42 protein-coding genes and 1 other annotated feature (2 of these 43 cut by a window edge) are annotated in these 57,671 nt (G+C 53.2%); of the genes, 37 read left to right on the top strand and 5 right to left on the bottom strand.

What is annotated here, in order from left to right:
• The 8 genes from yqeH to ACE5KN_RS20250 all read left to right on the top strand — a co-directional run.
• Positions 1–1,086, top strand: partial view of a ribosome biogenesis GTPase YqeH gene (gene yqeH, locus ACE5KN_RS20215; RefSeq protein WP_375527998.1) — the 3' portion only. The gene continues 42 nt to the left of window position 1, outside the view; 1,086 of the gene's 1,128 nt are visible here — the last part of the coding sequence; its start codon lies beyond the left edge, outside the window; it ends in the stop codon at positions 1,084–1,086.
• An 84-nt stretch (positions 1,087–1,170) separates the two neighbouring features.
• Positions 1,171–2,037 (top strand): shikimate dehydrogenase, encoded by an 867-nt coding sequence (gene aroE, locus ACE5KN_RS20220; protein ID WP_375527999.1) that lies wholly within the window; start codon positions 1,171–1,173, stop codon positions 2,035–2,037.
• Positions 2,038–2,152: 115 nt separating this feature from the next.
• A complete protein-coding gene (yhbY, locus tag ACE5KN_RS20225) occupies positions 2,153–2,443 on the top strand; it encodes a ribosome assembly RNA-binding protein YhbY (protein WP_375528000.1) in 291 nt (96 codons plus the stop codon).
• 27 nt (positions 2,444–2,470) lie between these two features.
• Positions 2,471–3,055: a nicotinate-nucleotide adenylyltransferase gene (gene nadD, locus ACE5KN_RS20230; RefSeq protein WP_375528001.1), complete on the top strand. Its 585-nt coding sequence runs from the start codon at positions 2,471–2,473 to the stop codon at positions 3,053–3,055.
• The gene (gene yqeK, locus ACE5KN_RS20235; RefSeq protein ID WP_375528002.1) at positions 3,045–3,638 is read left to right on the top strand and encodes a bis(5'-nucleosyl)-tetraphosphatase (symmetrical) YqeK; all 594 of its coding nucleotides are present in this window, start codon (positions 3,045–3,047) and stop codon (positions 3,636–3,638) included. Before nadD ends, yqeK begins: the two co-directional genes overlap by 11 nt.
• Positions 3,639–3,986: a ribosome silencing factor gene (gene rsfS, locus ACE5KN_RS20240; protein ID WP_375528003.1), complete on the top strand. Its 348-nt coding sequence runs from the start codon at positions 3,639–3,641 to the stop codon at positions 3,984–3,986.
• On the top strand, positions 3,983–4,897 hold the full coding sequence (locus ACE5KN_RS20245; protein WP_375528004.1) for a CvfB family protein: 915 nt from the start codon (positions 3,983–3,985) through the stop codon (positions 4,895–4,897). The genes rsfS and ACE5KN_RS20245 overlap by 4 nt, the downstream gene beginning before the upstream one ends.
• 33 nt (positions 4,898–4,930) lie before the next feature.
• Complete coding sequence (locus tag ACE5KN_RS20250) at positions 4,931–5,704, top strand: class I SAM-dependent DNA methyltransferase (RefSeq protein WP_375528005.1); 774 nt, start codon at positions 4,931–4,933, stop codon at positions 5,702–5,704.
• A gap of 751 nt (positions 5,705–6,455) precedes the next feature.
• Here ACE5KN_RS20250 and ACE5KN_RS20255 read toward each other — a convergent pair.
• Both ACE5KN_RS20255 and ACE5KN_RS20260 read right to left on the bottom strand, forming a co-directional pair.
• Entirely contained in the window at positions 6,456–7,358 is a 903-nt protein-coding gene (locus tag ACE5KN_RS20255; protein ID WP_375533140.1) for a transposase, read from the bottom strand.
• A gap of 884 nt (positions 7,359–8,242) precedes the next feature.
• Entirely contained in the window at positions 8,243–9,619 is a 1,377-nt protein-coding gene (locus tag ACE5KN_RS20260) for a glycoside hydrolase family 64 protein (RefSeq protein WP_375526819.1), read from the bottom strand.
• Between the two features lie 289 nt (positions 9,620–9,908).
• Positions 9,909–10,168: a binding site (T-box leader), on the top strand.
• A gap of 61 nt (positions 10,169–10,229) precedes the next feature.
• Between ACE5KN_RS20260 and leuS the strand changes: the two genes are divergently transcribed.
• Complete coding sequence (gene leuS, locus ACE5KN_RS20265; protein WP_375526820.1) at positions 10,230–12,671, top strand: leucine--tRNA ligase; 2,442 nt, start codon at positions 10,230–10,232, stop codon at positions 12,669–12,671.
• On the opposite strand, the gene comER is transcribed toward leuS, so the two are convergent.
• Positions 12,652–13,497 (bottom strand): late competence protein ComER, encoded by an 846-nt coding sequence (gene comER, locus ACE5KN_RS20270; RefSeq protein ID WP_375526821.1) that lies wholly within the window; start codon positions 13,495–13,497, stop codon positions 12,652–12,654. The two genes, leuS and comER, sit on opposite strands and share 20 nt — an antisense overlap.
• A 50-nt stretch (positions 13,498–13,547) precedes the next feature.
• Here comER and ACE5KN_RS20275 point away from each other — a divergent pair, with 50 nt between their 5' ends.
• The 6 genes from ACE5KN_RS20275 (at position 13,548) to holA (ending at position 20,978) form a co-directional block, all read left to right on the top strand.
• Complete coding sequence (locus tag ACE5KN_RS20275; protein WP_375526822.1) at positions 13,548–14,270, top strand: ComEA family DNA-binding protein; 723 nt, start codon at positions 13,548–13,550, stop codon at positions 14,268–14,270.
• A 56-nt stretch (positions 14,271–14,326) separates the two neighbouring features.
• The gene (locus ACE5KN_RS20280) at positions 14,327–14,845 is read left to right on the top strand and encodes a deoxycytidylate deaminase (protein WP_375526823.1); all 519 of its coding nucleotides are present in this window, start codon (positions 14,327–14,329) and stop codon (positions 14,843–14,845) included.
• Positions 14,846–15,046: 201 nt separating this feature from the next.
• On the top strand, positions 15,047–17,728 hold the full coding sequence (locus ACE5KN_RS20285; RefSeq protein WP_375526824.1) for a ComEC/Rec2 family competence protein: 2,682 nt from the start codon (positions 15,047–15,049) through the stop codon (positions 17,726–17,728).
• 166 nt (positions 17,729–17,894) lie between these two features.
• Entirely contained in the window at positions 17,895–18,443 is a 549-nt protein-coding gene (locus ACE5KN_RS20290; protein ID WP_355321156.1) for an RNA polymerase sigma factor, read from the top strand.
• Complete coding sequence (locus ACE5KN_RS20295; RefSeq protein WP_375526825.1) at positions 18,440–19,825, top strand: anti-sigma factor family protein; 1,386 nt, start codon at positions 18,440–18,442, stop codon at positions 19,823–19,825. Before ACE5KN_RS20290 ends, ACE5KN_RS20295 begins: the two co-directional genes overlap by 4 nt.
• Before the next feature lie 124 nt (positions 19,826–19,949).
• Positions 19,950–20,978, top strand: a complete 1,029-nt coding sequence (gene holA, locus ACE5KN_RS20300; RefSeq protein ID WP_375526826.1) for a DNA polymerase III subunit delta — start codon at positions 19,950–19,952, stop codon at positions 20,976–20,978.
• A gap of 85 nt (positions 20,979–21,063) precedes the next feature.
• Here holA and rpsT read toward each other — a convergent pair whose 3' ends face one another.
• Positions 21,064–21,336 carry a 30S ribosomal protein S20 gene (gene rpsT / locus ACE5KN_RS20305; protein ID WP_305754621.1) on the bottom strand — a complete coding sequence of 91 codons (273 nt, stop codon included), beginning with the start codon at positions 21,334–21,336 and terminating at the stop codon, positions 21,064–21,066.
• Between the two features lie 201 nt (positions 21,337–21,537).
• On the opposite strand from rpsT, the gene gpr reads away from it, so the two are divergent.
• The 20 genes from gpr (at position 21,538) to ACE5KN_RS20405 (ending at position 52,123) form a co-directional block, all read left to right on the top strand.
• Positions 21,538–22,539 carry a GPR endopeptidase gene (gene gpr, locus ACE5KN_RS20310; protein WP_375526827.1) on the top strand — a complete coding sequence of 334 codons (1,002 nt, stop codon included), beginning with the start codon at positions 21,538–21,540 and terminating at the stop codon, positions 22,537–22,539.
• Between the two features lie 172 nt (positions 22,540–22,711).
• On the top strand, positions 22,712–24,052 hold the full coding sequence (locus tag ACE5KN_RS20315; RefSeq protein ID WP_375526828.1) for a stage II sporulation protein P: 1,341 nt from the start codon (positions 22,712–22,714) through the stop codon (positions 24,050–24,052).
• 45 nt (positions 24,053–24,097) lie between these two features.
• Positions 24,098–24,517 (top strand): hypothetical protein, encoded by a 420-nt coding sequence (locus tag ACE5KN_RS20320; protein WP_375526829.1) that lies wholly within the window; start codon positions 24,098–24,100, stop codon positions 24,515–24,517.
• Positions 24,518–24,654: 137 nt separating this feature from the next.
• Positions 24,655–26,469: a translation elongation factor 4 gene (lepA, locus tag ACE5KN_RS20325; protein WP_375526830.1), complete on the top strand. Its 1,815-nt coding sequence runs from the start codon at positions 24,655–24,657 to the stop codon at positions 26,467–26,469.
• 142 nt (positions 26,470–26,611) lie between these two features.
• Positions 26,612–27,799 (top strand): radical SAM family heme chaperone HemW, encoded by a 1,188-nt coding sequence (gene hemW / locus ACE5KN_RS20330; RefSeq protein WP_375526831.1) that lies wholly within the window; start codon positions 26,612–26,614, stop codon positions 27,797–27,799.
• Positions 27,800–27,870: 71 nt separating this feature from the next.
• Positions 27,871–28,347 (top strand): N-acetyltransferase, encoded by a 477-nt coding sequence (locus ACE5KN_RS20335; RefSeq protein WP_375526832.1) that lies wholly within the window; start codon positions 27,871–27,873, stop codon positions 28,345–28,347.
• A gap of 401 nt (positions 28,348–28,748) precedes the next feature.
• Positions 28,749–29,780 (top strand): heat-inducible transcriptional repressor HrcA, encoded by a 1,032-nt coding sequence (gene hrcA / locus ACE5KN_RS20340; RefSeq protein WP_375526833.1) that lies wholly within the window; start codon positions 28,749–28,751, stop codon positions 29,778–29,780.
• A 65-nt stretch (positions 29,781–29,845) separates the two neighbouring features.
• Complete coding sequence (gene grpE / locus ACE5KN_RS20345; protein WP_375526834.1) at positions 29,846–30,430, top strand: nucleotide exchange factor GrpE; 585 nt, start codon at positions 29,846–29,848, stop codon at positions 30,428–30,430.
• A 103-nt stretch (positions 30,431–30,533) separates the two neighbouring features.
• The gene (gene dnaK / locus ACE5KN_RS20350; RefSeq protein ID WP_375526835.1) at positions 30,534–32,369 is read left to right on the top strand and encodes a molecular chaperone DnaK; all 1,836 of its coding nucleotides are present in this window, start codon (positions 30,534–30,536) and stop codon (positions 32,367–32,369) included.
• Between the two features lie 202 nt (positions 32,370–32,571).
• Complete coding sequence (gene dnaJ / locus ACE5KN_RS20355) at positions 32,572–33,693, top strand: molecular chaperone DnaJ (RefSeq protein ID WP_375526836.1); 1,122 nt, start codon at positions 32,572–32,574, stop codon at positions 33,691–33,693.
• A 971-nt stretch (positions 33,694–34,664) separates the two neighbouring features.
• Positions 34,665–38,903, top strand: a complete 4,239-nt coding sequence (locus ACE5KN_RS20360) for a PA14 domain-containing protein (protein WP_375533141.1) — start codon at positions 34,665–34,667, stop codon at positions 38,901–38,903.
• Positions 38,903–40,696 carry an S-layer homology domain-containing protein gene (locus ACE5KN_RS20365; protein WP_375526838.1) on the top strand — a complete coding sequence of 598 codons (1,794 nt, stop codon included), beginning with the start codon at positions 38,903–38,905 and terminating at the stop codon, positions 40,694–40,696. Before ACE5KN_RS20360 ends, ACE5KN_RS20365 begins: the two co-directional genes overlap by 1 nt.
• A 29-nt stretch (positions 40,697–40,725) precedes the next feature.
• Positions 40,726–46,101, top strand: coding sequence for a GH92 family glycosyl hydrolase (locus ACE5KN_RS20370; RefSeq protein WP_375526839.1), 5,376 nt, complete (start codon positions 40,726–40,728; stop codon positions 46,099–46,101).
• 539 nt (positions 46,102–46,640) lie between these two features.
• A complete protein-coding gene (locus ACE5KN_RS20375) occupies positions 46,641–47,012 on the top strand; it encodes a hypothetical protein (RefSeq protein WP_375526840.1) in 372 nt (123 codons plus the stop codon).
• Positions 47,013–47,054: 42 nt separating this feature from the next.
• Positions 47,055–47,261, top strand: coding sequence for a YfhD family protein (locus ACE5KN_RS20380; RefSeq protein WP_375526841.1), 207 nt, complete (start codon positions 47,055–47,057; stop codon positions 47,259–47,261).
• A 394-nt stretch (positions 47,262–47,655) separates the two neighbouring features.
• Entirely contained in the window at positions 47,656–48,621 is a 966-nt protein-coding gene (gene prmA / locus ACE5KN_RS20385) for a 50S ribosomal protein L11 methyltransferase (protein ID WP_375526842.1), read from the top strand.
• 2 nt (positions 48,622–48,623) lie between these two features.
• Positions 48,624–49,301, top strand: a complete 678-nt coding sequence (locus ACE5KN_RS20390) for a site-2 protease family protein (protein ID WP_355321135.1) — start codon at positions 48,624–48,626, stop codon at positions 49,299–49,301.
• Between the two features lie 160 nt (positions 49,302–49,461).
• Positions 49,462–50,229 (top strand): 16S rRNA (uracil(1498)-N(3))-methyltransferase, encoded by a 768-nt coding sequence (locus ACE5KN_RS20395; protein WP_375526843.1) that lies wholly within the window; start codon positions 49,462–49,464, stop codon positions 50,227–50,229.
• Between the two features lies 1 nt (position 50,230).
• Positions 50,231–51,574 (top strand): tRNA (N(6)-L-threonylcarbamoyladenosine(37)-C(2))-methylthiotransferase MtaB, encoded by a 1,344-nt coding sequence (gene mtaB / locus ACE5KN_RS20400; protein ID WP_375526899.1) that lies wholly within the window; start codon positions 50,231–50,233, stop codon positions 51,572–51,574.
• A 108-nt stretch (positions 51,575–51,682) separates the two neighbouring features.
• Positions 51,683–52,123: an NUDIX hydrolase gene (locus ACE5KN_RS20405; protein WP_375526844.1), complete on the top strand. Its 441-nt coding sequence runs from the start codon at positions 51,683–51,685 to the stop codon at positions 52,121–52,123.
• Here ACE5KN_RS20405 and ACE5KN_RS20410 read toward each other — a convergent pair.
• Positions 52,110–53,105 (bottom strand): Na/Pi cotransporter family protein, encoded by a 996-nt coding sequence (locus tag ACE5KN_RS20410; protein WP_375526845.1) that lies wholly within the window; start codon positions 53,103–53,105, stop codon positions 52,110–52,112. The genes ACE5KN_RS20405 and ACE5KN_RS20410 overlap by 14 nt on opposite strands.
• Before the next feature lie 157 nt (positions 53,106–53,262).
• Here ACE5KN_RS20410 and ACE5KN_RS20415 point away from each other — a divergent pair, with 157 nt between their 5' ends.
• On the top strand, positions 53,263–54,639 hold the full coding sequence (locus tag ACE5KN_RS20415) for a class I SAM-dependent rRNA methyltransferase (protein WP_375526846.1): 1,377 nt from the start codon (positions 53,263–53,265) through the stop codon (positions 54,637–54,639).
• Between the two features lie 230 nt (positions 54,640–54,869).
• A protein-coding gene (gene addB / locus ACE5KN_RS20420; protein WP_375526847.1) for a helicase-exonuclease AddAB subunit AddB crosses the window boundary here: on the top strand, positions 54,870–57,671 show its 5' portion. It continues 705 nt past the right edge of the window; the window shows 2,802 of its 3,507 coding nt (coding positions 1–2,802); its start codon is at positions 54,870–54,872; the stop codon falls past the right edge of the window.

The raw sequence follows: 57,671 nt of genomic DNA on the forward strand, positions 1-57,671 counted from the left end.
GGCTGCGGCATCCGGCTGCAGACTGCCCAGCCTGAGCAGCCGGGCTATGTTCCCGAGAAAGCGCTCGATAAAGAGCCGGTCATATGCCAGCGCTGCTTCCGTATTAAAAACTACAACGAATCGTCTTCCGTAACGGTCGATCAGGACGAATTCCTCGCTCTGCTCACACGTATCGGCGACAAAGACGCGCTCGTTATTCATATTGTCGATCTTTTCGACTTTGAAGGGAGCCTGATCTCAGGGCTTCAGCGTTTTGTGGGCAGCAATCCCGTTCTGCTCGCAGTCAACAAGACCGATCTTCTGCCAAAGGTCACGAACTGGAACAAAATCCGCAATTGGGTGCAGAAGCAGGCGAAGGAGCAGGGGCTGCGCACCACCGATATCGTGCTATGCAGCGCCAAGAAGAATCAGGGCTTTGACCGTCTGCTGGAAGCTGTTGCCGAGCAGCGCGGCGACCGTGACGTTTATGTTGTCGGCGCAACGAATGTCGGTAAATCCACACTCATTAACCGTTTGATCCGCGACTACAGCGATCTGGAGCAGGAGCTGACAACATCGCGTTATCCGGGAACGACGCTGGATATGGTCAACATTCCGCTGGATGACGGGCATTTCATTATTGATACTCCGGGCATCGTTTATCCTTGGCGTTTCAGTGAAATCGTTTCAAGGAAGGACTTGGCCGCCGTAATGCCTGAGAAGCCGCTGAAGCCTGCCGCATATCAGCTGGATTCGGGACAGACGCTGTTCTTTGGCGGCATGGCGCGGTTTGATTTTATTGAAGGTGCCCATCAATCCTTTACCTGCTACATCAGCGGCGGATTGAAGATTCACCGTACCAAGCTGGAGAAGGCTGATGATTTATACGCAAATCATGCGGGCGAGCTTCTTTCCCCTCCATCTAAAGAGGATGCAGAAGCAATGCCGGAGTGGACGAGACATGAGTTCCGGATTCCCAAGGGGTCCGAATCGGATGTTTATATATCCGGCCTGGGATGGATCAAGGTGAACGGGAACAGCGGAGCACTGGTCGCCGTGCACGCGCCACGCGGTATCCGTGTACTGGTCCGCCCATCATTGATCTAGCCTGGCTGTATAACTGCATGGCGGTATGGAACGGCAGTTCCTGCCGCCGTTCATACTTTAGGCATGAAGGGAAGCGTAATAACCATGATGGGGAATGCAAACCATATAAATGACAGAAAATCTGTGCTGCTGGGCGTTATCGGTGATCCGATTGCGCATTCCAAATCCCCGGTCATGATGGCGGCGGCTTTTCGTGCGGCAGGCATTGAAGGGGAATACCGACGCCTGCATGTAAAATCCGACCAGCTGGAGCAGACGCTGCAGGATATCCGTGAACAGGGCTTTCTGGGCATCAATGTGACGATCCCGCATAAGGTTGCAGTGATGGACTATCTGGACGAACTCGATGAAGCAGCGAAGAAAATCGGGGCCGTCAATACGGTTGTGCATGCAAACGGCAAGCTGAAGGGATATAATACAGACGGAGCCGGTTATGTCCGATCCCTTAAGGAAGAAGCTGTTCCTGATTTGGCTGGTAAAACGGTGATGCTGCTTGGGGCCGGGGGAGCCAGCAGAGGAATTGTGCATGCATTGCTGCAGGAAGAGCCGGAGCGAGTGATTATTCTCAACCGGACGGAATATAAGGCAAGACAGCTTGCCGCTGAATTTAACGCAGGGATACCGGTGGAAGGGTACTCCATGCAGCAGGCCCACAGTTATCTTCCCGGTGTGGATATTTTGATCAATACCACGTCAGTCGGTATGCATCCGCAGACGGAGGATATTCCTCTGCCGGTGGAGCTTATCCCGGAAGGGATCGTCGTCAGTGATCTGATCTATAATCCGCTGGAAACCCGGCTGCTTCGCGAAAGCAGACTGCAGCGTGGCTGCACGGTGCACGGAGGCCTCGGGATGTTCGTATACCAGGGGGCGATTGCTTTCGAGCACTGGCTCGGATTCAGGCCGGATGTGCAGGTAATGCGGCAGGCCGTGCTGGATAGCCTGGCCTGAGCTGTATATCTTGGTTGAATGATTAACCAACTAACTTAATTGCTAATTGAGAGAGGCTTGAGTCCGGTACGGTATTCATCCGTGACCGACCAGCCGTGAAGGGGTATATAATAACATGTTAACAGGCAAGCAGAAGCGGTACTTGCGCTCGCTGGCGCATCATCTTGATCCCGTGTTCCAGGTAGGGAAGAACGGAACGAATGATCATCTCATCCGTCATATTAATGATGCGATCGAGAAGCGCGAGCTGATGAAGGTATCCATTCTAAACAACAATCTGGACGACAAGCATGAAATTGCCGAGGAATTGGCCGGCAAGACCGGCTCGGAGCTGGTGCAGGTGATCGGCAGCACGATTATCCTTTACAAGGAATCCCGCGATAATAAGCAAATCGAGCTTCCATAATGACGCATCCGGGATAAAGGTGGAGTTATGAGAATCGGAATTATGGGCGGTACGTTTGATCCAATCCATATCGGCCACATGCTCGCAGCCGAAGCGGCCTATGATACTTACCGGCTGGACAGGGTGTGGTTTATGCCTTCCCATATCCCTCCGCATAAGCAGGGGGCAGGTGCCGCTGGCGAAGAGCGTCTGCAGATGGTGAAGGAAGCCGTGCAGGGCCACCCTGCATTTGAGGCCATTGATCATGAAATCCGTAGAGGGGGCGTGTCCTACACGTTCCAGACGATCAGGGAGCTGCAGGAGCTGCACCCCGGGGTAGAGCTCTTTTTCATTATCGGCGCGGATATGGTCAATTATCTTCCCCATTGGGAGCATATCGAGGAACTGGCGCAAAGACTCGTATTTATCGGCGTGAGAAGGCCGGGGTATGAGCTTGCGCTCGATGAGCTTCCCGCGTTTCTGCATGACAGGGTGAAACTGGCCGATATGCCGGTCGTGGATATTTCTTCGACAGACATCAGGGAGCGCATCGCTGCTGGGCATTCTGTCCGTTACATGGTGCCTGATCGGGTGTATGAATTTATTACAAGGGGAAGCATGTATGAAATATAGCCGCGAGCAGCTGATTGAGATCGTATCCGGCCAGATGCCGGAAAAACGCTGGAAGCATACGCTCGGTGTCATGCAAACCGCCGTGGAGCTGGCAGAGAAGTATGGGGCCGATCCTGTCAAAGCGGATTTGGCCGCTATTTTGCATGATGTAGCCAAGTATTGGCCTGTTGAACAGATGAAGGCCGTCATTGAGGAAAGCAGCGAGAGCAACAAAGAACTGCTGCAGCATGACAAGCAGCTTTGGCACTCGGAAGCAGGTTTTATCGTTGCCCGCAAAGACTATGGAGTCGAGGATGACGAGGTGCTGAATGCGATCCGCTGGCATACTTCCGGCAGAGAAAATATGAGCCTGCTGGATAAAGTGGTGTGTCTTGCTGATTACATTGAACCAGGAAGAGATTTTCCCGGTGTGAATAAGATCCGCGAACTGGCCCAACATAGCCTTGAGGAGGCGCTGGTGGCCGGCTTTGATTCAACGATTTCCCTGCTGCTCACGCAGCGGAAAGTGATTTACCCGTTAACGGTATTATCGCGCAATTATCTTGTGCAGCAATTAAAAATTCAATCTCACGGAGGTTTGTGAATGACAATCAAACCGGATGAACTTTTACAGCTTGCGGTTACCGCCGCCGATGACAAAAAAGCGATGAATATTGTGGCGCTTGACCTGCGCGGAATTTCCCTTGTGGCCGACTACTTCATGATCTGCCACGGGAACTCCGACACTCAAGTGCAGGCGATCGTCACTGCAATCCGTAAAGAGGTTATGGAGCAGGGCGGAACCGTAAAAGGCATTGAAGGAATGGAATCGGCACGTTGGGTGCTGATGGATCTCGGGGATGTTATCGTGCATGTGTTCCACCGCGATGAGCGTGAGTATTACAATATCGAAAGACTTTGGTCCGATGCCAAGGTCGTGGAGACGGTATGAATTTGATCGCTGGAACCATGGTTAACATTATGGTGGACCGTGAGGTGTCTCCATACGGTTATTTTCTCAGTTATGGCGATCAGGACGTGCTGCTGCATTACACCGAACTGACGCGAAAAATCGAGGTAGGCGAGCGGCTGGACGTTTTTATCTTTTATGATACGGAGGACCGGCTGGCCGCAACCATGAAGAAGCCTTATTTGACGCTGGGTGAAATGGCCAGGCTGGAGGTGGCGGATGTTCATCCACGGCTTGGCTGCTTTCTCGAAATGGGGCTCGGGCGTCAACTGCTGCTGCCCATCCGGGAGCTGCCGGAAAACCGCGATTTGCATCCCAAGGTTGGTGACCATGTTTTTGTCATCATGGAGCATGACAAGCAGGGAAGACTTCGCGCCAAGCTGGCGGGGGAGCAGGAGCTGTCTCCGCTGACCTTTCATGCACCGCAGTCCTGGGTTAATACATGGGTTGAGGCGACGGTGTACAAGCCTTTGCAAATGGGTACCTTTGTGCTGGTAGACGGGGGAGTGCTCGGGTTTGGCGCGATTGGCATGATTCATGCCTCGGAGCGCAGCCGTATGCTGCGCCTTGGTGAGACGGTCAATGTAAGAGTTACGCATGTTCGGGAAGACGGTCGTGTCAATCTGGCCATGGCTCCGCGCAAGGAGGTGGGGCGCATGGAGGATTCCGAACGACTGCTTGAATTCCTGAAGGAGCGGCCGGGTGGCGGCATGCCATACTCCGACCAGACGCCGCCGGATATTATCAAACAGCGCTTCGGAATCAGCAAATCCGCGTTCAAGCGGGCTCTCGGCAAGCTGATGAAGGAAGGCCTGATTGTGCAGAAGGAGAACTGGACCTATTTGGCCGAGAAGATGCCTAAGGAGCAGAATAATCAAGATCCTCAGAAGTAGCTCTGTGCAGGAAATGGAAAGTGCGGTGTAAACATGTCTTCTTACCGTAAGTTTGCTTATGTATACGATGAATTGATGGAGGATATGCCCTATCCGGAGTGGCTGCGTTTTGCAAGGAAGGCATGGGAAAAACATGGCATGCCCCACAGTGTGGCCGAGCTCGGCTGCGGGACGGGCGCCATCACGATCCCGCTTGTCAATTCAGGGTTCGAAGTGACCGGCATTGACCTTTCCTCCGATATGCTGGCTGTTGCACGCAGCAAGATGGAAGCGACTTCCCAGGGCAGGCGGCTGTTCCGGGAAGGAAGCGTCCGCTGGCTGCAGCAGGATATGCGGGACTGGAGACTGCCGGAGCCGGTGGACACGGTCATTTCCTTTTGTGATTGCTTGAATTATCTGCTCGAGGAAGAGGATATAGCCCGTGTGTTCCGCAGAACCTATGACGGCTTGAAGCCTGGCGGGACTTTTCTGTTTGATGTGCATCACCCGAATACGTTCAGGCGTTATGATGAAGAACAGCCGTTTGTGCTGGATGAGCGCTCCATCTCTTACATCTGGACATGCGAGCTGGATGTGCAGCGCTGCGAAATCGAGCACCGGCTCAGTATTTTCGCACGCGCGGAGACAGAAGGACGCAATTTGTACGAGCGCTTCGAGGAAGTGCATGTGCAGCGGGCCTATGATCCGGAGTGGATGAGAACAGAACTGGTTAAAGCTGGCTTTCGTGAGGTTAGGGTCTATGCCGATTTCGAATGGGTGGAAGCCGGGGATGACGCCTCAAGGCTGTTCTATGTTGCGATAAAATAAGTAAACCGCAGGAGTGCTCAAAAGGTCTTTACTGACCTGCTTGGGCGCTCTTTTTTGTTCTTTTGAGGCGCTCCGAGAACAAAGCATTCCTACAATCGCTCTTGTCCCCAAATTTACCTAATTATTATTAACTCAACTTTCGGCAGAGCACAAATCCAATTAAACCTTTGTAGCCGCTGGCTGGGTTCTGAGGAATTCGAAATCGAATCCCCTCCTTGCAAGTTTGCCGATTTCATGCTGCGAAAATTAAGTGAACTCATTTTATGGACTCCACCTAATCATTCGTGCTTGACAGTCAAGTCGCCCGTCGACCGTGGCAAGGCATGTGAACTCGCTGCTTGGAAGCCTTGCACGATTATCCCGTTTGATCAGGTAAAGAAAAACAGAAAACCGGGAACCGAAAATATACTTTAGGCACGTTAAAGAAAATAACGGATCAAGTGAGGCACGAAAATGCCTGTTGTTACGTTATTCAGGACCATCGAATGGGTCTCTATTATTTTTTTGATGATGCCTTATGGGAAGCAGACGGTTCGAGATCATGAGGCGATCTCAGGTGAAAGCAGAGCGTTTAGGTGATGTGAAACCGACCGAGAGAGAAGGAGGGAGCGGAGCAAAGCCAGGAAAAAATAAAAGACCCTGGCCCTCGTTGCTGCTTGAATCTGAATTTTTCCGATGTCCTCGTTCATCCTGACCCACACCGTTTAAGCCACGCACATCATGCTCACCTTTCCTCGTTCAAGCCCTGTGATCAGGACGCAGCTGCAAGAAGCTGAACCGGTTGGCGTGCGATCAGTCGGCGGTAAGGGATTGCCGGAATCGCCGCGCTCATGTACAACAACTTCTGCCACATCGGTTCTTCCCCTCCGGGCAGGCGCAGTCGGCGGCGTACGGTATACTCGTTGAGGTACGCCTGTAGATGTTTGGTGCCCAAGGAAATATATGTACTTTTCAGCGATGTCCACGCCTCGCTCACCACTTTCCGCAAGGGTCTATACAGCCGAAAGGCTTGAGGGAACGACTGTACCGCCGATGCACGGACATCTACCTGTTCGTTGATGAACGCAGCGAGTTCGAGTCGATTCGCTCCGTACCCATCTCCCCTCATCTGCGGGACCAGACGGATTTTGACCTGCTCCGGCTCGCCCGACTCCGTGACTCTGCATCCCGCTACGACTGCCGAAGCATGCGGATGAGGAAACTGTAGCCGGGCCGGATTACGCCCATACAGGTCGCTGTTCACCTTCACGTCTCCGCAGAGCAGCTCCCGGGCATCGAACTCTCCGATGGCATGGCGGATGCGATGGAGCATGAGCCATGCGGTCTTGTAGGTGACCTGGATCACCTGGCTCAGCCGCATCGCCGAGATGCCGTCGGGCAGCAGGAACAACTCCAGCGCCTGGAACCACTTGATCAGGGGGAGATGGGTTCGTTCAAAAATCGTGCCGACCAAAGCCGACGTTTGATGCGCACACCTGGCGCACTCGAACAAGGGAATGCGCCGGGAAGTCAGACGACTGCAGCGGGTGTGAGCGCAACGCGGGCAGACGAAGCCGTTTGGCCACTTCATCGCGATCAATGCCTCCATGCAGTCCCGCTCGTTGTGATAACGGCTGCTAAAGGATTGAAGTTCCGTTTCCGCTTGGACTTCCATGTCTGCTCGCCCCCGAATCAATAATATACGAACAATCGTTCCTTTTGTCATTATACCAAACATATGTTCCTATTTTCAAGCCGAACATCCCATTTTAGCTGCCTCTTTTCTCGTATCTCTTTTCTCTTTATTCCCTCCCCTAGGCCCTCAGCCCCCGCATTCTGAGCGAAAGGGATAATCATGCAATGCAAAGCTGTATGGAGAGGCATCAGGCAACAGACATCAGGTATCAGGTAACGGACACTAGACACTAGACACCAAACACCAAACACCAGATACCATACCCTATAGTCTCCCGTCTCACTCTGGGTACTGGACTCTGAGTGGGGCGAATCCCTTCTTCCAAAAAAGCTAGAAAAAAGTGTCTGCTGATTCAGCGTCAACTCCAGCAGTGGATCCCCGTTTTGCCCAGTTACATCAAGGCCTGTTTGCCGGTTCATGCTGCGAAAGTTGAGTTATTTATCGGTAAAGATTCGGGGGCAAATGTGACCGCTCCGCTTTATCCGGAATTGCTTCGTCCTCTCCGCTGCTGCGTGCGTATTTCCAACTACCACAAAAAAACTAGAATGAGAACGAGATCAAGCGAGGTCCTCCTTTGTTAACTTTTACGCGTAAAAAGAAAAGGGGACGCGTCCCCCGCAAGCATTGTTTAGATACCGGACAGGATTGCACCACCCTCGACTTGAAGCACGGACCCGGTTGTGTATGTGTTTTTCGCCAAGTACACGTATGCCTCGGCAATCTCTTCAGGTTGGGCAACGTGCTACAGCAAAAGGGATTGGGCAGCCTTCTGGAACATTACTGCACGACTTTCGGCGTCCATTCCACTGAAAACAGGTGTATCCACCACTCCTGGCGACACGGCGTCTTTAGTCATAGAATTTTTACCAGCCCACGCGGATCAGCAGCCCCTTCGGATCTCCGACCTCCAGGTAGGAGGCTTGTCCGTTGTAGTCGTCATAGGCAAAGCCGTAGGCCAGACGGTCTATGCTGTGATCATGCCAGAATTTGGCGTAAAAGTTGGCTGGAGCGGCCTGATAATAGGCTGAAACATTGTTCCAATTCGCCGGATTTTCATAGACATGGCGGTTAATGGCTGAGCATTTGGCGGAATCCTCCTGCAGCGCCCCGTTGCAGAGCAGAATCTCCTGGGTGCTGTAACCGGAATAACCGGCAAAATAGTTGCCATTGGCGCCCCCGGAGGCAAAGGAGCCGTGAATGGGCGCCACGATGCGGTAAGGAGCCTGCACATCGGCCAACGCTTTAAAAGGCTGCGGCACCTCATTCCGGTATTTCTGGAACAACCCCGCCCGCGTTTCGGATTCCAGCTCGCCCACAGTCCGGTCGTAGGTGCCGGAGCGGTTGACCAGCCTGTGCTGGATCGGAAAGCCGAAGCCGTCCACACGTGTCGTGTTGCCATGATAACCCGCATCATCTACCGTGAACTCAATGAAATCGAAGTAAATGTCCCGATTTGGATCGGTCGGATTATTAATATCCGGGCCCGCAAACCCGTCGTCATAGGTTTTAATGTAGCACGGAGAGCCGGCACAGATGAACATGCGGCCTGACGTAATTTTCGGCAAATTTACATAAGAGCTGGAGAGGGGATGATAAATATTCGCATAATTATTTCCGTTTTTGCTCAGATGGCCCGGGGCGTCATTTAATGCTGTGGAAATCGGCTGCAGCTGGCCTGAGGCATCCAGATAGCTCCAGCGCCCGTTTTCCGGGTTGATGCCAAGCACGCCCCAATAGATCTGCTGATCACTGTATGTGCCATTGGTTCCGTTCAGCAAACGGAAGGTTAACTCCCCATTGCCGGTCGGGCCGGGGATGGATGATGCTGCAATGTCATAAATGGATGTGCCGCCGGAGGGATTGCCCGGTTCCGTGGTTCCGCCCGAGGGGACCGTATAGGTGAAGGATGGGGTATCGTATGCCGGAGTTCCGTTGTTATAGGTGAAAAAATAAGTAATTACACTGCCTGCGGCTACATTGTTAATTGACTGGACATACCTGGTGGTGCTGCTGTCATAGCTCATTCTTAAATTTTGCTGCACGCCTGAATTGACCTTGTAATGAACATCCACCCATGTTGTGTTTACGTTGGAATCGAACCAGATGGTTGCCGTCGTACCCGAAACTGACACTCCCTGGGTGTAATCGGCAGCATAGGCGCGATCGCCTGGTGAATAAGAAATAAAGCTAAGCAACAGCACGGCAGCAGTGAAAGCGATGCAGCTCCAAAATTTACGCATTGGCCAATCCTCCTCATACTCTGATTTTCAAAGCTTGAGTCTGCACTGGTTGCAACATCCTATTGCCGACATTCCTGTTTGTCAATCCGCTGCTGTAGCATGATTATTTCAAAAAATGGAAACGTTTTCAACATAAAAATGCACCGTTCTTCAAAAATAAACCTCTAAGCCTATGCCATTAGTCTCTGTCCGTAGAATATTGCCTGATTAACCGGGATATAATGGCCAGGGAGAGCCGACATTGACATATTGAGCTGTTTTTCATATAATAGTGGCAATATTTGCGTTAAAAAAATCACTGATGAGGAACAGTAATTTTGTCTTGGTCATTTTAGAGAGCCGGCGGTTGGTGCAAGCCGGTTGACGAGCGGAATGAACTCGCCTCGGAGATATGCGGTCAACGCGGGACAGGAGGCTGCAGCCTCTCCGTACATAAGCAAGTAAGCCGCATCGGATCACCCCCGTTACAGGGTGCTTAAGGGAGTAGCGGTGAAGAACACCAGCTACTAACTAGGGTGGTACCACGGGAAACAACCTCTCGTCCCTAGCGCAGACACGCTACGGGATGCTGAGGTTTTTTTGTTGCAGACCGTATGAGGAGGAAATCAATATGAGTGAAACAACACAGCCGAAGCATGGCTATCAGCCGCAAAGCATTGAACCGAAATGGCAGAAGCATTGGGAAGAGAATAAAACGTTCCGCACCGGAGAAGATCCGGACAAACCGAAATTTTTCGCCATGGATATGTTCCCTTATCCGTCCGGAGCAGGACTGCATGTCGGTCATCCGGAGGGTTACACGGCTACGGACATCGTCTCCCGTTTTAAAAGAATGAGAGGTTACAATGTCCTGCATCCGATGGGCTGGGATGCCTTCGGCCTGCCGGCCGAGCAGCATGCGCTTGATACAGGCGAGCATCCGCGCGATATTACGTTCAAGAATATCGACAATTTCCGCCGCCAGATCAAATCGCTTGGCTTCTCGTATGACTGGGACCGCGAATTCAGCACCACAGATCCTGATTATTACAAATGGACGCAGTGGATTTTCATTCAGCTTTACAAGCGCGGCCTTGCTTACGTGGCTGAGGTGCCTGTGAACTGGTGTCCGGCGCTGGGCACGGTGCTGGCGAATGAAGAGGTTATCGATGGCAAGAGCGAGCGGGGCGGTCATCCGGTCATCCGCAAGCCGATGCGTCAATGGATGCTGAAAATTACCGAGTATGCCGAGCGTCTGCTGGAGGACCTGGAGGAGCTGGACTGGTCGGAAAGCATCAAGGATATGCAGCGCAACTGGATCGGAAAATCCACCGGCGCTGAAGTGCATTTTCAAATTGAAGGCCATAATCAGAGCCTGACGGTGTTTACGACCCGTCCCGATACGCTTTTTGGCGCTAGTTACTGTGTCCTGGCTCCGGAACAGGAGCTGGTGGATGTCATCACGACGGCCGAGCAGAAGGAAGCTGTGAAGCAGTATCAGGAGCAGGCGGCACGCAAGAGCGATCTTGAGCGTACGGACCTGGCCAAGGACAAAACAGGGGTATTTACGGGGGCTTACGCCATTAATCCGGTTAACGGAGCCAAGCTGCCGATCTGGATTGCCGATTATGTGCTGGCAGGGTATGGTACAGGGGCTATCATGGCTGTGCCTGGACATGATACCCGTGACTGGGAGTTCGCGAAGCAATTCGGCCTGAACATTATTGAAGTGGTAGCAGGCGGGGATGTAACGAAGGAAGCTTATACTGAAGACGGTGCGCACGTGAACTCCGGCTTCCTCGACGGACTTCACAACGATGAAGCGATCGCCAAAATGATCGCCTGGTTGGAGGAGCAGGGAAAAGGTCAAGGAAAGGTGACCTACCGCCTGCGGGATTGGTTGTTCAGCCGCCAGCGTTACTGGGGTGAGCCGATTCCGATTCTGCATCTGGAGGACGGTACGATGAAGACTGTTCCAGAGGATCAGCTTCCGCTTGTCCTGCCGGATGTCGATCATATCAAGCCGTCGGGTACGGGAGAATCCCCGCTGGCCAATGTGAAGGAATGGGTGGAAACGATTGATCCGGAGACCGGCATGAAAGCGCGCCGTGAAACGAATACCATGCCGCAGTGGGCCGGAAGCTGCTGGTACTACCTGCGCTTCATTGATCCGCACAATGACAAGGAACTGGTGTCCAAAGACAAGCAGCGCAAATGGCTGCCTGTCGATCTGTATATCGGCGGTGCCGAGCATGCGGTGCTTCACCTGCTGTATGCACGCTTCTGGCATAAAGTGCTGTATGATCTGGGTGTAGTGGAGACGAAGGAACCGTTCCACAAACTGGTCAACCAGGGCATGATTCTCGGCACCAACAATGAAAAAATGAGTAAATCCCGCGGCAATGTCGTTAACCCTGACGATATTGTTAACGAATACGGCGCAGATACGCTGCGCGTATACGAGATGTTTATGGGACCGTTGGAGGCCACAAAGCCATGGAACGAAAACGGCGTAGAGGGTATATATCGCTTCCTGTCCCGCGTATGGAGACTCTTTATTTCGGAAGACGGAAGTCTGAACAGCAAAATCACGCCGGACGGCGGAACGGATGAGTTCAAGCGCACCTGGCATAAGACCATTAAAAAGGTGACGGAGGATCTGGAGAACCTGCGCTTCAATACCGCGATCAGCCAGCTGATGATTTTCGTTAATGAAGCCTACAAGGCGGAGAGCCTGCCGCGCCAAGGCATGGAGCATTTTGTGCAGCTTCTGTCCCCGCTGGCGCCTCACCTTGCAGAAGAGCTTTGGGAACGGCTGGGACACAGCGGCACCATTTCGTATGTTCCGTGGCCTGAATATGATGAGGCATGGACCGTGGACGCCGAAGTGGAAATCGTTGTGCAAATTAACGGTAAAATCGTGCAGCGTGCGACGGTATCCAAGGATCTGGACGCCAAAGCGCTGGAGGAGCATGCCATGTCACTGGAAAATGTGCAGCAGGCGCTTGCGGGCAAGACGGTGCGCAAGGTCATTGCCGTTCCGGGCAAGCTCGTCAATATTGTTGCCGGTTAAGCTGTTCCGAGCTGAATAAGGCGTCTGCTTTGCGGACGTCTTCTTCATACTTTTCATGTGTGGTTCTGATCAGCTCATGAAACACATTATGGAGGCTCATTTCCAGCAGACTGAGCGCTTCGGCCGTAATCCCGCCGGGGACGGCTACCCTGGATTGCAATTCGGCAGGTGTGAACCCGCCTTCAGTGAGCAGCTTTCCGGTGCCGAGCAGCATCTCGCCAGCGAGCTCGCAGAGCTGCCCGCGGTCCATGCCGGTCAGTTCAGATCCGGCGTTAATCCATTGCTCCAGGAAATAGGAGAGAAACGCAGGGCCGCAGCTGGCAAAGTCGGAAGTAACTCTGGTAAACGCTTCCGGTACGCGGAGCGGTCTGCTGATGGACGACATCAGATTTTCCAGCATGTACCTGTCCTCTTCGTTGATACGGCTGCCATGTATGCATAACGAGGCTCCGCTGCCGACCAGATTCGTGATACTGGGTATAATTTTGGATACTTTGCAGGGGAGTTCGCTCTCCAGCCGTTCAATGAGCAGAGGGCTTGTGATGGATACGACAATCTGTTCGGGTGAAACGGCATTGCGGATTTCGTCGATCACACTTTTAAATTCCAGGGGCTTGACGCAAATAAACACAATATCGCTGTCCGCCGCCGTGTCGCTGTTCCGCAAGGAAAGGTTCAGGCCGGGATGGCGGCGGGCCAGCTTCTCTGCTTTGGCAAATGTACGGCTGCTTGCCGTAACTTGCGAAGGGGTCAGGGCGCCGGCGTTAATAAAAGCGTCTATGAGCAGACTGCCCATGCTGCCGGTCCCGATAAAACCTACCTTCATGCTTAGCGTCCTCCTTTCAACTGTTGAATAAGCCGCAGTTATTCTTCATAGTGTATGCATCCGGCCTTGGGCATCATGACGACTTTTTGGGCGGGACGTCACCTTCCGGAATACGAAGCTTTGGAAAAGGCGGTTTTGGCTTGAGGCCGCCTGATATCTATGGAGAGAGGACGATTGGATTGAAGCGTGCAATGAATGCCGCTGCGGTGGCGCTGGCCGTCGCAGGCAGCGGGCTGATCTTATTTTCCGGCAGCCGCGCGCCGGCACCGGAGCCGGGGTGGACCCCGCTGAACCCGGTTATTGAGGAGCGGGCGGCAGAAGAGAACAAGGCGGCTTCGGCTATTTCTGAAAAGGCGTCTTCCGCCGGGAAAGAGACGGGCCCGGCAACTGGCGGGTCTGACCCAAAAGCTGCGGACGCTGCTGCGGAGAAAACGGCTGCAGAGAAAACAGCTGTCGAGCAGACACCTTCCAAGCAAACGGCCGCTCCCAAAACGGAGCAGCAGCCTCCTGATGCTGTTCAGACACAGGCAGCCGAACCTCCGGGAGACACGGGGACATCCACTCCGCTCCCTGCCGATGGGAAGATGGTCAACATCAATACCGCCTCGGCGGCGGAGCTGATGGAGCTGCCGGGCATCGGCGCCAAAAAGGCGCAGGCCATCCTGGAATACCGCAATGCTCACGGCCCCTTCAAGCAGGTAGAGGATCTGGATCAAGTGAAGGGTATTGGATCCAAAATGCTGCAGAAGATGGAGCCGTATATTCAGTTGTAGATTGCTGTAACGAATTCAATAGAGAGCCAACACTATCTGTGTGCCGGAGGTTTTTTATGAGCGCCGAGGAACGCAAAGACTGGGATACGTATTTTATGGATATCGCCTATATGGTGTCGACCCGCTCCCGCTGTCCGCGCCGTCACGTCGGGGCTGTGCTTGTGCAGGGGAAAAAGCTGCTGGGTACAGCCTACAACGGAGCCCCTTCGGGAGTTCCGGACTGCTCCGAAGCAGGCTGCATGATTTCCGAAGAGGTTGAGCTTGTTGTGACGGGCGGCAGGGAGGAATTGGTCAAAAAGCAGCGCTGTATTCGCACGATCCATGCGGAACAGAACCTGCTGCTGTTCACGGACCGGATCGACCGGGAAGGATCAACCGTATATGTCACGGACGAGCCGTGCTGGACCTGCTCCAATATGCTGGCGAACAGTGGCATTGTTGAAGTGATTTATCACCGTCCTTACCCCAAGGATACAGGCAAGGTGAAGGAGCTTATGGAGCAGAAGGGCATTGTGTTCCGGCAGATGGAGAACTACCAGCCGCCGCAACAGACATGGATGAAAGTATCAAATTAATGGTTTTGAAGAGGAGGAACCTCTGCCGCCAAGAGCGCGGGCAGGGGTTCTTTTTTTTCTTATGGTTATGGAATTTATAAGTTTTCAGCGGAGCTGAACAATTCCATAACCTCAAGAAAAACTTCTGCTAAACGCGGTCTGGCTTCTTTGAATGTACGTCGATAGACGTTTTTCTTAATGAGTTTGCAAAGGAGGAGTATTATGAAGAACAGGCCGCTGCTTACCGCGACCGTATGCTGGATTACCGCCTCCGGGGCTGCCTGCCTATATTCCGGGAAGGTTCTGCTGGGCATGTGGGCAGGTTTGATTTTCATGCTGCCGCTGGCCGTTTGGCTGTGCAGAATTTCGTGGCGGAAGGCTTTGCTGTATTTTTTGATTTTAACCGCAGGCGGAGTGTATTGGGAGCTGTATGATCATTTTCAGGCGAGCCGTATTCCGGAGGTCCTGCATGCAGCGAGCAGGGAGCTTGACGGCAGGCCGGTACAGGCAGAAGGCTGGATTGCGTCTCCTGTGGAGGTAGACGGTAATAAAGCGGAGTTTGAGCTTCAACTTACGGCTCTCGGTGGTGAAGATGAATCCGCACAGATGCGGGAGATATCGGAGAAAGTGCTTGTACAGATCAGGCTTGCCGCAGAGGAAGAACAGAATACTGCCCGAGCCTGGTCCCGGGGAGACCGGATCACCTTTACGGGCACGATGGAGATCCCGGAGGGAGCGAGGAATTTTGGCGGTTTTGATTATCGGAATTATCTGAAAACGAGGCAAATCCACTGGCTGCTGAAAAGCAAAGGGGCCGATTCCGTGGCTATTCTGGAGAAAGGCTCGTGGAGCAGGTACAGCCTGCTGCGCTGGAGTGATGACGCCAGAATTCTGCTTGGAGAACGGATGGATACGACCTTTGCACAGCAGATCCATGCCGGGTTCATGAAAGGCCTGGTACTGGGCATAACGGATGACATTGACCCTGATCTGTATCGTGAATTTACGCGTCTAGGGCTAACGCATATTCTTGCCATTTCAGGCATGCATGTCGCTGTATTTACGGCTGCGCTGCTTTATATACTCAGACTGCTGCGATTCACGCGCGAGTCGGCGTTATGGATCGTGTTTGCTCTGGTTCCTGCTTATGTTCTCATTACTGGCGGTTCCCCGTCCGTGGTGAGGGCCGGAATCATGGCAATGATCGGTCTTTATGCCGCAAGGAGGGGACTTCTGAAGGACGGGCTGAATACGCTCTGTGCGGCAGCAATCATGATGCTGCTCTGGAATCCTTACCTGCTCGTCAACGTCAGCTTTCAGTTGTCTTTCCTGGTGACGGCAGGATTGATGATTTACGGGCCGCTGCTCAGACCGGTATTTGCGGCATGGCCGCCTGCCCTTGGCGGGTCCGCCTCCATCACGATCACTGCGCAGCTGGTTTCTTTTCCGCTGACTATTTTTTACTTCAATCAGCTCTCCCTCTTATCTACTGCCGCCAATTTTGTGATTGTCCCGGTCCTTACCCTCATTGTGCTTCCTTTAGGAGCGGCAGCGTTGCTGCTCTCGTTTTGCTGGGCGGGTGGAGCGCGCTTGCTCGCATGGCCGGCCGAACGGCTGAATGAGCTGACATTCGCGCTGGTAAGGTGGCTGAACGGTTTTGACGGATACGTCACGATATGGCCTTCCACCTCCATTTGGTGGGTGCTGGCTTATTATGTGATGCTTTATAGCCTGCTGCGTATCGTAAAAAGATGGTGTGATTCGAAATCTTCGTCCTTCGTGGAAGAATATGCTACACAGCCGCTGCCGGAAAACCCGAACCGACACGGAGAGACGACCCGCGCAGGTAGACAGAACGGGCATCGTCCCGAGCCGCTCGGCTTGTCGGCCATACCGGAGTGGTCGGTGTCCTGGTATGCCGAAGGTGCCGCCCAATATGCCGGGGTTCGCATGACAGGAAGGAATTATGCAGCTTTAGCGGGCTTATGCGTATGCTTTATACTGCTGCTTTACATGGGCTATCGGACACCGGCTAACGGCGGGGCAGGAGTTGTGCAATTCATCGATGTTGGCCAGGGAGACAGCATCCTGATCACAACCCCGGAAGGCAGGCATCTGCTGGTGGATGCCGGGGGAACCATGGATTTCAACACGGGCAAGAATGCGTGGAAGCGGCGGAAGGATCCTTACGAAGTGGGCGCGAAGACGGTTGTCCCGCTTCTCAAGCAAAGAGGTGTGCATCAGCTGGACGCGCTTATCCTGACACACGGGGATCAGGACCACGCAGGGGGAATGCAGGCGGTGCTGAAAGAAATTCCGGTGAAGTCTTTTATATTCAATGGGACTTTAACGGGCAAGGACTCAATAGACGGGCTGCTGCAAATCTGTCTGGAGCAGAAGATTCCCGTGTACGCCGCAAGCCGCGGGCTGGAGCTGCAGCCTGACGGACAGACCAGGCTGCTTTTCATGCATCCGGAGAGCAAGAACGAAAGTCTGCCTGTGGATGAAGAGCAGAATGAGCAATCCGTGGTGTTCCTGCTGAAGATGGCGGGAGCGTCTTTTTTGTTTACCGGAGATATGGATGCTGCGGTGGAGCAATTATGGATTGGGCAGGAGGGAGCAAAAAATGAGCGCCATGAGGGAGTGGATGTCCTGAAGGTAGCCCATCATGGCAGCAAGACATCAACGTCGGAGGAATGGCTGTCCTATTGGAAGCCTGGGGCTGCAGTCATTTCCGCCGGAGTTAATAATACATACGGGCACCCGAACGAAGGGGTGCTGGAGCGTTTGAACCGTTCGGGAGCTGATATCTACCGGACAGACACCCAGGGTGAAATTCAAATGAGGGTGAGTGGCGGAAGCATCGAGAAAAGGTATAAGCTGGAAGCGCCAGAGCCGTTGTAATTCGGGTGACTATCCTCCCTTTTTCTGTTATTCTAAGAAGAGGTTTAATAGCATAAGGGGCCTTACTCCCTGAAAAAATTAATGATTTTACGAAAACAGACGATTCGGCTGCAACAATTTTTATGGTGCATCCGTCTGTAATATTGCAAGGAGAGGGGGATCCTTTGTGGTAGAGCAGGAGCTCATCAGAGCCGCTCAATCAGGCGATCGCGACGCTCTAATAACCCTTTTAAGAGAAATAGAACAGCATGTGTACCGAACAGCATACTACATTCTAAACAATGAACAAGATGCCATGGATGCCGCACAGGAAGCACTCATTCGAATTTACTCCAAAATTAATTCCTATGAGGAAAAGGCCCAGTTTAAAACATGGGTGCAGCGCATTGTGACCAACATCTGCATCGATAAGTTCAGAAGGAACAAGCCTTCTGTTTCGATCGAAGAGCATGAAATGGTGTTCAGTGATTCGCAGGATGTAGAAGGTGAAGTCCTGTCTCATTATATGGCAAAGGATGTTCGTGAGGCAATTAATCAGCTGCCGGAGCATCACCGGACGGTTATCGTATTGCGGTACCTTCAAGATTTCTCATATAACGAAATTGCCGACTCTCTCGATTTGCCTCTCAATACGGTCAAATCTTACTTGTATCGGGCAAGGCAGCAGCTGCAAGGGTTGTTACAGGATTACCAGAAAGGTGGTGTATCAGGATGAAGTGTGAAGAGGTGATGGACCTAATGCAGCGCTATGTGGACCACGATCTGGACGAGCTGGAAACGTTCGAGCTATTGGACCATGTTGCGGAATGTCCGGCCTGTGCGGAGAAATTCCAGATATTGCAGGCACTGTCACGGGACCTTGAAGAACTGCCGGCCGTCACTCCAAAGTACAGCCTGGTCGATGCCATTTTGCCGCAGCTTGATGCCATTGATGAGGCGCGCAGAGAGCAGGGCAGCGCGCTTCAGGAGATGAAGCCGGTTACCCTGCAGGGAGCCCCTGGCCGGAAGCAGCATAGCGAGCCTCTTCCATGGTGGAAAAGGACTGCAGGACGTGCGGCGCTCGGGGTAGCGGCAGCGGCAGCAGTTTTGGGAGTCGTAGCGGTTACCTATGAGCCCAAGGCAGTGGAGAATGCGGAAGTGCAGCTGATGGAGGAAAATACCGGGTCAGATGCGAACACGCATAATGCCAGCGGAAGAGGAGAAGCTGCGAGCGAGACGGAGCAAGAGCAAACGGATTCCGCAGCGGACAGCGGAAAGGCAGCAGAGCCGTCTCAGGATAAGTCGGCATCTTCCGGTACCCCTGTGACGGAGGAAATTAAACCGGGAGTGCAGGACTCAAAGCCGGATCATGCCGCTAATGACGAACCGGTTCAATCCATATCCAAGGAAGAGAAGCCTGTGGAGAAAGCCGACAGCTCCACGGACAGCAAAGCCGAATCGCAGAAGAAGCCGCCAGCAGACGAGACCGGATCTGACAAAGAAAAGACCGCGACCTCAGAAGAAACCTCTTCGAAACCTGTAGCTGAGAAGGCACCAAAAGCCGAGGAGGCGCCGAAGGCAGAGCAGGCGCCGAAAGCAGGAGACAGTCAGACGGAGCAGGACCCTAAGCTTCAAACATTTAGCGCTTCGTCTAAAGAGAGCGATCAGTCCGCAGGCGATGGCTCCCAGGACGAAACAACTCAAGGAGCGGAGAACCGTACCGGAACGGGCAGCACTCTCCAGGAGGAGCAGCTGGCGCCTGCAGACAATGATTCACTGATGAAAAACCGTGTCCAGAACGATATCTCTGGGAATGCTTCGAGCATGGCGATTACGGCCCAGCCTGGCAACAACGATGCGTTCACTTCGAAAACTTCCAAGCGGCCTGACACCGAATCGCCGGACGGCCAGTATATTGTTGAAGTGGAAGGCAAGAAGCTGACCGTGTATAAGCAGTCGGGGGATAGCTCAGAGAAGATCGCCATGGAGGTCCGGACGCTGAACGGTACCTGGGTAGGAGGCAACTGGTCGGAAGACAGCAAAACGTTCACCTATTCGACGGAGCAGGACGGCACGGTGAGCAACTATATCTACACGGTTCCCCAGGTTACGGAGTAACCGAATCCCATGTTTTTTAAAACATGGCAACCAGGGTCCTCGCCTAGCGCGGGGACTTTTGTGCTGCCTGGGCTTTTCGCGGGTCCAATTATCTGTTAGGATAAACCGATGGAGGTGAGCCGTGATGGATTTGAAAACAGCAGTAAAGGCGATCCGGAAAGGCGATATCGCTCCGGTGTATCTGTTGTATGGCACAGAGAAATATCAGATGACGCAGTTCGTGGACATGCTGCAGAAGCATATCATTGAGGAGGAGCACCGCGAATTTGCCGTCATTCCCTATGATTTGACGGATACTCCGCTTGAAGCGGTCGTGGAGGAAGCGGAGACCGTTCCTTTCCTGGTGCCGAAGAAGCTTGTGCTGGTCAGGGACGCAGGGGTATTTACGGCTGGCAAGGATGGCGGAAAAGTGGAGCATCGCCTGGATACGCTTGCCGCTTACATAGAGAATCCAGCAGAATACAGCGTGATTGTTTTTATGGTGCATGCGGACAAGCTGGATGAACGCAAAAAAATCGTCAAGCAGATTAAAAATACGGCTGCCGTTATAACTTTTAGCCCGCTCAGCAGCGAGGAGCTGTTATCTTGGGTGGAGAAGCGCGCTGGGGAGCGCCATGTTGGTCTTGAAGCAGGGGCTGCGGCCGCGCTTGTCCGCAATGCAGGGACAGGACTGCAGGCGCTGGCGGCCGAAATCGACAAGCTGTGCCTCTTTGCAGGTGAGGGTGGTACGATCGGCGTGAAGGATATCGATTCACTGGTTGCGCGCAGTACGGAGCAGAACGTTTTTGTCATGGTGGAGGAGCTGGCCAATCTGCGGATGGAGAATGCGCTGTCCATTTTTTACGAGCTGCTGAAGCAGCGTGAAGAGCCGATTAAAATCGCCGCGCTCATCACCCGCCAGTTCCGCATTATTTTGCAGGTGAAGGAGCTTGCTCAGCAGAGCTATTCCCAGCAGCAGGTAGCCGGACAGCTTGGACTGCATCCATACGCCGTCAAGATTGCGGGTGAGCAGGCTCGCCGTTTCCGTCCGGAACGGCTGCGCTGGATTTTGAATGAGCTGGCGGAGCTGGATTACCGGATGAAAACGGGAGCGGTGGATAAAGTGCTTGGCATGGAGTTGTTTTTTTTAAAGCTTGGCGCGCAGACCGTATGAAAGAAATCCGTAGAATGCCAAAAAATCCTGATCGGTGCTTCAACCGTTCAGGATTTTTTCTTCATAGTCGTATTAGAAGCGCTAATTATGCCTGGGCATTCAGAGCGTTCAGTTTTTTCGCCAAGCGGGACTTTTTACGGGCTGCAGCATTTTTGTGGATCAGACCTTTAGTTACAGCCTTGTCCAGCTTAGTGGAAGCGGCTTTGAAAGCAGCTGCTGCAGTTTCAGCTTCGTTATTAGCCAGCGCAGTATCAGCAGCTTTCACTGCAGTACGCAGCGCGGATTTTTGGGAAGCGTTCAACGCACGGCGTTTTTCGCTCGTCTTAACGCGTTTAACAGCGGATTTGATGTTCGGCATTCCATTCACCTCCTGTAAAGGCATTCCTTATGAACACAAACGTTTCACAACTTAAAATATTTTAGCACGGCATATTTGAAAAAGCAATATGAAAAACATTTAGAAAAACCCATCAGAATCAGATGCGCAGGGTTTGTATGCATATTACGGCAGCGAGTCCAGCAAACTATAGAAAAAGAGAAACTTGAAGGAGGCGTGATGATGGACCTCGATTTGCAAAAATATTCGGTAAGAACGGACCTGGCGATTGAATCAAGGGAATTGGCAGGCCGCGGGCAGCAGCAGCCCATCCCGGGGGTACAGGAGGATGTGGAGGAGCAGGAGGGCATCAGGATCACAAGGTTGAATGTGATGAACGAAGCGGGAGCACAGCAGATCGGGCGGGTACAGGGAAATTATGTCACGTTGGAAATCCCCAAGCTAAGGGAAGGCGACACCGGGCTGCAGGATCGCGTCTCGTACACCTTCGCCAAAGAAATGGAAGAATTCATCCGTAAAATTGGCGTTTCCCCCAATGCAAAGGTTCTGGTCGTCGGTCTGGGCAACTGGAACGTCACGCCCGATTCGCTCGGACCGCTGGTGGTGGAGAACCTCATGATCACGCGCCAATATTTTGAATTGATGCCTGATCAGGTGAATCCGGGTTACCGCGAAGTCAGTGCTATAGCTCCGGGTGTTCTTGGCACCACGGGTATTGAATCCAGTGAAATTGTGCAGAGCATTGCGGAAAAAACTCGTCCCGAGCTGATTATCGCCATTGACGCCCTGGCCTCCAGGTCGCTGGAGCGAATCAACACCACGATTCAGGTGGCGGATATCGGCATCCATCCCGGATCAGGCATCGGCAATAAACGCCGTGGCATCACCAAAGAGATTTTGGGGATCCCATGTATCGCTATCGGTGTTCCCACCGTCTGTTATGCGTCAACGATCGTGAACGACTCCCTGGAAATGATGAAATCCCACTTGGGCAAGGATGCACCCCGCAGACAGGCCATTATGGGAATGCTCAACTCTATTTCCGAGCAAGAGAGACTGCAGCTGGTGAGGGAAGTGCTGCAGCCGCTTGGTCATGACCTGATTGTCACGCCAAAGGAAGTGGACAAGTTTATTGAAGATATTGCGAATATTATCGCCACAGGGCTGAACGCAGCGCTGCATGAGGCCATTACTCCGGATAACGTCGCCGCCTACACGCACTAACCTATGATATTTTTTCTTCACCCCGCCGATACAGGGCGGGTTTTTTCTGTTTGTCCGTTCTAGCAATTCCTTTCCGTTCATAGAGTTGAAGTATAAGAGATTATCCCAATCGGAAGCTCCGACGGACTTGAAAGGCCGGGCTTCATTGATCGTGAAGGAGGACGGCTCTGGAATGGGCAAATTTCAAATTTGGAACATAGGAAAGTGGAAAAGGGGAATGATCCGCGTGATGGCCATGGGCCATACGCTTGTCGTGCTCGTTATAGGGACGGCCCTGTTTTTTGTGGCGCTTGGGCTGGGAGGCATCGCGGAGAACCGTCTGCAATCCTCTCCCGTCTCCTCCATGAAGGGGCTTGCCGCCTCGGTTTCAAGCACTTTTTTTGCGGACATGCTCGGCATGGAAATTCCCCATCTCAATGAAGACAAGCGGGTCTCCGCCTTCTCGGCGCAGCAGATGACGACCTTCGCGTTCCAGCTGCTGACGGGGGTGAATCCGCAGGATCCGAAAAGTCTGGTCGCCAGGGAAATACCGGGCATGGCTACCGGCAGCCCAGTCCTGCTGAGGACAGGCTCCGGCAACCGGCTGGTTGAAGCTCCTGAAGACTACCAGCCTGATCCGGGGATTACGGGCCCCGGCGAGATTCCGCCTGCTCCTCCCGGCAAAACGGCAGACGAGAACCCGCCGGAAGGTAATGAAAAAGAAGACGATACACCCGCGAAGGGCAGCGCGTCCAGAAGAACGGACGGGAAACGCATATTAATTTACCATTCCCATCCACGTGAGGCCTACAACCCGCTTCTGAGCAAAAGCAGCAGCAATCCCAGCTCATCCTCACCGTCCGCGAATGTTTCCAGGGTGGGAGATTTCGTAACCAAACAACTTGAGAAGCAGGGCATCGGCACCATGCACGTTAACAAGGACTACGTAACGACGGTAAAAGACTATAACTGGAATTATTCTTACAAATATTCGCGCCAAACCGTAAAAGAGGCGCTCTCGCAAAACGAGGATCTGACCTATCTGATCGATATTCACCGCGATTCCCAGCGCCATGATAAAACGACAGCAGTCATTAACGGCCTGAGCTATGCCAAAATTTACTTTATCATCGGCCATGACAATAAAAACTGGCGTAAAAACGAAGCCTTTGCCGCCAAGATTCACGAGAAGCTTGAGAAGAAGTATCCCGGCGTGTCACGCGGTGTCTGGGGCAAGGATGGGGGAGGAGGCAATAACGGCGAGTATAACCAGTCACTCTCCCCGAACAGCATATTGATAGAAATCGGTGGTATCGATAATACGGAGGAGGAGCTGAAGCGTACGTCCGAGGCCTTGGCCGATATGCTGTCGGAGGTATATTGGGAAGATAACAAGGTGATCAAGGCGGATGCCGCGGATAATGAAACCAAGGAAACTAAGAAAGCTAAAGAAGCTGAAAAAGCTGAAGAAGCCTCTCCGAAGGTCGCGGACAGCACGGGGAAAAGAACAGAAGAAGCCGGCCAGGCCAGATAGCCTGAAGCAGTGGGAATTTTGAATTTGAGAAGAGGAGGCGGGGGGATGTCCCGTTTTGGAAGAAGAGCCTTTCTGTTCATCTGTCTGATCGGTTTGGGACTGGTGCTCGGCATGCAGCTCGCAAGCTCGGGGATGCGGACCGTGTACGGACCTTCCTGGGATCAAACGAAGCCGCAGGAGAATACGGGGAATCTTGCACAAACGGTAGTGGAGGATACGCCGGCCGTCCCGCTTCCGCCTGCCCCTTCCATGACGGTGGTGCAGGTGGAAGGACAGAATGGGAGCGGATACGGGCAGGTTCAGGCGCAGACGCAGACGCAGGGTCAGGCCCCCTTGCAGCAGATGCAGCGCACGGGGGAGGCTTCCGTGGATGTTATGGCCGACAAGACGGCGGGTCTGCTGCAGCAGGCGTCGAAAAAAGGGATCGAATGGGTGGTATCCCTTTTTGACGGTTTGACGAATTAATGGCCATGAGGACAAAGGAGGCTGTGAAATGGGGATGGGGCGGCCTATCCCCAACTTTTATTGCAGGGACATTGATGCAGCCCCGCGCAACTGGTATAATGAAGCGATTGACACTAGGCTTTGTGTGGGGGTAAGGCATGACGGACATTTTAGCGAGACAGAATAAAATTCGTAACTTCAGCATCATTGCACATATAGACCACGGCAAATCGACGCTGGCGGACCGGATTCTGGAGTACACTGGAGCTCTCACATCCCGCGAAATGCAGGAGCAGGTGCTTGACCAGATGGAGCTGGAACGCGAGCGGGGCATCACGATCAAGCTGCAGGCCGTCCGGCTGAACTACAAGGCGGATGACGGGGAAGAGTATATTCTGAACCTGATCGACACCCCGGGGCACGTGGACTTTACGTATGAGGTCTCCCGCAGCCTTGCCGCCTGTGAAGGGGCACTGCTGGTCGTGGATGCCGCCCAGGGCATTGAAGCGCAGACGCTGGCCAACGTGTACCTGGCGCTTGACAATGACCTCGAAATCCTGCCGGTGATCAACAAGATTGATCTTCCGAGCGCTGATCCGGAGCGTGTGAAGCAGGAGATTGAAGATGTGATCGGCCTGGATACGAGCGAAGCGGTGCTGGCTTCCGCCAAGGCGGGCATCGGCATCAAGGAAATTCTTGAGCAGGTTGTCAAAGCCGTGCCTGCGCCGCAGGGCAACCCGGACAATCCTTTGAAGGCCCTGATTTTCGACTCGCACTATGACCCTTACAAGGGAGTTATCGTGTATGTGCGCGTCGTGGACGGCAAAATCAAGGCAGGCTCCAAAATCAAAATGATGGCCACCGACAAGACGTTCGAGGTGATCGAGGTAGGGGCATTCATGCCGCGGATGACGATCGTGGACGAGCTGAATGTCGGGGACGTAGGCTTCATCGTCGCAGGCATCAAGCATGTCGGCGATACACGTGTCGGTGATACGGTCACAGATGCCAAAAATTCGACACCCGAGCCGCTGCCGGGCTATCGCAAGATTAACCCGATGGTTTACTGCGGACTGTATCCGATTGATACATCCGACTACAATGACCTGCGCGAGGCTCTGGAGAAGCTGCAGCTGAACGACGCATCGCTCAGCTTCGAGCCGGAAACATCCAGTGCCCTGGGCTTCGGCTTCCGCTGCGGATTCCTCGGTCTGCTGCATATGGACGTTATTCAGGAGCGTATTGAACGGGAGTTCAACATTCCGCTGATTACGACGGCGCCGAGCGTTATTTATCGCATCAAGCTGACGGACGGCTCCACCATCGAAATCGACAACCCTTCCAACTATCCGGAAATCGGCCGTATCGATTACGTTGAAGAGCCATATGTAAAGGCCGGGATTATCGTACCTAATGATTATGTAGGGACGGTCATGGAGCTGTGCCAGTCCAAGCGCGGCGAGTATGTGAATATGGAATACCTCGATACGACGCGGGTGACGATTACCTATGAAATCCCGCTGTCCGAGATCGTATATGATTTCTTTGACCAGTTGAAATCAAGCACCAAGGGTTACGCATCGTTTGATTACGAGCTGTCCGGCTACCGCCAGTCCAATCTGGTGAAAATGGATATTCTGCTAAATGGCGAACAGGTTGACGCTTTGTCCTTCATCGTTCACCGTGAACGCGCATATCACCGCGGCCGCATTATTTGCGAGAAGCTGCGCGAGCTGATTCCGCGCCAAATGTTCGAGGTGCCGATTCAGGCCTCTGTCGGAACGAAGGTTGTGGCACGCGAAACGGTTAAAGCAATGCGCAAAAACGTGCTTGCCAAGTGTTACGGCGGCGACATCTCCCGGAAGCGCAAGCTGCTGGAGAAGCAGAAAGAGGGCAAGAAGCGCATGAAACAGGTAGGCAACGTCGAGGTTCCTCAGGAAGCCTTCATGGCCGTCCTGAAAATTGACGAATAAGCCTTTTGGCATAAACAACGTATGATATGTACCTTTATCGAAGGGAAAGCCTGACCGGCTTTCCCTTTTCAAAATATATGGGCTGTTTCCCGGGCCGCTGCTGACGGCCGGGCTGCCCGCATGAGCAAGGAGTGATTTTGGCATGACCCTGTCCACTGGACGCATACAAGATTCTTCTGCACCGAAAGCGGTGTATATTCATATCCCTTTTTGTACGAATAAATGCTTTTACTGTGATTTTAACTCCTACGTATTGAAAGACCAGCCCGTGATGAGTTATCTGCAGGCGCTGGAGCGAGAAATGGAGCATACCGTCAGGCTGAATCCTCCGGGTGAAATCAAGACGATTTTTGTTGGCGGGGGAACACCTACCGTGCTGCAGCCGAAGGAGATGGAATATTTCCTTAAATCGGTGCGTACCTATTTCCCTGACTGGTCGGACGATATTGAATTTTCCATGGAGGCCAATCCGGGAACGACGGATCTGGAGAAGCTGTCTGTCATGAAGGAAGGCGGGGTTAACCGTGTCAGCTTCGGTGTGCAGGCGTTCCAGAATTCGCTGCTGAGCGGCATCGGCCGCATCCATAATACGGATGACGTATACCGCAGCGTGGAGAATGCCCGGGCGGCGGGTCTTACCAATCTGTCCATTGATCTGATGTTCGGCCTGCCGAACCAGACGGTGGATATGCTGGGTGAGAGCATCAGCAGGGCGCTGGAGCTTGAACTTCCTCATTACTCGATTTACAGCCTGAAAGTCGAAGAGAATACGCTGTTTCATACGATGTATCAGAAAAATCAGCTGCCGCTCCCGCATGAAGACGACGAGCTGCAGATGTATCTGCTGCTTATGAGCCGCATGAAACAGGCAGGGTACGTCCAATATGAAATCAGCAATTTTGCCAAGCCTGGGTATGAGAGCCGCCATAATATGACGTATTGGCGGAATGAAGATTATTACGGCCTGGGCGCGGGCGCCCACGGATATGTAGCTGGACAGCGTCATATGAACATTAAAGGGATCAATCCTTATATCGAAGCTGCGACCCAAGGGCTGCCGCGTCTCGACAGCTTCCCGGTTCCGGCAGCCGAAGCGATGGAGGATTTTATGATGGTAGGACTACGTATGGCGGAGGGGGTAACCTCCGAGCGCTTCAACCGTCAATTCGGCCAGCCGCTGGATAAGGTGTTTGCCCGCCCCATTGCCAAAATGTTGGATGCCGGACTGCTTGAACAGACGCCTGCCGGTTATCGTCTGAGCGAGCGGGGAGTTTTGTTCGGCAATGACGTATTCGCAGAATTTATCGGGTCGGTGGCGGTCAATTCCTAGCTTGCAATCTCATGCGCCGTGTTGTATATTTATTCATATCTTTTTACAGCATGGGGCAGGAGGAGAGCGGGATGGCTTCGGTTTGCAAAGAGGTTTTATGCAGAAATGCGGTTCCCGAAGATGTGGAGCCTTTATATCAAATGATCAGCGGCTACGCCGAGCGGGGCATTATGCTTCCGCGTTCCCGTGAGGTGCTGAGGCGCCAGCTCGATACGTTCATCGTTGCTGAAGTCGACGGCGAGGTGGTTGGCTGCGGATCGCTTTGCAAGCTCGGTGCGGACCTTGTTGAAGTGCGCTCGCTCGGAATCTCCGAAGGCTACAAAGGCATGGGGATCGGCTCGAAGCTGGTGAACGGATTGATCGAGGAAGCGAAGCGTCAGAATATTCCGAAAATTATGGCGCTTACGTATGAAGTTTCTTTTTTTATTAAAAACGGCTTTGAGGTCGTGAACAAAGAAATCTTCCCTGAGAAGGTTTGGACCGATTGCGTACACTGCAGCAAGCAGCATGCCTGCGATGAAATCGCCGTGCTGAAGAAGCTGAACTGACTTGAAAATAGCAAGCTGTAGAACCATGTAGAGGCGCTCTATATGGTTCTTTTTGTTTAGAGAACAATTGGTCATGGACAGGTGTGGGTGAGGACATTGGCATCAATGACAACTTCCTCGTCCTCGTACTACTTGTCTATTCTTTCTTGGATGTTTAAAATGAATCAATCTGGCATTGTTTCGTTTGTTGGCGGGTTTAGCCTGTTCATATCGTTGTTCGGATTTAACCAAGCTGCTTCAATTAAAGAACAGCTTAGGCGCAGTAAAGGTACTGAACTGACTTGACAATACTCGGGTCGGTTTGGTATTTTTGTATTAATGGTTAGCACTCACAAATGGCGAGTGCTAATGATTTATTGAAACAGCATTTATTCAGTTTGGACAGCAAGGGAGGAACTCGCATGTTAACCGAACGTCAAAGACTGATTCTGAATGCGATCATTGACGATTATATCCGTTCGGCTGAGCCTGTGGGATCCCGGAGCATATCCAAGAGAAAGGATGTCGGCTTCAGTCCGGCAACCATCCGCAATGAAATGGCGGATCTGGAGGAGCAGGGATATCTGGAACAGCCGCATACATCCGCAGGACGGATTCCGTCACATAAAGGATATCGTTATTATGTCGACCATCTGGTGCCGCTGACCAAGCTGGGGCCGCAGGAGATGCGCGAGCTGAAAACCTTTTATGCCCAAAAGCTAAATGAAATGGAACAAGTGATTCAGCATGCATCCGGCATACTTTCCCATATGACGAATTACACTTCCATCCTGCTGGGACCGGAAGTTTTTCATACTTCATTGCGCCATTTTCAACTGATCCCGCTTAACGAGCAAACCGCGGTGGCCATTATCGTCACGAATACCGGGCATGTGGAGAACAGGACGGTAGAACTCCCGCCGGGCATATCGGTTTCCGATATGGAGCGTGTCATTAATATGCTGAACAGCAAATTGGTGGGTTCGCCGATTTATCAGCTGAAGGCACGCATGCACGCCGCGCTGGGTCAGGAAATGCAGCGTCATGTTTCCCAGTTTGAGGATGTAATCAAAGTGCTGGATATGGCGTTCGAAAGCGATTCGGATCAGCGTCTGTATTTGAGCGGAGCGACCAATATGCTGACTCAGCCTGAATTCAAAGACGTGGATAAGGTCAAAAATATACTTGATTTGCTGTCGGAGACACCTACCATTCTGAAAATGATGGCACCCGTGCAGGGAGGACCTGAAGTTCAGGTCCGCATCGGTACAGAGAACGATCATGAGGCTTTTGCCAACTGCAGCCTGATTACCGCAACCTATGCAATTGACGGCGAAGCGCTCGGCACGATCGGCATCCTGGGTCCTACACGAATGGAGTATGCGAGAGTCATCAGCATTTTGGGCATCCTTTCCAAGGACCTGACGAATTTGCTGACAGAACGTTTCAAGTAGGCGGATTCCGAGGATCGTAAGCTACGCCGCTGCACACATCGTACTACCTTAAGGAGGTGAACATCTTGAAAGATGAACAAACGATTCAGGAAGAAGAACAGCAGCTGAATACGGAGGAGACTCCCGAGGTAAACGGGACTGCTCAGGATACAGCCGGGGAGCCGGTGAATGAGGCGGCTTCCGTTGCAGCCGAGGAGGAGAACGGTGAAGCGGCCCGTCTTCGTGCAGAGCTGGAAGAGCAGCAGCAGCGTCTTCTGCGTGTACAGGCTGATTATGATAATTTCCGCCGCAGGACACAGAAAGAGAAAGAAGAGCTTGCGAAATATGCTTCCATGAAGCTGGTTACCGAGCTGGTGCCGGTCGTGGACAACTTCGAACGCGCACTTGCTACGGCTCCACAGGGTGCTGAGGCTGAATCCTTTGCCAAGGGCGTAGGCATGATCTTCCGCCAGCTGGAAGGAGTCCTGTCCGCTGAAGGAGTAACTGCGATGGAAGCGGTCGGCAAGCCGTTCAATCCGGAATTCCACCAGGCGATTATGCAGGTGGAAAGCGAGGAATATGAAGAGGGCATTGTTGTTGAGGAAGTCCAGAAAGGCTATATGCTGAAGGATAAAGTGCTTCGACCGGCAATGGTTAAAGTAAGCATGTAGGCATTAACGATGCTATACCCCGGATTTTGTGACAAAATCCTTACACATATACCACAGCGGACTTCATGTCCGTGGTACAATCCGAAGGAGGAACATAACGCGTATGAGTAAAGTAATCGGTATTGACTTGGGTACAACCAACTCCTGCGTAGCAGTCATGGAAGGCGGCGAAGCGGTCGTTATCCCGAATCCGGAAGGCGCACGCACAACCCCTTCTGTTGTAGGCTTCAAAAAAGACGGAGAGCGTATTGTCGGTGAAACGGCAAAACGCCAGGCGATCACCAACCCTGACCGTACGATCATTTCCATCAAACGCCATATGGGTACGAATCACAAAGAGGCGATTGATGGCAAAGATTATTCCCCACAGGAGATTTCGGCGATGATTCTGCAAAAGCTGAAATCCGACGCGGAAGCTTATCTTGGCCAAACGGTAACCCAGGCGGTTATTACCGTTCCGGCTTACTTCAATGACAGCCAGCGTCAGGCAACCAAGGATGCGGGCAAAATTGCCGGCCTTGAAGTGCTGCGTATCGTCAACGAGCCGACAGCGGCTGCTTTGGCATATGGTCTTGAGAAGTCCGAAGATCAAACGATTCTTGTCTATGACCTCGGCGGTGGTACGTTCGACGTATCCATTCTTGAGTTGGGTGACGGCTTCTTCGAAGTTAAAGCGACCAGTGGCGACAACCAGCTGGGCGGGGATGACTTCGACCAAGTCATCATTGACTACCTCGTGAGTGAGTTCAAAAAGGATCAGGGCATTGACCTGAGCAAGGATAAAGCAGCAGTTCAACGTCTGAAGGATGCTGCGGAAAAAGCGAAAAAGGAACTGTCCGGTGTATTGACAACGACGATTTCCCTGCCGTTTATTACGGTTGTGGACGGCGTGCCTCAGCACTTGGAAGTAAACCTTACCCGCGCGAAATTCGAAGAGCTGTCCGCCAACCTGGTTGAACGCACCCTGGGTCCTACACGCCAGGCCATGAGTGACGCCGGACTGAGCGCAAGCGATATTGATAAAATCGTGCTGGTCGGCGGTTCCACCCGTATTCCTGCCGTTCAGGAAGCGATCAAAAAGCTGACAGGCAAAGAGCCGCACAAAGGCGTAAACCCGGATGAAGTGGTAGCGCTGGGTGCTGCCGTACAGGCTGGCGTTCTGACAGGCGACGTCAAAGACGTGGTTCTGCTGGACGTAACGCCTCTGTCCCTCGGCATCGAAACTGCGGGCGGTGTATTCACGAAAATGATCGACCGCAACACGACGATTCCGACAAGCAAATCGCAGGTATTCTCGACTTATGCGGATAACCAGCCAAGCGTTGAAATTCACGTCCTGCAGGGTGAACGCGAAATGGCTGCCGGCAACAAAACGCTGGGCCGCTTCCAGCTGGGCGATATCCCTCCGGCACCGCGCGGTGTGCCGCAAATCGAGGTTACTTTTGACATCGATGCCAACGGTATTGTAAACGTATCTGCTACAGACAAAGGCACAGGCAAAAGCCAGAAAATCACCATCACTTCATCCAGCGGTCTGAGCGACGAGGAAGTGGAACGCATGATGAAGGACGCCGAGCTGCATGCGGAAGAAGACAAGAAGCGCAAAGAGCTTGTTGAAGCGAAAAACAGCGCCGACCAGCTGATCTACTCCGTGGACAAAACCATCAAGGACCTTGGCGACAAAGCCGACGCTTCCGAAGTGGAAAAAGCAAACGCGGCGAAAGAGAAGCTGCAAAAGTCGCTGGAATCCGACAACCTGGAAGAAATCAAAGCAGCTACGGAGGAACTGAGCGGAATTATTCAGCAGCTGTCCGTCAAGCTGTACGAGCAGGCGGCGCAAGCCCAGCAAGCTCAGGGCGAGCAGCCTAAAGAAGGCGGCCGCGACAACGTAGTGGACGCAGACTATGAAGTAGTGAATGAAGATAAGAAGCAGGACTGATAACGGGACATAATCCGGATTGAAGGGCCTTGTCAGGCCCCGTTCCGGTAAAGTACGCCGTTGTATGATATACTGTAAAGAAATACGCATATAACGGGTTGTACATCCACGTTTATGAGGGAAGGTCAAAGCCGGGGCGTCCCGTGCTTTGGCTTTCCTTGTTTTGAGATGATGACTTCGTTGAAGGCATGGGGGTGGAACATTGGCTGACAAGCGTGATTATTACGAGGTGCTCGGTGTCTCCAAAGGCGCCGGAGAGGATGAGATCAAGAAAGCATACCGCAAGCTGGCCCGTCAGTATCACCCTGACGTCAACAAGGCGGCTGATGCCGAGGCCAAATTTAAAGAAGTGAAAGAGGCCTATGATGTTCTGAGCGACTCGCAAAAGCGTGCACGCTATGACCAGTACGGGCATGTAGACCCCAGCCAAGGAATGGGCGGCGGTTTTTCGGGCGATTTCAGCGGCGGCTTCGGAGATATATTCGATATGTTCTTTGGCGGCGGAGGCGGCCGGCGTGATCCGAACGCTCCGCAGCGCGGGAATGATCTGCAGTACAACATGACCATTGAGTTCAAGGAAGCGATATTTGGCATCGAGAGAGACATTACCATTCCACGCACGGAAAGCTGCGACACCTGTCACGGATCAGGGGCAAAACCGGGTACACATCCGGAAACATGCTCCGTCTGCCGCGGCACCGGGCAGGAGGAAGTTGTACAGAATACGCCTTTTGGCCGTATGGTGAACCGGCGTGCCTGCTCCAACTGCGGCGGGTCGGGTAAAATCATCAAGGACAAATGTTCGACCTGCAGCGGAACGGGCAGAGTCCGCAAGCAGCGCAAAATTCATGTCCGGATTCCAGCCGGCGTGGATGACGGCGCACAGCTGCGCATGAGCGGCGAAGGCGAGGGAGGTCTGCGCGGAGGTCCAGCCGGTGACCTGTATATTGTCATTCGTGTGAAGCCGCATGATTTCTTTGAGCGTGAAGGCGACGATATCTACTGTGAGGTGCCGCTGACGTTTGCGCAGGCTGCGCTTGGTGACGAGATTGAAATTCCGACGCTGACGGAGAAGGTGAAGCTGAAAATCCCGGCGGGCACCCAAACGGGCACTTATTTCCGCCTCAAGGGCAAAGGCGTGCCTCGTCTGCGCGGCATCGGGCAGGGCGACCAGCACATCAAGGTGGTAGTGGTGACACCGAGCAAGCTGAGCGAAGAGCAGAAAAATCTGCTGCGTGAATTTGCGGCCTTGAGCGGTGAGCAGAACCATGAGAACGAGCAATCATTTTTCGACCGTATGAAACGTGCGTTTCGCGGAGAATAAAATGTGAAATATGGAAACAGCAGGCAGGGGAAGGATCCCTAGCCTGCTGTTTTTTCATGTTATGCATGATGCATCTGAAGGCACTGTTACTTTGTTGTGATCGAAAGTATCTGGTGTCTGCTGCCATCTGTCTCATGTCGCCCATGCAGCTCTTTGCACGATTATCCCTTTTGTTCAGAGGGCGGGAATTGAGATTTAGGGTTGAGAGTTGAGGGTAAGTGTACCTTCGAAAGGGTGAGTGCAATCACCTCAAAAGGCAAAGTGCTTGAACGAGGAATGGTTAGTATGAAGTGGGTCGCTTGATCGATGTGGGTTGCATGAACTGGGAAATCGGAAAAATTCGGGTTCAAGCGATAATGGGGACTACGGTCTTCTCTTTTTTTCGATGTCTTGCTTCTCCCTTTCGTTCGATCTGGTTCACATCACCTAAACTCTCTGCTTTCTCCTAAGATCGTCTCATGATCTCGGACCGATCTGCTTCTCCATAAGTTACGATACAAAAAATAATAAACCCATTCGATTGTCCTGGATAGCGTAACGACAGCCGTCTTTCGTGCCACATTTGATCCGTTATCTTCATTAATGTGCCTAAAGTATTTTTAAACGTGCCTAAAGTATTTTTAGCTCCAGACTGCTGTTTTTCTGTATCTGATCAAACGGGATAATCGTGCAAGGCCTCTGGACAGCGAGTTCACCTTTCTTGCCACGCTCGGTTGTCGGCTCCTCTTTTAACATACGTAATCTGTGTGTCAACACAGATGCTTCCACCTAATGCCGTTAATTGTATGTTTGTAAACGAAAAAAGTCGTATTTAAAAGAAAGTTTACACTCAGAAAATGTTTCCAGCGACGTAATTTCATTATATCTATATAACATTGTTCCTTGGACCTGCATAAAAGTCACAGATAAAACAATAGTCACAAGCAAGAAGGAGGAAGAAGAAGGAAATGGGGTTAATTGAATTGAAAACGATGACAAGGCGTGTACTTGTGGCCATGATCTGCTTGATTATGGTGGCCTCCACCTGCCTTGCGCAGCTTATGCCGCGAGCGGCGGCGGCGGAAGAATCCAACGTATTTTTACGTTCGGGTGTAGAGGCTACGGCCAGCGGATACGCTGCGGCAGATTCGCCCAGCCAGGCGATTGACGGTGCAACGGATAGTAAATGGTCATATGAAACGGGGACAACCCCTCCATCTGCAGACAACCCCTATTGGCTGAAGGTTGATGCCGGAGCAACGGCGACAGTCAGCCGGTTTGAAATAAAGCATGCTGGTGCAGGCGGTGAGCAGGATGAACTCAACACCAGCGATTATACGATTGAAGTCAGCGATGATGATGTAAACTGGAAGCCGGTCGTCACGGTTACAGACAATGTGTACGGTGAGACTGTACATCCTTTGTCCGAGCCGGTGAAGGCCAGATACTTCAAGCTGAACATCACCGCTCCGGCCAATGATTCGGTTGACAACTATCAGGCGAACATTTATGAATTCGAAGCCTTTGGTTACATGGAGCAGGCTGCTGCCATTCCGGTGACCGGCATTAGTCTGAACAAGAATGCTCTGCAGCTTAAGGCGGGCGAAACGGAACAGCTGTCCGTGTCGGTTACACCGAAAGATGCCTCCGTGCCTGCCTATACCTGGACCTCCAGCGATAGTCATGTTGCCACTGTAGACAACTCCGGGCTTGTGACTGGTATGGGTGCGGGAACCGCAGTGATCACTGTGACGACGGAAGACGGCGGTTATCAGGCGTCGGCAACAGTCACTGTAGGATGGATTCTGCCGGCTTTGGCCGGTTCAGCGCTGATTGCGAAGGACAGCCAGTGGTCCTATCTGGACGATGGCTCCGATCAGGGCACGGCCTGGCGTGCGGTTGATTTTGATGACAGCGGCTGGGCAAAGGGTGCGGCTCCGCTGGGGTATGCAAGCAGCGGTAAAGATCAGAATTTGAATACAAAGATCAATTATGGCAATGATTCCGGTAATAAACATATCACCACTTATTACCGCAAGGAATTTGCGGTTGCCGATGCCACGGCAATTAAACAGCTGACAGGTGCGCTCATCCGGGATGACGGTGCCGTCATCTATTTGAACGGCCAGGAAGTGTACAGAACGAATATGCCTGAAGGGGCGGTTACATACACAACCCTTGCACAAACCGCGGTCGGTGACGAGCGAGACGAGTATCCTTTTACGATCGATCCGGCTCTGCTTGTAAACGGTACGAATGTAATTACAGCGGAAGTGCATCAAAATGCGGGCAGCAGCTCGGACACCTTCTTCTCACTGGAGCTGAGCGCTTCCGATGAAGAAGTGGTACAGCCTGCCAAAGATCAGGGCTTGCTGACTGAATATTATACCAACAGCGGGGGCGATTTTGCTTTTGGTCCATATAAATCGACCCGCATTGATCCGCAAATCAACTTTAAAGACCTTGAAGGGGCATTGAGCACCTGGACCGGACAAAACGACAATGTGAATATCCGCTGGACAGGTCAAATCGTCCCTGAATATTCTGAAGCCTACACCTTCTCCATGATCGGGGACAATGGCTTCCGCTTGTATATCGATGGACAACTGGCCATTGATCACTGGAAAAACGACTGGGATGTCGAATATTCAAGCAGCCCGATAACCCTTGAGGCTGGCCGGAAATATGATATTAAAATTGAATATTTTGAAGACTACGGCGGCTCGAATCTGTACCTGCGCTGGGAAAGCCCGAGCGTTCCCAAGGAGATTGTGCCTGCAAAAGCGTTTTATCTGCCTGCAGACTATGACGGTCCGGTATCATCCGAAATCGCTCAAGACGGCAAGCATGTTGAGCTTGCTTTTATGAATGAGCTGGGCAATGTGCCAGATACTCTCGCGGAGCATTTAAGCGTTACAGCCGGCGAAGGAACAAAAACAGTGACAGCGGCAGAGCTGTCCACAGGGGACGCTTCTGTTCTGAAGCTGGAGTTGAACGCGCCGGTGCTCTCCACCCAGCTTGTGAATGTTAAATATGATGGCAGCGGAGGATTGGTGGCAGCAGGACAGGGCAGCACCGGGACTTTTGCCTTCAGCCCGCTGAACAAGTCCGAATATCTGGACTATTCACCGATTTCAATTGCGATGTCTTTTTACGGAAGTCCGAAAACGAACCGTTCTTTTGCCTGGTACACCAAATATGACAAGCCTGAAAATGCGCCTGCAAACGCCAAGGACAGCATCGTAGAGATTGTGCCGGCTGGCGGAGAGTTTGATTCGCCTGATGTGAAGCGGTTTGTGGGAGAACCGGAAGACACCAAAGTATTGGATCTTAAAATTACCAATTCGACGAGAGGCAGCTTTATCAGCCACAAAGTGCTTGCTGCCGGTCTGGCTCCTGGAACCTCCTATAAGTACCGGGTGGGAAGCGATGACAACTGGAGCGATGCGGGAAGCTTCACGACGGAAGCTGACAATGAGCAAGATTATGAATTTTTATATATGACAGACTCCCAAGGGGCCAATACGAAAGACTATGAAGTATGGGCAGACACGCTTGGACAAGGACTGAACAGATATCCGGATTCCAAATTCCTTGTCATGACCGGGGACATGGTGGATGCCGGGGCACTGGAGTACCAGTGGCTCGATTATTTTGGAAAGCCGCAGGACAAGCTGCTCAATTTGCCTTTGATGGCGGCGGTAGGCAACCATGAAGGGCCATACAACGATAACTATTACTACCACTTCTATTATCCTAACGATTCGATCGACGATCCTTTGCCTCCGGGAAGCGTGTATTCCTATGACTATGGCGATGCCCATTTCATGGTGCTGAACACGATGGATATGGGCTGGGACAGCCGTCAGCGGGCAGCGTTCCAGCAGCAGATCGAATGGCTGAAGCGCGAGGTTGCCCAGACGGATAAAAAGTGGAAGGTGGTCGCTTTCCATAAGGCGATTTATTCGGTCGGCGGCCATTCGGATGAGGCTGAAATCTATGAATTGAGAGATATGCTGGTTCCGGTCTTTGACGAGCTTGGCATTGATGTCGTTTTGCAAGGGCATGACCATACGTATATGAGATCCTATCAAATGTATGGCGATAAGCCGGTTACAGACATCGAGAAGGATGCCAAGGGCAATCCGGTCAATCCGGACGGAACGATGTACATTGTCAACAACTCTGCAGGCACGAAGTACTATGATGTGAATCAAGGCTTGAACAAGTATTATGCGGATGCATTTGAACAATCACGCAAGCCGGTGTATACGGGCATCAAGATGACGGAGAACAGCTTCACGCTTGAATCCTTCCGTTCCGGCGAAGATCAGCCGTTCGATACCTACACGATCGTGCGAAATGACAGTAAGCCTGAGACTGTTCAAGAATTAACGGCAAGCAAAACGGGCGACGGAAAAACGATTCTTACGTGGAAGAAACCTGAAAACGTCAGCGCGGAGGACGCGGTCAGAGGTTTTAGAATTTACGAAGCAGAGGGCAAATTGGGCCGCAACTGGAGCGTCTACGTGCCTGCGGTAGAGGGGCAGAACAGCTATCAATATGCTGTAGAAACCAAAGATTCAGGGCAGGACTATGTGTTTGCCGTTACAGCGGTAGACAAGCGGGATAACTCCCCGGCCAGCACGGTAAGCACAGCCGGAAACGTGCCGGCGGCACCTACTCTTCCTGTCGTGGACGATGGATATAACACGTTCGGCTGGACGAATGTGCCTGGATATTCTGAACCGTCAAATTACGAATACAGCGTGGATGGCGGTACCAGCTGGAAGGATGTCACGGCGAATCCTCAGACTGTCGGAGACGGCGATTATGCCGCGGGAGCGGTCATGGTGCGGGTGAAAGCCAATGAAGCCAAGGGAATGGCTGCCGGACTGGCGCTCGCCTCGGACAAACCGTTCACGGCCAACAGCATTCATCGTACGTATTCGGTAACCGGCGCATTAACACGGGAAAAAGGAATGAAGGTCCAAATCGAGGTGGAGCAGCTGGCGGAGTACAGCGGAGACGCCTATGTGGTCTTTGAACTGTTGAACGGGGATACACCTCTGCTTATCAATGCGATTCCTGTCAAGCAAAGCAAGCTGCCGATCTCGCAGTACTTTAACGTGAGCGGAGCGGATTACAGGGTGAAGGTATTCGTATTTGATGAATTCAACAGCGACCTTGACATTCCGGTACACCTGGCGGAACCGGTGGAGTTCAAGTAATGGATGAAAGAAAGAGAGGACTGCATACGGTGAAGAAATTGTTAACGGTTGGTCTGGTCATGTCATGTCTGCTTTCACCAGCTTCAATCTATGCAGCTGAAGCGGGCAGCACTCCGCCGGCAGAAAGCATCGGTTCTGCTGATAATACAGCGGCTGCCTTCGCGCTGGAGCTGAGTGCGAATGAAATACGGCGCGGCGGTGCAATTACGATATCCGGAACGGTCCCGGAGGGAAGCCATGATGTTGTGCTTAAAATCGTAAGTCCGAATCAGACAGTGTTTTATATTGATGTCATCCCGGCCACCGGAGGCAGCTATAGCGTGAACGTAGCCATCCCGACGAGCGAGGAGCTTGCTCCCTTTGGCACCTATACGGTGGTGGCCGGCAGCGGTGGAGTTCAGACAAGTAAAACATTTTCAGTTGCCGGGGATGGAAATCAACCCGGGAATGGCGGCGAAAATCCGGGGAATGGTGGCAATAACCCGGGGAATGGCGGCAATAATCCAGGCAACGGTGGCATTAATGATCCGGACAAAGGCGGATCTGGTGGCGGCTCTGGCTCCGGTGGCGGCGGAGGTGGCGGCACGGTTGTTACCCCGAAACAAACGGGCATTCCATCCGGCGCCGGTCAAGTAACTGGAGCGGTTATTCAACCGGAGAAGGGGCAGAACGGAACTTATATTGCAGGCAGTGGAACATTGACGGGGGCGGCAGGCCAAGCGAAGGATGCAGTGACCATCCAGCTTCCGGCAGCAGCCGGTGAATCCGGTGCGCCATTGGAATTCCCTGCAGGCTCCTTGAAGGATCTTCAGAGCAAGCAGCTGGATTTGATCATTACGTCCGGTAATCATACGGTCCGCTTCCCGGCCGGCTCCATCGGAGCGTCTGCGGCCAAGGAGCAATCCATCCTGCGCATTGTGCTGAAAACAGCCATGACAGAGGAAGCCGGTAAGGTGATTGAACAGGCGCTGCAAGCGAACACGAATTACACACAGACCGGAATTGTGCTTTCTGTAGTCATCCAGCTTGTAACAGACGGCCAAGTCGTGGAAATTCATGAGCTGGACAAGCCAGCCTCGGTAACGATCCGGTTGACGGCAGAGCAGACAGCGAAGCTTCGCGCGGCTCATGCTGGTGTGTATTACGTGGATGGCAAGCAGCTGGAATATATCGGCGGCAAGCTTAACGGAGATCTGTTCACCTTCACGGCCAAGCATTTCTCGTATTATACAGTGCTTGAATACAACAAAACATTTGTTGATCTGGCAGGACACTGGGCCGAGCAGGCTGTCAACCAGCTTGCGGCGAAGGGAATCGTCACTGGTGTGGATGAGCGGCATTATGAGCCGAACCGTGCCATTACACGGGCCGAGTTCGTAACCCTGATCATGCGGGCAATCGAGCAGACAGGCAAGTCATCGGCCAATGCCGCAAATCCGTTCTCGGATGTGAAGGCAGGGCAGTATTATACCGGTCCGATCGCGGCTGCGGCAGAGCTTGGCATCGTAACAGGTTATGACGGAAAATTCCGTCCTGCAGACCGGATTACCCGTGAAGAAGCGGTAGTTTCACTTGTACGGGCTGCGAAATATTTCAGCACGACTCAGCCGCAGCAGGGCGAGCCCTCCTTTGCCGATGCCGGCAAGATTTCTTCCTGGGCAACCGCGGCTGTGAAGGAAGCCTGGTCAACAGGATTGATCGAGGGAGACGGAAAAGCCTTTAAGCCGAAAAACCCGGTTACGCGGGCTGAAGTCGCCGTGATGATCCAGCGGTTGCTGGCGGACAGTTTATGATAAAAGGGAAGCGGGAGGACCGGCACGCCATGGTGAAAAGGTTGGTAGCAAGGATAATGGCAGCATTGTTCGTATTGATGATGCTGGAATCCGTAACGGTAAATTTGATTTGGGCGGCATCTGCCGCCCCCTCTGCGGAGGGGAAGAACACCCGCAATGTCGCCTTGAACGCAAAGGTGACAGCTTCGGGACAATGCAACAGCAATGAGGGCGGCAAAAATGCCGTCGATAGCGACGCCAGCACGAAATGGTGCGACAACTCGAGCGGTTCAGGCAAATGGCTGAAGCTGGATTTTGGCAAGGTGTATACGATTAACGAATGGGTTGTATACAATGCGGCCTTCAGTGAATCCGGCAACGTTCCGTTCTGGAATACGAAGGATTTCCGCCTGCAAAAAAGTGCGGACGGCAAAAAGTGGGAAACCGTCGATTTTGTGAGAGACAATGTGCAAACCGTTGTTGACCGCTATGTTCCGGCATTCTCCAGCCGGTACGTCAGATTTTATGTAGAGCGCGGGGCGCATGACAATAATACGGTGCGGCTGTATGAGCTCGAATTGTACGGAGTGGATGAAGGGGAGGAGCCTGATTATCCCGCGACCAACAAGCTGCCGGTGGATTATGTAGATCCGTTCATCAACACGCTTGGCGACAACGGGCAGACGAACCCGGGACCTTCCACGCCGTTTGGCCTCGTTTCACTGGGGCCTGATGGGGATGGGGGAGCTTTCAGCGGTTATTATTATCAGGATAAAAATTTAAAGGGCTTCTCACATCTGCGTTTCAGCGGCGTCGGCTGCAGCGGCGGGGGCGGCAATATTTTGATGATGCCGGAAACCCGCACCTTTACGAATAACAGCGGTGAATACAAGCAGAAATACGATAAAAGCAGCGAACAGGCTTCACCTGGTTATTATGGTGTGGAATTGGCCTCCGGAATCCATGTCGAGCTTACAACCTCGGACAACGTCGGGTTCCACCGCTACACATTCCCGGCCAATGAGGCGGACGGCTCTGTGCTTGTGGATCTTTCCAACTCCTACGCGGGAATGCTGGACGCCAATCTGAACGTGGAAAACAATAATGAAATTTCGGGCATGATCCAGTCCAAAAACGTGTGCGGATACGGCAATTACAAGCTGTACTATTCCATTCAGTTTGATCATAATTTTGCATCATACACCTCGTGGAAAGGCACCGATACTGGAGCGGTATCTCAGCGCAGCGGCTCCAACACCGGGGTTTGGCTGGATTTCGATACACAGAACAATAAAGTGATTCAGGCCAAGGTCGGAATCTCCCCAATCAGTGTAGAGCAGGCAAAGTATGAGCGCGATCACGATATTGCGGATTGGGATTTTGATGCACAGCATCAGAAAGCGCGCAGCATGTGGAGCGAAGTGCTCGACAAGATCGAAATCACGGACAATGATGAAAAGGAAAAGACCATTTTTTATACACAGCTCTACCATATGTTCCTGCATCCGAAAAACGTAACGAGCTCGACAGGCGAGTTCCGGGCGGGCAGGGATGAAAATACGATCCGTAATACTTCGGAGTTCGGCGACGATTTTGAGTACTACAACGGCTGGTCGACCTGGGATGATTTCCGGAAGTACCCGTTGTACTCCATCTTGGAGCCGAAAAAATATGAGAACATGGTAAAATCACTCGTTGATCTTTATAAAACGAGAGGCTCTTACACGCAATATGGCGACGGCTACTGGCCGAGCCCGACGGTGAGAAACGAGTTTAACGGCGCCGTCATTCTGGATGCTTATTCCAAAGGCTTTACAGATTTTGATGCGTACACGGCACTGGAAGGCATGGCTGACGATACCGACCATTATGTGTACAGCGACAATGATATTTCCGGTAAGCTGGAAAGAGCCTACAGCGCGTATTTTCCCATGAAGCTGGCTGAGATGCTCGGCGACAAGGACACGTATGCGAAGTACAAGGACATTGCCTTGTCCTACAAAAAGCTGTGGAATCCGGAACAAGTGGATGAAAAGGGCGAAAAACGCGGCTTTTTCACCCCAAATGGCCGCAATGTAGCGGCATCGGATATTACGCAGGTGGATAAGTATGCATACCAGGGCAACCTGTGGCAGTACCGCTTTTTCGTATTGCAGGATATTGCCGGACTGGCCGACCTGATGGGTGGCATCCGTGAAATGGCGGGCGAACTGCTGCATTTCTTCGAGATCAACGAATATATGGCGGTCAATGAAACCGCCCCACTCGATGCTCCTTACCTGTTTAACTATTTGCGCATGCCTTATTTGACGCAGTATTATGCAAGGGAGTACACAACAGAGGTTGTCACACAGAACTACCATAACCATGGCCGCTATGCGTATCCGATCAAATCACGGGTTTACCGCGATGATCCGGAAGGGTATCTGCCATCCATGGACGACGACGCCGGTGCGATGGCTTCCTGGTACGTGTACAGTGCCATGGGCATTTATCCGGGAAATCCGGGCGAAGCGATGTTCCTGATCGGCTCGCCGATCTTCTCGGAAGTAAAGCTGCACCTGGACAACGGCAACACCTTTACCATTAAGGCAAATAACGTTTCGAGCGACAACCGCTTTATCCAGAGCGCCGAGCTGAACGGCGCGAACTTCGATCAAGCCTGGATTCGCTATGAGGATATCATGCAGGGCGGCACCCTGGAATTTTCCATGGGCTCCGTGCCGAATACATCCTGGGGCGCTTCCAAGGCAGCGATGCCGCCCATGACGAATTACGCGACAGAGATTGATAACAACCTGATCCGTCAGGATCTGATTGCGGAAAAGTCTGAATGGAGGTATCTGGACAAAGGTAAATATGCCGGCGCAGGCTGGACAACCCTGAATTTTGACGACAGCTCCTGGGCTGCGGGCCAAGGTGTGCTCGGATACGACAGCAAAGGGTTTGCGAATACGGTGGTCAGCTATGGACCGGACGGAAATAACAAGTATCCGACCACCTATTTCCGGAAAACGTTTGAGGTTACCGATCTGCAGGATATCACGAAATTGGAAGCTGGTCTGATTCGTGATGACGGAGCGGTCGTGTACCTGAACGGTCGTGAGATCATCCGTACCAATATGCCGCAAGGAAATGCGGACTATGGCACCTATGCAAATGCCACAGTAGGTGACGAGCGGAATGTGAACAGCTATGTAATTGATCCGTCTTACCTGGTTGAAGGCACCAACGTGCTCTCAGCGGAGGTTCATCAGGTCAATGCCACAAGCTCGGACATTGCCTTCGATTTCAGTCTGGCAGCCGTCAAGCAGATGGCGAAGCCTGCAGCTCCGACCAATCCCGTCGTAGACGATGCCGCCAACACGTTCGGCTGGACGAATGTTCCCGGCTTGGACGAGCCTGCGGATTATGAATTCACGACAGATGGCGGGGCGCATTGGCAGACTGTTACCTCTAATCCGCAGATCGTCGGTCCGGCGGAATATGAAGCGGGAGCGATTCAGGTAAGAGTCAAGAAGGACGAAAGCCAGGGCCGTACGACCGGTGAGGCGCTGAAGTCGGACAAGCCTTATACGTCAGACGTTCTGTGGGACGTCTTCGATCTGGAGGCGGATGTGAATCGTAAAGGCAACATGAAAGTGGATGTCAGCGGCACACTGAAAGGCCAATATGTCGATTCGGCCGTAGCCGTGTTCCAGCTCATGAATGGCAGCGAGCAGGCCTGGGTATCCAACGCCGTACCTGTTAAGACGGGCAGCTTCGATCTTTCACAGACCTTTAACGTCAATGCAAGCAATTATCAGCTGAATATCTATCTGGTCGATGAGTACAACGGCAACGTGTATGATTCGCTGTGGCTGGCCGATCCGATCGTGTCCCAGGCAGAGCCGGTGCCGGCTCCGTCTCCGGATCCGGAACCGGAGCCACATCCGGGGACACCAGGGGAAGATGAGGAAATTGAGCCTCTGCCGCTTCCGGTGAAGGAAGAAGAACCTCCAATCGTCGAAATACCGGAGGATGGAGAGCAGTCCGGCAATGGCGGCGTGTTCGAGTTCGAAGACCGCAGCAATTGGTCGCCGGAGGTCAATACATTTAACAATAATCCGCTGAAAACGGAATCCGGCAATGGCGGAACGGTGGTCGCCAACACCTTTACCGGCGCATGGCTCAGCTTTGAGGATGCTGATTTCGGAGCCGAGGGCGTAAACCATATTGCAGTTGAGTATGATGCTCCTACATCAAGAACACCGGCGGATGGCATTCTTGAGGTTAGAATTGGTGCAGCCGATGGCGAGCTCGTAGGAACGGTCCAACTGCCGAATACCGGCAGCGGCTGGGGAACGTACAAGACAGCCGAGGCGAACCTGAACAAAACCATTACAGGAAAGCAGAAATTGTATCTTGTCATGAAAGGAAGCACGGACAGCAGCCATTTGTACATGGGCAATTTCGACCGCTTTACGCTGGACTATGTCAAAATCAGAAATGATTATGCCCGCCTGGAACTGGAAAAGTACGATCAATGGTCCACAAATGCGAATCCCGCTAATAATGGGCCGTTGAAAACGGAAGCCGGCAAGAGCGGACAGCAGGTTGCGAATACTTTTAACGGTGCATGGCTGGCTTATCTCAATATGGATTTCGGCAGTGTGGGAGTTAATCAGTTTTCCATTGAGTATGCCGGCAACACCGGGAATACGGCTGCCGACGCGGCGGTAGAGATTCGTCTCGGCGGCGTAGACGGCACCTTGGTTGGTAAAGTTGCCACACCTCCAACCGCCGGCAGCTGGGGCACCTACGCTACGGTGACAGGCAGCCTGACACAGCCTATTACCGGGGTGCAGGATGTTTATCTCGTATTCAAGGGCACAACCGATTCGACTTACAAATACATCGGCAATTTTGATAATGCGAGCTTCTCTGTAGGCACAGGGCCTGAACAACCGGAAGAGCCGGAACAACCTGGACAACCGGAAGCGGATGTGACCGTACAGTTTGAGAGTCGCAGCGAATGGTCTTCGGCGCTCAACACGTTTAATAACAAACCGCTGAAAACGGAAAGCAACAATGGCGGTACAGTTGTGGGCAATACATTTGACGGCGCATGGCTGACCTTTAACGATGTCAACTTTGGCACCAAGGGGAAAAATAATGTGGAGATCGTGTATGATGCGCCTTCACAAAAAGCCCCGGCCGACGTGACAGCGGAAATCCGCCTGAATGATGCAAATGGCGAGCTTGTCGGTACGGTTAATCTGCCGAATACCGGCAGCGGCTGGGGAACGTACAAGACCGCAGTCGCCAAGCTGAACCAGACACTCAGCGGTGTGCAAACGGTTTGTGTGGTATTCAAAGGCTCGACTACCTCAAGCCTGATGTATGTCGGGAACTTGGACAGCATGACATTCTCCGCGGCTGAATAAGCAGCGGGTCATATAATGATTTATCAATGGACGTCCCAAATGGTTTTATCAACCTGGGGCGTCCTTTGCGTTGTTAGAGGTTACGAGCACGAACCATTTGTAACTGCGGCCCCTATTGGTGCCACTTGTGTCTTTAATCTTAGTTAAAAGGACCTCAATGCGCTTATTTAGATGAAATCGGGCGTTTTTAAAGGCTATCCGGACTCAGGAGACTTTATTAAAGGCCATGAGGAGGTGACGCTGCAGAAAATTGCGAAATAAGTGCATACAGGTCCGCTTAATGGTCAAAATTACTCGGAAATTGAGGAATAAGGGCGCTGGAGTCCGGCCGTCGGCTTGTCCCAAATAAATTCTAATTTTTTGCATATCCTACACATTGGCGGGCGTGGATTTTACTGACGATATCAGACAAACTTCGGAGCTTCGGCATCCTGATATCGCCATAAAAACTTCCGTTAAACCTGGTCTGGTTTTTTTGAAAGCACGTCGATTGACGTTTTGGTTAACGAGGCTCAAAACAGAGGAATGAGGGATGGCATGTGGGTGAGAAAAACATTTTAGCCTATTTCAAAAGTCCGGAGGAGGCACAGGCTGCGGCGAAGAAGCTGCAGGCTCTGCGGGTGGTCGACATGTCCATTGACGGTTTCAGCAGATATCCGGGTACAGAGCCTGCGGACGGCCTGCCGGCCCTGGCCGGGCATTTCGGCAGTCTTTCCTCGCTGGTGCATGGCGGAGATTTCACGAACAGATCCTCCGGCATCCTGGCGGCAGCCGATCCATCAGCCAGCGGCATGAGCGACGGCGGACAAGGAGGACCGACAGGCAGAAATATCCTGCTGACAGCAGTTGTGGATGAGTCGGTTCACCATCAGGCGCTTTCCATTGTAGAACAGGCCGGCGGCATGATATAGAATACCATTTAAAAAAGAAAGCCATGGAAGGGAGAAAGTGTAATGCCTACGAACAAGCGGTATGATAAAGCGTTTACGAAAACGGAGAAAATGAAGATTATGAGTTCAGCCAAAAATGAGGACGTGGAATTTTCCGCTGAACTGGCTGATCACGATGACGTAGAGGCGCTGCGCCGCAGCGAGGCCGCCGACCGCCGCCAGGAGCGCATTTTGACGGACCCGGCCAAGAACAAGGAGACAAAGCTCTGACATTCCCTTTTGATCCGGCTGTCCACGCATTTCTTTTATTGATTACAAAGGTCGGGAGCAGCGGAGCTGCAGCTGTTCTCGACCTTTTTGCCTGCCCAGGAATCGCTGAAGTTCCTTTTGACCGCGATTATTTCTAAGTTACAGGTATGCGTACGCACACAGCAGCGGAGAGGACGAAGCAATTCCGGAAAAGCGGAGCGATCTCGCCTTTGGCCCGAAGGGTCAACAGCGATTGTAGGAATGCTTCGTTCTCGGAGCGTCTTCGGAACATCTCAGAACGCAAAAAGGAAGCATCAGGTCAAATGGCCCTTGCTGCGATTCCCCTTTTTGAACTCGTACACGCATGTATAGTACAATAAACTCTATGCATGCAGACGAGGAGGAAGAAAGATAGATGTTATGGCATGAGCTTACAATTCATACTACGGAGGAAGCGGTGGAGATGATCTCCAACTTCCTGCACGAAGCCGGGGCGGGCGGTGTATCCATCGAAGAGTCCGGAACCTTGAACAAGGAGCGGGATACATCCTACGGCCAATGGTATGAGCGGCCCTTGAACGACATCCCCGAAGGGAGGGCGGTCATCAAGGGATATTTTAACGAGGAGACGGATCTCAATGAAATCCAGCAGGAGCTTGAGCCCCGGATCGAGCAATTGAAAACGTTCGACATTGACCCAGGAGGGTACAGCTTTGAGCAGCGCACAGTCAACGAGGAAGATTGGGCTGACGCGTGGAAGCAGTATTTCAAGCCGCAGCGCGTATCGGAGCGTCTGACCATCAAGCCGACGTGGGAGGATTACGAGCCGACGAGCGCAGCGGAGCAGATCATTGAGCTTGATCCGGGCATGGCCTTCGGGACGGGAACGCATCCGACCACATCCTTGTGTCTGCGTACGCTGGAATCGGTTATCCAAGGCGGCGAGGAGGTCATTGATGTCGGTACGGGCTCGGGTATCCTGGCGATCGGGGCGATCAAGCTGGGCGCGAAGCATGTGCTTGCACTGGACCTTGATCCGGTGGCGGTATCCAGTGCGCTGGCTAATACGCAGCTGAACGGGCTGGAGCAGCAAATTACAGTAAAGGAAAGTGACCTGCTGTCCGTGCTGGACGGTAATGATCCTTCGCTTGGCGTAAAGCTGCCGGTTAAAGTTGTGGTGGCCAATATTCTGGCCGAAATCATTCTGCTGTTCATCGAGGACGTGTATAAGGCGCTGGAGCCAGGCGGCATTTATATCGCTTCAGGCATCTGGAAGAACAAAGAGCAGGTCGTGGAGGAAGCGCTGACGGCTGCAGGCTTTACCATTCAGGACAAACACCGGGATGAAGACTGGATCGCCTTTGTGGCGAGGAAGGGCTGACGATGGACTTTCTGAACAACTTTTTCCGCTTTAGCCTCGATGAGCTGCCGTTTGTTCTGCTGACGCTGATTATCGCGTTTACCGTGCATGAATTTGCGCACGCCTATTTTGCCAACAAATTTGGCGATCCTACGGCCAAGCTGCTGGGACGGGTGACGCTTAATCCGGCTGTTCACCTGGACGTGCTCGGCACGCTGCTGCTGCTGATCGCGGGCTTCGGCTGGGCGAAGCCGGTGCCGGTCAACCGCGACAATTTCAGCCGCCCCCGCCTGATGGGCGTCATCGTTTCTGCCGCGGGTCCATTAAGCAATCTGCTGCTTGCTTTCCTTTCGACCATCATTTATTTTGCGATTGTGCATTGGGGCATGTCCGGGCTGGACGCCAACCCGCGCGTATTTGATGCGGTTCGCATCTTTTTCAATTATATGATTTCACTGAATGTGCTTTTATTTCTGTTCAATCTTATTCCGCTTCCTCCTCTGGACGGATACCGAATTTTGGAGGATATCGCTCCTGCGCCATTGCGGCGCAAGCTGCAGCAGTTTGAGCAGTGGTCCATTTTTATATTCTTGCTGATCCTGGTGCTGCCGCCGGTGCGGGCGGTGACCATCACACCGCTGTATGGGCTGGTAAATACCATTACACAAGGATTTGCGAGCTTCGCAATGCTGATTTTTTAATAATAGGAGCCGACGGGCTCCTTTTTTGTTGGACTTGATTAGATTTGTGACATGATAAGGTATGGCCTTTCATCTGTAAACGTTGTAAGATATAAATTTGGAGACGATTTTTGAATACGTGTTACAAGAAAGCAAGGCAATTCAGGGAGGAAACAAAGCGATGCAGCGCTATTTTATTCCGCCAGAGCAGTTCCAGGAGGGAATCGTCATCATTACAGGCGAAGACGCCCGCCATATCGGCAAGGTGATGCGCGGACGTCCCGGTGACAAGGTCATCGTCAGCGACGGCCTTGCACGCGAAGCGCTCGCGGAGATTGAACACATAGAACAGGACCGTGTCACTGCGGCGGTCATCGAGATGCTTGAAATGACCTCCGAGCCGCGGGTGAAGGTTACGATTGCCCAAAGTCTGCCCAAGGGCGACAAGATGGAAACGGTGATCCAGAAATGTACGGAGATCGGGGCGTATGCCTTTGTTCCTTTCCTGTCTGCGCGCACCGTGGTGCAGTATGATGCCAAAAAGGAAGGCAAAAGGCTCGACCGCTGGCGCAAAATCGCCAAGGAGGCCGCCGAGCAAAGCCACCGCAACCGCATTCCCGACATCGCTGCTCCCCTTTCCTGGAAAGAGCTGCTTGCCTCTTTTGCGGGGTATGACCTGGTATGCTATTGTTATGAAAAAGAACACGGCTGCCAGCTGCGCGACGTGATCGCTCCTTTTATGGAACAGAACAGGCAGCAGGGGGAACCACCCCGGATTCTGCTTGTTGTCGGACCGGAGGGAGGCTTTACCGAAGAGGAGAGCCTGGCCGCCGAGAATGCGGGAGCCCGTTCCACCGGTCTGGGACGGCGTATTTTGCGCGCCGAGACGGCGGGCATGGCCGCGTTGGCATGTATACTATATGAATCAGGAGAAATGGGAGGGAATTGACATGCCGTCCGTGGCATTTTATACGCTTGGCTGCAAAGTCAACTTTTATGATACAGAAGCGATCTGGCAGCTATTCAAAAAAGAGGGCTACGAGCAGGTCGACTTTGAAGAGCAGACTGCCGATGTTTACTTGATCAATACCTGCACCGTAACGAATACAGGAGACAAGAAGAGCCGCCAAATTATCCGGCGTGCCATTCGCCGCAACCCGGATGCGGTCATCGCCGTAACAGGCTGTTATGCACAGACTTCCCCTGCGGAGATCATGGACATCCCCGGTGTGGATCTGGTTATCGGCACGCAGGACCGTGATAAAATTTTGCCATATGTAAAACAAATTCAGGAGTCTCGCCAGCCGATCAACGCCGTGCGCAACATTATGAAAACACGCGTGTTCGAAGAGATGGACGTTCCCGATTTTGCGGACCGTACCCGTGCTTTCCTGAAAATTCAGGACGGCTGCAACAACTTCTGCACATTCTGCATTATTCCATGGTCGCGCGGGCTGTCCCGCAGCCGTGACCCGCAGAGCATTATCAAGCAGGCGCGTCAGCTCGTGCAGGCGGGCTACAAGGAAATCGTGCTGACAGGCATCCATACCGGCGGATACGGCGACGACATGGAGAATTACGACCTGTCCGATCTGCTATGGGATCTTGAAAAGGTGGACGGGCTGGAGCGCATCCGCATCAGCTCCATCGAAGCGAGTCAGATTGACGAGAAAATGCTGGATGTGCTGAACCGCTCCGGCAAGCTTGTGCGTCATTTCCATATCCCGCTGCAGGCCGGGGACGATACCGTGCTGAAACGGATGCGCCGCAAATATACAACCGAAGAGTTTTATAACAAAATGCTGATGATCCGCAAGGCGATGCCGGATGTAGCGATTACGACGGACGTCATCGTCGGCTTCCCGGGCGAAACAGACGAAATGTTCCGCAACGGCTATGAGCTCATGAAGAAAATCGGCTTCTCGGAAATGCACGTCTTCCCGTACTCCAAACGCAGCGGCACACCGGCCGCCCGAATGGAGGACCAGGTAGACGAGGAAGTGAAGAACGCGCGCGTGCACGAGCTGATTGACCTTTCCGAGCAGATGCAGCTTGCCTATGCACAGAAGTTCGTTGGTCAGGTGCTTGAAGTGATTCCGGAGGGAGAGCCTAAGGGCTCCGCAGGAAAAGGACTGCTGCACGGCTACAGCGACAACTATATCCAGATGGTGTTCGAAGGCTCGAAGGATATGATCGGCAAGGTTGTCCGCGTCAAAATGACTGAAGCGGGCGTTAACGAAAGCAGGGGCCAGCTTGTCCGTGTCATGGATACGGGGCTGCCGACTGCGCTGTAAGAACAGGTCATCAGGCAATGTGAGCTTTACAGAAGAGACCTCAAGGATTTCGTCTTTCCATCTTCGGGAGGATGAAATCCTTGTTGTACAAAGAAAGGGGAAGCAGAGATGGCCGCCAGAAAAGAGATATCTGCAGGAGGCGTCGTATACCGCCGCCGTGAGGACGGAGAGCTTGAAATCCAGCTGATTACAGACCGGTACGGTAAAATATCGCTCGCCAAAGGCAAGATGGAGCCGGGCGAGACGGTGGAACAGACCGCGCTGCGTGAAATTTTGGAGGAAACCGGAATTACGGGCCGCATTACGGATAAAGTCGATATCATTGCTTATACTTACCAGCATGCGGAGTACGGCGAAGTGGATAAAGAGGTCCATTATTATTTGGTTGAAGCCGTAGACGGAACGCTGAAGGCCCAAGAAGAAGAAATCAAGGGTGTTGAGTGGTACGAGCCCCAGGCGGCATGGCGCAGACAGAGAGAGGGCGGCTACGACAACAATGACGCCATTCTGCGCAGGGGGCTTGCCCTGCTCAACATCAGCGTGCAGTAGGCGGCACAGTTGGCAGGGAGCCCATCCGCTCCCAGAACGGCAAATAACATAAAGGCAGAACGGCAAGGGAACAGATCACATTGAACAGGGTTTGAGCATGGGCGATCTGGGCTCCCGCGCCGGAGGACATCCAGGCGGCCGCTTGTGCCAGCCTGTCGATAAAAGGCATGAACAGGAGCGCGCCGGCAATGTTGAGTCCGGTGTGCGACCAGGCTACAAAGTGACCCGCACGGCTGCCGCCAATGGCGGCGATCAGGGCGGTGACACAGGTGCCGACATTGGAGCCGATCACGATCCCGATGCCGACCTCCACCGGGAGCGCACCTGCCGCCGCCAGACTGATGGCGGTGCCGATGACGGCAGCGCTGCTGTGAATGATGGCTGTCAGGCAGGCACCGGCGGTGAAGGCCCACCACATGCTGTCTTCGGAGCGTTCAAGGAACCAGCGGAACATACCGGCGTCAGTGACCCAGGGGCCGATGGCCTGCATGACCCGGATGCCGCCGAGCAGCAGAGCGAAACCGGCGCAGGCAAGGCTGGCATATTGAAAGGCAAGCAGCCGGCGCGGTGGACCGGCGCGGAAAGAGGCTTGGCGCTCCACGATGATTACGGACACTGCCCAGGCCAGCAGCGACGTGACAAGCAGGGGCATGGCCCATCGCCCAAGCTGCAGGCCGAGCAGCTCGGTCGTAACAACGGTGCCGATATTCGTGCCTAGAATAATGCCGAGCGTGCGCCCGTAGGTGAGCAGCCCGGCGTTGACAAGCCCGATGGTTAGCACGGTGACGGCCGTGCTGCTTTGCAGCAGGGCGGTAAGGCCGGAGCTGAAGAGAAGCCCTTTCAAGGGGGAAGCTGTGGCGCTGTTCAGCCATTTGGACAGCAGCGGACCGCCCAGCTGCCTGAGCGCGGCTTCCATCAGCTTCATGCCCCCAAGGAAAACGAGCAGACCGCCTGACAGAGGAAGTATCACATGAAAGAACACGGAGGAATCTCCTTTCCGATCCAATTCGCTGTTTTGGTTGAAAAAACGGCTATACCACGTATATGCGGCAGTGCGGACAACCATGACAGGTTAAATGAGCGAACATACCGGAAAGCGGCACAGACGCCGTTTTTTGCAAACAGAGGAGTGTAATGCAGTGGCATCAGTTATATTGGAGCGCAGCCGCAGGAAAAGGCTGGAACAGGGGCATCCCTGGATTTTTAAAAACGAAATTGCAGCCGTGGAAGGCGAGCCGTCTCCTGGAGAAGTGGTGGCCGTTCTGAATCACCAAGGCCGCTTCCTGGCGTCCGGTTATTATAATCCCGCTTCACAAATTACCGTACGGGTGGTGTCCTATCAGCCCCTGGAGCGGATGGACAGAGCTTTTTTTGCAGACCGGTTCCGCGAATGCCTGAAGCACCGTCATCGCTTTATTCCTGAGGGGGATGCCTACAGGCTGGTGTACGGGGAGGCGGATTTTCTGCCAGGCCTGATCGTGGACCGGTTTAAGGATGTGCTGGTGGTGCAGCTGCTTACGCTTGGCATGGATCAATGTCGGGAGGAAATCACCGCGGCTCTGGTCGAGGTGTTCGGGCCTGCCGGGATTTATGAACGCAGCGATGTGTCCATCCGCGAGCTTGAAGGGTTAGAGCAGCGCAAAGGACCGCTTTACGGTGAATGCCCGCGTCATGTCACCGTTACGGAGAACGGACTTCTCATCAAAGTGGATATTGTGGAAGGGCAGAAGACAGGTTACTTCTTCGACCAGCGCGAGAACCGGGCTTCCATCGCTCCGCTCATGAAGGGATGGGGGGCAAGAAGCGGTATAACGCTGCAGACGGTCGAAGTCGACGGACAGCAGGTGCAAAGACCTGTCAATAAAAGCGGCAAAATCGTGGAATTCCCCTTTTGGGATGGAGCAACCGTGCTGGAATGCTTCTCCCATACGGGAAGCTTCACCCTGAATGCCTGTAAATACGGGGCCAAGAAGGTTACCTGCCTTGATATTTCGGAGCATGCGATCGAGAGTGCGCGGGAAAACGTACGTCTGAACGGCTTTGAGGACCGGGTCGAATTTGTGGTCGAAGACGCGTTCAAATACTTGCGGGAGCATGTCAAGGGAGCGGAGGAGCGGACGCAGCGCGCGGAGGCCGGACAGAAGAAAGTCGACACCTCCAAGCCGCTGGCGGCCGGGGGAGGCCGGACCTTTGACGTTGTAATCCTGGACCCGCCGGCATTTGCGAAAACGAAAAGCGCCGTCAAGGGCGCGTGCAGAGGGTATAAGGACATTAACCTGCACGGCATGAAGCTCGTCAACGAAGGCGGTTATCTGGTCACGGCAAGCTGCTCCTACCATATGCGTCCGGACCTTTTTCTGGATACGATTCAGGAAGCGGCGGCGGATGCGGGCAAGATTCTGCGCCTTGTAGAATGGCGGGCCGCAGGCAAAGACCATCCGCAAATTCTGGGAGTGGACGAGGGCCATTACCTGAAATTTGCCATCTTCGAGGTACGGAGCCGTGCCAGGATGTAAGGATACAACAAGGTAATAAAAGGAAAAAAATCGCAATCACCCTTTGAAAGGCAGGCTGCTGCCTGCTTGCTCAAGGGGTTTTTGCTTTGCTTTTTCATCCAAACATACGTTCTTTTGGCAGCTGTTGTGGTATACTTATAGTTATTTAAAACGAACTGCCGCATGCTGTTTTATGTCAAGCATTACATCACCAAGCAGCATGCTGAAATAGAGTTGGAGGGAGACTGCCGATGTCACTCCGTTTTTTGATCGGCCGCTCGGGCAGCGGCAAAACGACGCGGATTCGCGAAGAAATCATTGGGAAGCTGAAGGAGCAGCCGCAGGGCAAGCCGCTTATTCTGCTTGTTCCGGAACAGGCAACCTTCCATACAGAGCACGCTCTGCTGTCATCGCGTGAAATCAAGGGAAGCGTGCGCGCCCAGGTGTTGGGTTTCCGCCGTCTCGCATACAGAGTCATGCAGGAGACAGGAGGCGCGGCGCGGACCCCCGTGACGGAAGAAGGCAAGAAAATGCTGCTTTATAAAATTGTGCGCCGCAGAAAGGACGAGCTGCAGGTGTTCCGCGATTCAGGCGACCAGCTCGGGTTTGTCGACCGTTTGAACGCCTTGTTCACCGAATTTAAAAGGTACGGTGAGAATCCTGCCTCCCTGCCTGAGCAGTTGGAACGGATACAGGGCGGACCGGGTTCGCCGATTCTGAACAGCAAAATTCAGGATATTTTGACCTTGTACAGGGATTTCGAGCAGGAGCTGGCCCCCATGTATCTGGATGGCGAGGATACGATGATGCGACTGGCCGCCCAGCTTCCGCACTCTGCCTGGCTGGATGGCGCCGACGTTTGGCTGGACGGGTACCGCGGATTTACGCCGCAGGAATATAAAGTGATCGAACAGCTGCTGCTGTCTTCCGCTTCCTTGACAGTGTCCCTGACGCTGGACCGGGCATATGAGCCTGAACGTCTGCCGCATGAGCTGGATCTCTTTCATTCAACGGCCTCGGTGTATGTGAAGCTGCAGGGCATGGCCCGGGAGCGGAGCATAGACGTCCGTGTTGAAGCGCTGCAGCCCGAGGTTTTGCCGCGTTTCGCTGCAAGTCCGGGGCTTGCCCATCTGGAAGCCGAATTTGACCGGCGCAGAGTTTGGGCATTCCCTGAGCCCCCGGCCGGCATCGAGCTGTATGCCGCAGCAGACCGCCGCGCCGAGCTGGAAGGAGCAATTCGTGAAATGAGGCGGCTGGCGCGTGATGAAGGGGTGCGCTACCGCGACATGGCCCTGTTCGTCCGCAATCCTGCCGATTATGAGCATCTGCTGGAGCCTCTGTTCGCAAAATATGAGGTTCCCCTCTTTATTGACCAGAAGCGGGATATTCTGCATCATCCCCTGGTTGAATTTGTGCGTGCTTCGCTGGATATTGTGCGCAGGCGCTGGCGTTATGAGGATGTGTTCCGGGCGGTGAAGACCGACCTGCTGCTTCCTCCGGACGGGAGTGTGACCCGCGACTGCATGGACGAGCTGGAGAATTATGTACTGGCCTGTGGCATTCAGGGCAGCCGCTGGACGGACGGCAGACCTTGGCAGGCCGTGCCAAACCTGTCGCTGGAGATGGAGGAAACCGAGCGTATTAAGGCCCGTGACGAAACGCTGGAGCGGATGGAGCGGTGCCGGGCAGCTGTAGTTGTGCCGCTGCATGCTTTTGAGAAAAGGATGTCCAGGGCCAAAACCGCCAGAGAGCAATGCGAGGCGGTATACCGCCTGTTGGAGGACGCCGGCATAGGCAGCAAGCTGGATCTGATGATTGGTTATGCGCAGGAGCGGGGAGAACCTGAGCGTGCGCGGGAGCACAGTCAGATCTGGGATGCCGTGCTGGAGCTGCTGGATCAGATCCATGAGATGGTGGGCGAAGAGAAGCTGCCGTTCGAGCTGTTTGCAGGCATGCTGGAAACGGGGCTGGCGGAATACCGGCTGGCCCTCATTCCCCCAGCGCTGGATCAGGTGCTGGTCGGAAGCCCTGACCGTACCCGGGTCAGCGGCATTCAGTATGCTTTTTTGCTGGGTGTAAACGAAGGTGTCATGCCAGCCGTGCCACAGGAAGAAGGCGTGCTCAGCGAGGAGGAGCGCAGCAGGCTGTCCGAGCAGGGAGTCGCGCTTGCTCCGGATGTGACACGCAGACTGCTGGATGAGCGTTTTCTCGCGTATACGGCGATGACCTCGGCGGGACGCAAGCTGTGGGTCAGCTATCCGGTCGCCGATGAAGAGGGCAGAACGCTGCTGCCGTCGGAATACATCAGGCATTTGCGCATGATGTTCAAGGGGCTGAAGGAAAAGCCCCTGCTCAGCCAGCCCTTGCCGGGAACGGATTGGACAGACCAGTCTGAATATGCGCTGCATGCGCCCGAAGCGCTGTCCCAGCTTATCGTGCAGCTGCGGCAGTGGCTGCGCGGCGCGGACATTGCCGAGCCGTGGTGGGAGGTCTACAACTGGTATGCGGATAACAGCGGAGAGAATCGGGTGAAGCTGGAAACCCTGCTGACCTCCCTGTTCTATGAAAACCGGGCTCAGCCGCTGCGGCAGGAGACGAGCCGGGTACTGTACGGCAAGCGGCTGCGGACGAGCGTATCGCGGATGGAGCGTTTTGTGGCCTGTCCGTTTTCGCATTTTGCGTCTCATGGATTGAAGCTGAAGGAGCGTCAAGTCTATAAGCTGAAGGCGCCGGACATCGGGCAGCTGTTTCACGCAGCTCTGGGAAGCATGGCGGCTCGCTTGAAGGAAAACAACCGCAGCTGGGGCAGCCTCAGTGCGGAGGAATGTCGGCGGGAAGCGGAGACGACCGTTGACCGGTTGGCACCGCGCCTGCAGGGCCAAATTTTGCTGAGCTCGAAGCGTTACGGTTATATTTTCCGCAAGCTGAAGGATATCGTCGGCCGGGCCTCCCTCATTCTGGGCGAACATGCCCGCAGGGGAAGCTTTGAACCACTCGGTCTTGAGCTGGATTTCGGTCCGGGCAAGGAGCTGCCGCCGCTGACGTTTGAGCTG

Source organism: Paenibacillus terreus (assembly GCF_042138595.1).
Taxonomy (GTDB): domain Bacteria; phylum Bacillota; class Bacilli; order Paenibacillales; family Paenibacillaceae; genus Paenibacillus; species Paenibacillus terreus.

What these genes read in the sequence shown, in the direction of transcription:
- ACE5KN_RS20255 (WP_375533140.1), bottom strand. Translation starts at nt 7,358, where the DNA reads ATGGAAGTCCAAGCGGAAACGGAACTTCAATCCTTTAGCAGCCGTTAT.
- ACE5KN_RS20245 (WP_375528004.1), top strand. Translation starts at nt 3,983, where the DNA reads ATGAATTTGATCGCTGGAACCATGGTTAACATTATGGTGGACCGTGAG.
- rpsT (WP_305754621.1), bottom strand. Translation starts at nt 21,336, where the DNA reads ATGCCGAACATCAAATCCGCTGTTAAACGCGTTAAGACGAGCGAAAAA.
- ACE5KN_RS20380 (WP_375526841.1), top strand. Translation starts at nt 47,055, where the DNA reads ATGCCTACGAACAAGCGGTATGATAAAGCGTTTACGAAAACGGAGAAA.
- ACE5KN_RS20295 (WP_375526825.1), top strand. Translation starts at nt 18,440, where the DNA reads ATGAAGTGTGAAGAGGTGATGGACCTAATGCAGCGCTATGTGGACCAC.
- aroE (WP_375527999.1), top strand. Translation starts at nt 1,171, where the DNA reads ATGATGGGGAATGCAAACCATATAAATGACAGAAAATCTGTGCTGCTG.
- nadD (WP_375528001.1), top strand. Translation starts at nt 2,471, where the DNA reads ATGAGAATCGGAATTATGGGCGGTACGTTTGATCCAATCCATATCGGC.
- ACE5KN_RS20260 (WP_375526819.1), bottom strand. Translation starts at nt 9,619, where the DNA reads ATGCGTAAATTTTGGAGCTGCATCGCTTTCACTGCTGCCGTGCTGTTG.
- ACE5KN_RS20370 (WP_375526839.1), top strand. Translation starts at nt 40,726, where the DNA reads ATGGTGAAAAGGTTGGTAGCAAGGATAATGGCAGCATTGTTCGTATTG.
- hemW (WP_375526831.1), top strand. Translation starts at nt 26,612, where the DNA reads ATGACCCTGTCCACTGGACGCATACAAGATTCTTCTGCACCGAAAGCG.
- yqeK (WP_375528002.1), top strand. Translation starts at nt 3,045, where the DNA reads ATGAAATATAGCCGCGAGCAGCTGATTGAGATCGTATCCGGCCAGATG.
- hrcA (WP_375526833.1), top strand. Translation starts at nt 28,749, where the DNA reads ATGTTAACCGAACGTCAAAGACTGATTCTGAATGCGATCATTGACGAT.
- lepA (WP_375526830.1), top strand. Translation starts at nt 24,655, where the DNA reads ATGACGGACATTTTAGCGAGACAGAATAAAATTCGTAACTTCAGCATC.
- ACE5KN_RS20365 (WP_375526838.1), top strand. Translation starts at nt 38,903, where the DNA reads ATGGATGAAAGAAAGAGAGGACTGCATACGGTGAAGAAATTGTTAACG.
- gpr (WP_375526827.1), top strand. Translation starts at nt 21,538, where the DNA reads ATGGACCTCGATTTGCAAAAATATTCGGTAAGAACGGACCTGGCGATT.
- rsfS (WP_375528003.1), top strand. Translation starts at nt 3,639, where the DNA reads ATGACAATCAAACCGGATGAACTTTTACAGCTTGCGGTTACCGCCGCC.
- prmA (WP_375526842.1), top strand. Translation starts at nt 47,656, where the DNA reads ATGTTATGGCATGAGCTTACAATTCATACTACGGAGGAAGCGGTGGAG.
- ACE5KN_RS20390 (WP_355321135.1), top strand. Translation starts at nt 48,624, where the DNA reads ATGGACTTTCTGAACAACTTTTTCCGCTTTAGCCTCGATGAGCTGCCG.
- ACE5KN_RS20280 (WP_375526823.1), top strand. Translation starts at nt 14,327, where the DNA reads ATGAGCGCCGAGGAACGCAAAGACTGGGATACGTATTTTATGGATATC.
- holA (WP_375526826.1), top strand. Translation starts at nt 19,950, where the DNA reads ATGGATTTGAAAACAGCAGTAAAGGCGATCCGGAAAGGCGATATCGCT.
- comER (WP_375526821.1), bottom strand. Translation starts at nt 13,497, where the DNA reads ATGAAGGTAGGTTTTATCGGGACCGGCAGCATGGGCAGTCTGCTCATA.
- ACE5KN_RS20285 (WP_375526824.1), top strand. Translation starts at nt 15,047, where the DNA reads ATGAAGAACAGGCCGCTGCTTACCGCGACCGTATGCTGGATTACCGCC.
- yhbY (WP_375528000.1), top strand. Translation starts at nt 2,153, where the DNA reads ATGTTAACAGGCAAGCAGAAGCGGTACTTGCGCTCGCTGGCGCATCAT.
- ACE5KN_RS20395 (WP_375526843.1), top strand. Translation starts at nt 49,462, where the DNA reads ATGCAGCGCTATTTTATTCCGCCAGAGCAGTTCCAGGAGGGAATCGTC.
- leuS (WP_375526820.1), top strand. Translation starts at nt 10,230, where the DNA reads ATGAGTGAAACAACACAGCCGAAGCATGGCTATCAGCCGCAAAGCATT.
- mtaB (WP_375526899.1), top strand. Translation starts at nt 50,231, where the DNA reads ATGCCGTCCGTGGCATTTTATACGCTTGGCTGCAAAGTCAACTTTTAT.
- ACE5KN_RS20360 (WP_375533141.1), top strand. Translation starts at nt 34,665, where the DNA reads ATGACAAGGCGTGTACTTGTGGCCATGATCTGCTTGATTATGGTGGCC.
- ACE5KN_RS20250 (WP_375528005.1), top strand. Translation starts at nt 4,931, where the DNA reads ATGTCTTCTTACCGTAAGTTTGCTTATGTATACGATGAATTGATGGAG.
- dnaK (WP_375526835.1), top strand. Translation starts at nt 30,534, where the DNA reads ATGAGTAAAGTAATCGGTATTGACTTGGGTACAACCAACTCCTGCGTA.
- ACE5KN_RS20335 (WP_375526832.1), top strand. Translation starts at nt 27,871, where the DNA reads ATGGCTTCGGTTTGCAAAGAGGTTTTATGCAGAAATGCGGTTCCCGAA.
- ACE5KN_RS20315 (WP_375526828.1), top strand. Translation starts at nt 22,712, where the DNA reads ATGGGCAAATTTCAAATTTGGAACATAGGAAAGTGGAAAAGGGGAATG.
- ACE5KN_RS20405 (WP_375526844.1), top strand. Translation starts at nt 51,683, where the DNA reads ATGGCCGCCAGAAAAGAGATATCTGCAGGAGGCGTCGTATACCGCCGC.
- ACE5KN_RS20320 (WP_375526829.1), top strand. Translation starts at nt 24,098, where the DNA reads ATGTCCCGTTTTGGAAGAAGAGCCTTTCTGTTCATCTGTCTGATCGGT.